General features: G+C 45.5%; 43 protein-coding genes, 1 pseudogene and 1 CRISPR repeat array. Of the genes and pseudogenes, 17 read left to right on the top strand and 27 right to left on the bottom strand.

Annotation, left to right across the window (positions count from 1 at the left end; translation table 11 throughout):
• Positions 1–343: TM1812 family CRISPR-associated protein (locus tag QFX30_RS08850; protein ID WP_300491108.1), on the top strand; the 343-nt coding region annotated here is incomplete at its 5' end.
• A 14-nt stretch (positions 344–357) separates the two neighbouring features.
• Positions 358–3,705: a CRISPR direct-repeat array (repeat unit 30 nt; unit sequence ATTTCAATCCCATTTTGGTCTGATTTTAAC).
• Positions 3,706–4,764: 1,059 nt separating this feature from the next.
• Here the strand turns inward: QFX30_RS08850 and QFX30_RS08845 are convergent.
• The 17 genes from QFX30_RS08845 to QFX30_RS08765 all read right to left on the bottom strand — a co-directional run bounded on the left by QFX30_RS08845 (position 4,765) and on the right by QFX30_RS08765 (position 22,965).
• Positions 4,765–5,967, bottom strand: a complete 1,203-nt coding sequence (locus QFX30_RS08845; RefSeq protein ID WP_300491105.1) for a TIGR02710 family CRISPR-associated CARF protein — start codon at positions 5,965–5,967, stop codon at positions 4,765–4,767.
• Positions 5,960–7,036, bottom strand: a complete 1,077-nt coding sequence (gene csm5 / locus QFX30_RS08840) for a type III-A CRISPR-associated RAMP protein Csm5 (protein ID WP_300491103.1) — start codon at positions 7,034–7,036, stop codon at positions 5,960–5,962. Before csm5 ends, QFX30_RS08845 begins: the two co-directional genes overlap by 8 nt.
• The gene (csm4, locus tag QFX30_RS08835; protein ID WP_300491100.1) at positions 7,037–7,948 is read right to left on the bottom strand and encodes a type III-A CRISPR-associated RAMP protein Csm4; all 912 of its coding nucleotides are present in this window, start codon (positions 7,946–7,948) and stop codon (positions 7,037–7,039) included. It lies immediately after the preceding gene.
• A 5-nt stretch (positions 7,949–7,953) separates the two neighbouring features.
• Complete coding sequence (gene csm3 / locus QFX30_RS08830) at positions 7,954–8,670, bottom strand: type III-A CRISPR-associated RAMP protein Csm3 (RefSeq protein WP_300491097.1); 717 nt, start codon at positions 8,668–8,670, stop codon at positions 7,954–7,956.
• Positions 8,671–8,672: 2 nt separating this feature from the next.
• Positions 8,673–9,098, bottom strand: coding sequence for a type III-A CRISPR-associated protein Csm2 (csm2, locus tag QFX30_RS08825; RefSeq protein WP_300491094.1), 426 nt, complete (start codon positions 9,096–9,098; stop codon positions 8,673–8,675).
• A complete protein-coding gene (gene cas10 / locus QFX30_RS08820; RefSeq protein ID WP_300491093.1) occupies positions 9,091–11,526 on the bottom strand; it encodes a type III-A CRISPR-associated protein Cas10/Csm1 in 2,436 nt (811 codons plus the stop codon). Before cas10 ends, csm2 begins: the two co-directional genes overlap by 8 nt.
• A 207-nt stretch (positions 11,527–11,733) precedes the next feature.
• A complete protein-coding gene (gene cas2, locus QFX30_RS08815; protein WP_300491091.1) occupies positions 11,734–11,997 on the bottom strand; it encodes a CRISPR-associated endonuclease Cas2 in 264 nt (87 codons plus the stop codon).
• A gap of 1 nt (position 11,998) precedes the next feature.
• Positions 11,999–12,853, bottom strand: coding sequence for a type I-B CRISPR-associated endonuclease Cas1b (cas1b, locus tag QFX30_RS08810; RefSeq protein ID WP_300491124.1), 855 nt, complete (start codon positions 12,851–12,853; stop codon positions 11,999–12,001).
• Entirely contained in the window at positions 12,843–13,811 is a 969-nt protein-coding gene (cas1b, locus tag QFX30_RS08805; RefSeq protein ID WP_300491089.1) for a type I-B CRISPR-associated endonuclease Cas1b, read from the bottom strand. Before cas1b (QFX30_RS08805) ends, cas1b (QFX30_RS08810) begins: the two co-directional genes overlap by 11 nt.
• A 7-nt stretch (positions 13,812–13,818) precedes the next feature.
• Positions 13,819–14,334: a CRISPR-associated protein Cas4 gene (gene cas4, locus QFX30_RS08800; RefSeq protein ID WP_300491087.1), complete on the bottom strand. Its 516-nt coding sequence runs from the start codon at positions 14,332–14,334 to the stop codon at positions 13,819–13,821.
• A 2-nt stretch (positions 14,335–14,336) separates the two neighbouring features.
• Positions 14,337–16,793 (bottom strand): CRISPR-associated endonuclease Cas3'', encoded by a 2,457-nt coding sequence (locus QFX30_RS08795; protein WP_300491084.1) that lies wholly within the window; start codon positions 16,791–16,793, stop codon positions 14,337–14,339.
• A complete protein-coding gene (gene cas5b, locus QFX30_RS08790) occupies positions 16,765–17,481 on the bottom strand; it encodes a type I-B CRISPR-associated protein Cas5b (protein ID WP_300491081.1) in 717 nt (238 codons plus the stop codon). The genes QFX30_RS08795 and cas5b overlap by 29 nt, the downstream gene beginning before the upstream one ends.
• A gap of 9 nt (positions 17,482–17,490) precedes the next feature.
• Entirely contained in the window at positions 17,491–18,471 is a 981-nt protein-coding gene (gene cas7b / locus QFX30_RS08785; RefSeq protein ID WP_300491079.1) for a type I-B CRISPR-associated protein Cas7/Csh2, read from the bottom strand.
• Complete coding sequence (locus QFX30_RS08780) at positions 18,464–20,278, bottom strand: TIGR02556 family CRISPR-associated protein (RefSeq protein WP_300491076.1); 1,815 nt, start codon at positions 20,276–20,278, stop codon at positions 18,464–18,466. The genes cas7b and QFX30_RS08780 overlap by 8 nt, the downstream gene beginning before the upstream one ends.
• Positions 20,279–20,288: 10 nt before the next feature.
• The gene (gene cas6 / locus QFX30_RS08775; protein WP_300491074.1) at positions 20,289–21,056 is read right to left on the bottom strand and encodes a CRISPR-associated endoribonuclease Cas6; all 768 of its coding nucleotides are present in this window, start codon (positions 21,054–21,056) and stop codon (positions 20,289–20,291) included.
• 159 nt (positions 21,057–21,215) lie between these two features.
• Complete coding sequence (locus tag QFX30_RS08770; RefSeq protein WP_300491121.1) at positions 21,216–21,980, bottom strand: ABC transporter permease; 765 nt, start codon at positions 21,978–21,980, stop codon at positions 21,216–21,218.
• 46 nt (positions 21,981–22,026) lie between these two features.
• Positions 22,027–22,965, bottom strand: a complete 939-nt coding sequence (locus tag QFX30_RS08765; RefSeq protein ID WP_300491071.1) for an ATP-binding cassette domain-containing protein — start codon at positions 22,963–22,965, stop codon at positions 22,027–22,029.
• 189 nt (positions 22,966–23,154) lie between these two features.
• On the opposite strand from QFX30_RS08765, the pseudogene QFX30_RS08760 reads away from it, so the two are divergent.
• The 6 genes and pseudogenes from QFX30_RS08760 to QFX30_RS08735 form a co-directional block, all read left to right on the top strand.
• Positions 23,155–23,741 (top strand): annotated as a pseudogene (locus tag QFX30_RS08760) (ATPase domain-containing protein); the annotation flags it as partial.
• Between the two features lie 126 nt (positions 23,742–23,867).
• A complete protein-coding gene (locus QFX30_RS08755; RefSeq protein WP_300491118.1) occupies positions 23,868–24,512 on the top strand; it encodes an ATPase domain-containing protein in 645 nt (214 codons plus the stop codon).
• The gene (locus QFX30_RS08750) at positions 24,509–24,766 is read left to right on the top strand and encodes a circadian clock KaiB family protein (protein ID WP_300491068.1); all 258 of its coding nucleotides are present in this window, start codon (positions 24,509–24,511) and stop codon (positions 24,764–24,766) included. Before QFX30_RS08755 ends, QFX30_RS08750 begins: the two co-directional genes overlap by 4 nt.
• Complete coding sequence (locus QFX30_RS08745; protein WP_300491065.1) at positions 24,763–26,790, top strand: MEDS domain-containing protein; 2,028 nt, start codon at positions 24,763–24,765, stop codon at positions 26,788–26,790. The genes QFX30_RS08750 and QFX30_RS08745 overlap by 4 nt, the downstream gene beginning before the upstream one ends.
• Before the next feature lie 591 nt (positions 26,791–27,381).
• Positions 27,382–28,728, top strand: a complete 1,347-nt coding sequence (locus QFX30_RS08740; protein WP_300491114.1) for a rhodanese-like domain-containing protein — start codon at positions 27,382–27,384, stop codon at positions 28,726–28,728.
• A gap of 3 nt (positions 28,729–28,731) precedes the next feature.
• Positions 28,732–29,208 (top strand): pyridoxamine 5'-phosphate oxidase family protein, encoded by a 477-nt coding sequence (locus tag QFX30_RS08735; RefSeq protein ID WP_300491062.1) that lies wholly within the window; start codon positions 28,732–28,734, stop codon positions 29,206–29,208.
• Between the two features lie 249 nt (positions 29,209–29,457).
• Here QFX30_RS08735 and QFX30_RS08730 read toward each other — a convergent pair whose 3' ends face one another.
• Positions 29,458–30,306, bottom strand: coding sequence for a UbiA family prenyltransferase (locus QFX30_RS08730; protein WP_300491059.1), 849 nt, complete (start codon positions 30,304–30,306; stop codon positions 29,458–29,460).
• Positions 30,307–30,429: 123 nt separating this feature from the next.
• On the opposite strand from QFX30_RS08730, the gene QFX30_RS08725 reads away from it, so the two are divergent.
• From QFX30_RS08725 to QFX30_RS08705, 5 genes are all read left to right on the top strand, one after another.
• Positions 30,430–31,089, top strand: a complete 660-nt coding sequence (locus QFX30_RS08725) for a diacylglycerol/polyprenol kinase family protein (RefSeq protein ID WP_300491055.1) — start codon at positions 30,430–30,432, stop codon at positions 31,087–31,089.
• Entirely contained in the window at positions 31,086–31,688 is a 603-nt protein-coding gene (locus QFX30_RS08720) for a thymidylate kinase (protein WP_300491052.1), read from the top strand. Before QFX30_RS08725 ends, QFX30_RS08720 begins: the two co-directional genes overlap by 4 nt.
• On the top strand, positions 31,660–32,439 hold the full coding sequence (locus QFX30_RS08715) for an MBL fold metallo-hydrolase (protein WP_300491049.1): 780 nt from the start codon (positions 31,660–31,662) through the stop codon (positions 32,437–32,439). The genes QFX30_RS08720 and QFX30_RS08715 overlap by 29 nt, the downstream gene beginning before the upstream one ends.
• 107 nt (positions 32,440–32,546) lie before the next feature.
• Positions 32,547–33,335 (top strand): hypothetical protein, encoded by a 789-nt coding sequence (locus tag QFX30_RS08710; protein ID WP_300491046.1) that lies wholly within the window; start codon positions 32,547–32,549, stop codon positions 33,333–33,335.
• A 117-nt stretch (positions 33,336–33,452) separates the two neighbouring features.
• Positions 33,453–34,550: an inositol-3-phosphate synthase gene (locus QFX30_RS08705; RefSeq protein WP_300491044.1), complete on the top strand. Its 1,098-nt coding sequence runs from the start codon at positions 33,453–33,455 to the stop codon at positions 34,548–34,550.
• 77 nt (positions 34,551–34,627) lie between these two features.
• On the opposite strand, the gene QFX30_RS08700 is transcribed toward QFX30_RS08705, so the two are convergent.
• Entirely contained in the window at positions 34,628–34,813 is a 186-nt protein-coding gene (locus tag QFX30_RS08700) for an ATP-binding protein (RefSeq protein ID WP_300491041.1), read from the bottom strand.
• A 172-nt stretch (positions 34,814–34,985) separates the two neighbouring features.
• On the opposite strand from QFX30_RS08700, the gene oadA reads away from it, so the two are divergent.
• Entirely contained in the window at positions 34,986–36,692 is a 1,707-nt protein-coding gene (oadA, locus tag QFX30_RS08695; protein WP_300491038.1) for a sodium-extruding oxaloacetate decarboxylase subunit alpha, read from the top strand.
• A gap of 169 nt (positions 36,693–36,861) precedes the next feature.
• Here oadA and QFX30_RS08690 read toward each other — a convergent pair whose 3' ends face one another.
• The 5 genes from QFX30_RS08690 to QFX30_RS08670 all read right to left on the bottom strand — a co-directional run bounded on the left by QFX30_RS08690 (position 36,862) and on the right by QFX30_RS08670 (position 39,765).
• Entirely contained in the window at positions 36,862–37,023 is a 162-nt protein-coding gene (locus QFX30_RS08690; RefSeq protein ID WP_300490997.1) for a hypothetical protein, read from the bottom strand.
• Positions 37,020–37,166, bottom strand: a complete 147-nt coding sequence (locus tag QFX30_RS08685) for a hypothetical protein (protein WP_300490995.1) — start codon at positions 37,164–37,166, stop codon at positions 37,020–37,022. The genes QFX30_RS08690 and QFX30_RS08685 overlap by 4 nt, the downstream gene beginning before the upstream one ends.
• A 256-nt stretch (positions 37,167–37,422) precedes the next feature.
• A complete protein-coding gene (gene queC / locus QFX30_RS08680; protein ID WP_300490993.1) occupies positions 37,423–38,094 on the bottom strand; it encodes a 7-cyano-7-deazaguanine synthase QueC in 672 nt (223 codons plus the stop codon).
• A 110-nt stretch (positions 38,095–38,204) separates the two neighbouring features.
• Positions 38,205–39,416 (bottom strand): nickel pincer cofactor biosynthesis protein LarC, encoded by a 1,212-nt coding sequence (gene larC, locus QFX30_RS08675; RefSeq protein ID WP_300490991.1) that lies wholly within the window; start codon positions 39,414–39,416, stop codon positions 38,205–38,207.
• 16 nt (positions 39,417–39,432) lie between these two features.
• Entirely contained in the window at positions 39,433–39,765 is a 333-nt protein-coding gene (locus tag QFX30_RS08670) for an MJ1244 family protein (RefSeq protein ID WP_300477938.1), read from the bottom strand.
• Between the two features lie 125 nt (positions 39,766–39,890).
• On the opposite strand from QFX30_RS08670, the gene cobZ reads away from it, so the two are divergent.
• The 4 genes from cobZ to upp are packed head-to-tail and all read left to right on the top strand — an operon-like array spanning position 39,891 to position 42,677.
• Positions 39,891–40,724: an alpha-ribazole phosphatase CobZ gene (cobZ, locus tag QFX30_RS08665; protein ID WP_300490988.1), complete on the top strand. Its 834-nt coding sequence runs from the start codon at positions 39,891–39,893 to the stop codon at positions 40,722–40,724.
• 13 nt (positions 40,725–40,737) lie between these two features.
• Positions 40,738–41,481, top strand: coding sequence for an adenosylcobinamide-GDP ribazoletransferase (gene cobS, locus QFX30_RS08660; RefSeq protein ID WP_300490985.1), 744 nt, complete (start codon positions 40,738–40,740; stop codon positions 41,479–41,481).
• Between the two features lie 25 nt (positions 41,482–41,506).
• Positions 41,507–42,067, top strand: a complete 561-nt coding sequence (locus tag QFX30_RS08655) for a tRNA (cytidine(56)-2'-O)-methyltransferase (RefSeq protein WP_300491111.1) — start codon at positions 41,507–41,509, stop codon at positions 42,065–42,067.
• The gene (gene upp / locus QFX30_RS08650; protein WP_300490982.1) at positions 42,042–42,677 is read left to right on the top strand and encodes a uracil phosphoribosyltransferase; all 636 of its coding nucleotides are present in this window, start codon (positions 42,042–42,044) and stop codon (positions 42,675–42,677) included. The genes QFX30_RS08655 and upp overlap by 26 nt, the downstream gene beginning before the upstream one ends.
• An 87-nt stretch (positions 42,678–42,764) precedes the next feature.
• On the opposite strand, the gene QFX30_RS08645 is transcribed toward upp, so the two are convergent.
• The 3 genes from QFX30_RS08645 to QFX30_RS08635 form a co-directional block, all read right to left on the bottom strand.
• Positions 42,765–43,259, bottom strand: coding sequence for a fumarate hydratase C-terminal domain-containing protein (locus QFX30_RS08645; RefSeq protein WP_300490979.1), 495 nt, complete (start codon positions 43,257–43,259; stop codon positions 42,765–42,767).
• Between the two features lie 110 nt (positions 43,260–43,369).
• On the bottom strand, positions 43,370–44,515 hold the full coding sequence (gene mfnA, locus QFX30_RS08640) for a tyrosine decarboxylase MfnA (protein WP_300490976.1): 1,146 nt from the start codon (positions 44,513–44,515) through the stop codon (positions 43,370–43,372).
• A 40-nt stretch (positions 44,516–44,555) separates the two neighbouring features.
• A partial coding sequence (locus QFX30_RS08635; protein WP_367186149.1) for a putative PEP-binding protein occupies positions 44,556–45,130 on the bottom strand: 575 nt, incomplete at its 5' end.

The following is a 45,130-nucleotide window of genomic DNA, read 5'->3' as shown; positions in this document are numbered from 1 at the left end:
ATTAGGTCTGGAAATATCGGAATGGTGTTTAAAGAAAAACCTGATTCAGCAGGGCTTTACGGTAGTACGAGAAACCATAGTGAACTATGTAATTATAGAGTTCCTGGAAAGAAATGACCTTAAAAATCGGGCAGCAAGAGAAAAAGCCGAAAATATGCTCAGGGGTGACGAAATTCTTCCAGAAAAAATCAGGAATCTCTGGTATGAACTTATAAACTACAGAAACGACATAAATCATGCTGGATGGAACAATAACATGCATAAAGCAGATAAATTTAAAAATAAACTTCGGGACTTTATACAAAGATTTCATGATATTATTAAAACAGATTTTTTAAGATGAAATAGATAGTCCCAATTTCAATCCCATTTTGGTCTGATTTTAACGATAAGCCATGGGACGCCGATGGAGACTTTATATCCATGATTTCAATCCCATTTTGGTCTGATTTTAACGTACATCATAGGGGAACACGGGAGATACTACTTCTACATTTCAATCCCATTTTGGTCTGATTTTAACACATCATCTGCCAGATGTTCAAGATAATGAATAACATCATTTCAATCCCATTTTGGTCTGATTTTAACAAGTGAAAAGAAGGAAGGATAGAGTGCCTTAGCCAAAAATTTCAATCCCATTTTGGTCTGATTTTAACTTGCACGTCAAGCACGTATCTTCCCATATTCGAAGCGATTTCAATCCCATTTTGGTCTGATTTTAACAAAACACAAAACAAAACAAAAAACCACCAAAAAAACAATTTCAATCCCATTTTGGTCTGATTTTAACAATCACACGACACCCAGCAACTGTCTCGATGGTTAAGAAAAGAATATTTCAATCCCATTTTGGTCTGATTTTAACTTGTCTTGTCTTGTCTTGTCTTGTTTTTGTTTGTGTTTTGTCATATTTCAATCCCATTTTGGTCTGATTTTAACTTAGGTGGTGGAGGATGATGCCTGCGAGTGTTTCACATTTCAATCCCATTTTGGTCTGATTTTAACCCTTATAAGGGCTGGATTGCCAGTTAAAGCTCCAATGAATTTCAATCCCATTTTGGTCTGATTTTAACCAGCAACACCTGATGAAGTCCCATGCGACATAGTTGAACAAGATTTCAATCCCATTTTGGTCTGATTTTAACCTACGAGCACCATTGTTCACGTATAAAGTCAGTCCTTTGATTTCAATCCCATTTTGGTCTGATTTTAACGCATACCACAGGGGGCGCGGATAGACAGTATAGAAGTCCATTTCAATCCCATTTTGGTCTGATTTTAACTTGAACCCAGCCAGATTAAGCCTGTGTTATTCCCAACGTATTTCAATCCCATTTTGGTCTGATTTTAACGATACGTTACAACCCCTGAGGAGAGGAACACGTTTGATTTCAATCCCATTTTGGTCTGATTTTAACCATTTCTCCATCTTCATAGATGTCAGCGATGTCTACATTTCAATCCCATTTTGGTCTGATTTTAACCTATTCAGGAGATCCGTGATCCCATCAACCTATGCTGATTTCAATCCCATTTTGGTCTGATTTTAACTGGTGATTTCGGTGGAGGATACAACTTCAATAATGAATTTCAATCCCATTTTGGTCTGATTTTAACTAAAATATTATATGGACGGAGAGGAAGTCCAGATAAAATTTCAATCCCATTTTGGTCTGATTTTAACAACGAATATTCAATGAAAAAAGATATGAGTTCATAAAATTTCAATCCCATTTTGGTCTGATTTTAACTCCACTCGAAGCATCAACCTGATCATCATGATAATCATTTCAATCCCATTTTGGTCTGATTTTAACATAGCTGAAAAGGTTTATGAAATCTCAGGGATAAAAGATTTCAATCCCATTTTGGTCTGATTTTAACTTAATACAGGGAAATGGAATGCGACCCTTACTAAATTTCAATCCCATTTTGGTCTGATTTTAACCAGGAATATGAAGAAGATATAAACGATATATGTGAATTTTTAATTTCAATCCCATTTTGGTCTGATTTTAACTCGTAATCCCCCCCGCAGAGTACTCGCGGACGATGAAATTTCAATCCCATTTTGGTCTGATTTTAACTAATTTGGATGAACTTGATGGAGATTCATATGATCATTTCAATCCCATTTTGGTCTGATTTTAACTAAAATATTCTAAAAATATTGTATAAACATATGTTGATTTCAATCCCATTTTGGTCTGATTTTAACTAGGCATCCCTCCTAATCTTAACGTTAACACGTAAATTTCAATCCCATTTTGGTCTGATTTTAACCTATACGACGTCCTTGACATAATTGAGGAGACCGGTATTGATTTCAATCCCATTTTGGTCTGATTTTAACGCTGTGTTGTAGAGCCGGACATTCCGGAGGTATCCTTTAAGATTTCAATCCCATTTTGGTCTGATTTTAACCGGGGGTTCGGGGGGTGTTTGCAGGTTCGGATTGGTTATTTCAATCCCATTTTGGTCTGATTTTAACGTTGAAGCCCTTGAGGAGGTTCGGGGGCGTATCAGATTTCAATCCCATTTTGGTCTGATTTTAACCCGAAGCTGGCCTCCTTTTTAAATCCGAAATATCTTATATTTCAATCCCATTTTGGTCTGATTTTAACGGATACATATCATTCCCAGTGAACGACACCAGGGAATTTCAATCCCATTTTGGTCTGATTTTAACATTTTCACTTGAAGGGTATGGGGTCCCCGGTGGTCGTGGATGAGAGTATTTCAATCCCATTTTGGTCTGATTTTAACTCCTCAGGGAACCAGAAACGTTGGGTGAAGGTGAACAGATTTCAATCCCATTTTGGTCTGATTTTAACTCGCCGCGAACGCCCCCACCGGGATCCGGGGGGTGCATTTCAATCCCATTTTGGTCTGATTTTAACACAGCACCCAACGATTACCTTGAAAGAGCCGTTATATTTCAATCCCATTTTGGTCTGATTTTAACGGGAATACTACTCACAGGCAGCCCCCACATTCAAAGATTTCAATCCCATTTTGGTCTGATTTTAACCAGCTCGGATGGGTCGGGTACATCATAGGGGCACACATTTCAATCCCATTTTGGTCTGATTTTAACCCTATCCGAGACCATATTAGAAGGGTGAGCGTAGACTTATTTCAATCCCATTTTGGTCTGATTTTAACCATTATGGTCTTGAATCCGCATGGTATACGTTGAAGGATTTCAATCCCATTTTGGTCTGATTTTAACCCGCGGTCTGCCTTAACGTTGCGATAGCCCCCATATTCATTTCAATCCCATTTTGGTCTGATTTTAACAAGTTCGCCTTCCAGCAGTTGAAGATGGCCTGGGACCAGATTTCAATCCCATTTTGGTCTGATTTTAACGAACCCGGAGCCGCGACAACAGAACTCTCAGGGTTAACATTTCAATCCCATTTTGGTCTGATTTTAACTCTTCGAGAAGGTAATGGAGATCAGTCAGGTCACAGATTTCAATCCCATTTTGGTCTGATTTTAACGATATAATCACGGTTCATTTCATCCAGGATCTCCTCCATTTCAATCCCATTTTGGTCTGATTTTAACTGGATGGGTGGATATTGAGGGGATGGCCAGTTATACATTTCAATCCCATTTTGGTCTGATTTTAACAGGGAAAGGAGGCCAGGACACACCCCGGACAAAATCATTTCAATCCCATTTTGGTCTGATTTTAACAGGGCGGATTTTTTCTCTATTTGGCCTGTATCACTCTGAAATTTCTCCTTTCAGACTTATAAATTTGTCGATCCCCGATAATGCAGTTCATTTATATTGACAGACGACTTCCTGTAAGGGCTCTGAGTTCAAAAATAAAGCGTTAAATAAATCCAAAATAACATGAAAAATATTTTAACAAGATAAAAATTCAAAAATCAAATATAATGTCTTTTAATTATAAAAGAGGCTTAAAATAACATTTAGTTACTATAAGACACTTGTGAAAAAACCGTCAAAAACGAACCTCTGAAAAGGCTCTGAATGAAGATAAAAGATTTATAAAGTATTTAAATGATAATTTAAAATTTTATGGTGTGATATAGCTAGAATAAAAATCTTTAATGCCTAATTTTTATATTTAAACCTATAAACGATTGTTAGAATCTTAATAAAGCCTTATAATATCTCATCATTATAAATCAGGTGATTAAAATAGCTCTAAATAACTAAATGAGATACGGGAACAGCTAGAAGATATAGTATACAATAAAAAGCTGTTTGATGCATCTAGATTCTTTTAAGATGAACTGTGAAATCCAAATAAAAAAATTAAAAATGTTAGGCCTTCAAACCATTCCGATCAGTCAGACCCCCCCAAAAAATGAAAAAATCAGATTTTGCATCTAAAATGCGTCACTGGATCCAGCTGGATGCTTGTAGGGTGTGTGGAGCCTGTATTTTGCATCTACAATGCGTCACTAGACTCATTAAACCATCTGCATGGATCAGTGACAGCTATTAAACAATTTAAAAGAGTATAATGGCTAATCAATGATACACCATATTGGTTGCAAGTCTCCTCAGCTTCAGATGTAAGCCTTGTATAATGGCTAATCAATGATACACCATATTATAAATAGCACCAGCAGTATAAGGGCGCCCATGGGATTCAAAACAAGGGCAATCAGGAACCCAATTACAAGAGCGGTTTCGGCTTCCATCTGACAATCCCCAGAATATTGAACATGCAAATAATCTCATATGCTTTGTGACCAAATAAAACCCTTCAAAAAAATACTAAAGTTCAGGGAAAGTGGCATCCTCTATCTTTGAGTCTATCTTATCATCAATAATGCGTGCATATCCAAGTACTTTTTCATAAAACCTCAGGTAATCATCCTCTGTAACCGAATCAAGGCCATGGGCCAGTATAGAGTAATTACGTATCTTAAGAAGATCCATTATCTCCTTATCCTCCCCAAAGGTCTTCCCAACCTCATAACCTTCACATTCAAGTAACCTGTAGGCATTCTTAAGGGCCACGTGCTTCTTGGCGCCAAGTTTAAGCGTTGACCTTGTACTCAGACTGTAATTCTCAGGGTTCAGACTGTCGGTTTCATCACCATACTTTTCCTCAATGACTATCTGGGCTATCAGTTCAAGTGCACGGTAGAGCCTGGCCGCAGCATCATCATAGCGTCCCTCAGAGGCTCTACGCTTAGAATTGGCAAAAAGATCCGGGAGAAATGGTCTGTACCTGAATTTTCTCTTACCCTTACGTGAACTCACAATCTGGCCCAGTATCTTTTTATTGCGCATCACCACATCCTCAAGTTCCTCAAGTTCCTTTACCTCCTCACTGTTGAGGCACTCCATTGCCCTCTCATGGTCAAAGAGGTCCCAGTGCAGGTAAGCCTCTGTCAGCTTGATGTAGGCGTCCTTTTTCTCATGCTGAACAACTTCATTGAGGACATCAAGGGCTGTTTTAAACCTTCCAAGGTTGAAGAGTTCCCTGAACCTTCTTATTCTGAGTTTATCATAGATCTGGTAGACGTTCTGTTTTATCACGGTCTCTGTGCCGCTCTGTACTGTCCCGTTTTTATCCCTGAAACCAGATATCACTGAAAGTTCCTTTCCATAGAGGACAGCCATTATGAAGGCTATTGAAGTCATCGTCTTGGTTCCAGAGGTATAGTCAACTATTATCTCATCGTCACTGTACCTTTTCATCTGTTCATCGATACTCGTGAACCACTCACCCACAAGGTCAATATCATTAATTTCGATGAAATCATATGGTGGTAGGTCCTTCCCCTCCCTCTCTGCTTCCTCTGATATGTACTCAACTGTTTTCCTGCTCTTATCTGACCCAAAGAAGATTACCCTGTCTGGTCGGTTGTGGTGTATTGAACTTAGAAGCCCATGCGCCAGGCTCCTCACCCTCTCCTCAGAGTCCCCTACACCGGTCCCTACTGTCATGAAGAGTATCCTGTTACTCATGGAAAATCACCTTAACCCAGCCTGGAGGTGTTCTACCGTTTATAAGTTTCCTTGTCTTTGGGAATTCGTATGGATATGTTCTTCTTCCTGCAAGTTTCCTTATTGAGTCATAGGTTGCTGGGTCTTCTTCCTTGAACCTCAGGGCGATTGTGGTTGCCAGGAATCCGCTGCCATACCCTATCCTCATGAGGGGAGTTTCAGGTGAGTTTATACTCCGAAGTTTTGTGTAAAGTTTCTCAAGAAAATCTATGCCGTATCTTGACGCGAATTCGATTTCATGTTCAATGTAGTCCTTGCTAAAGCTATATAATGACTCAATTACTGTTTCCGGATCTGCAAGCCTCTTGCGAGCCCCCAATCCGATGCCATCATATACCCCCCTGTACGTTGACCTCATCTCAAATTCCAGTTCTGTCCTGGGGATAAATTCAAGATGAAGTGGGAACTTTTTATATCCAAATGAGCCTCTCCCAGCATTCAGAACTTTCATTTCATACAGATGAGGAGTTTTCACCGTGCCTGTATCGGTGACCTGCAGGAACCTCATTACACTCGTCTTTGCAGCGTCTCTGGATTCGGCTGAGAAGAATTCGTTGATGATACTCTGGAAATCACGGTACCTTCTTCTCTGGACGGCGCCTGAAATTCTTTCAAGATCAGATTCCCTGATGTGCTGGTAGAGTAGTGCTGTTCTTATGGACCCCTTTATTGATGAACCAGGTATGTAGAGTTCATCAGAGGTCTTGATGTGTTCATTGACCTCTTTTATCTGACTGGATTTTGTCTTTATAACCCCCCTGTATCTTACAGATTCCCTTGCAGCCTTTTTAGCAGCTGGGGATCCCTTGAAGAATCCGTTAAGGTCGAATTCTGGCGTTGTGAGATTATGAAGGAACTCCTCCCGTGTTTTCTCATCAAGTTTTGAGTAAAGCTTGGTGGTATCGACCCGTGAGAAAATCTCAAGTTTTCTGCTCCCTGCCTTACCCTTTCCTGTGTAGAATTCCTGGGGACCATACTTTACACCATTTCCTATGTGAACCGGTGTTATGACCTTAAGAGTGCATTTCAATTAACCACCACCCAGTGATAGCTTGTATGCCAGTCCATATTCCACTGCAGACTTCCCTGACCTCACTATGGTCCCATAGTACTCCTTTCCTGTGTCCCTGAAGGTTGAGCCCTCCCTGAAGAACCTGACCTGTCTTCTTATCTCACCGTCAGGGCCCCTACCCCTTTTGGATCCGAGTTCAAACCAGGCATCAGCACCCAGTGCCTTGACCTCATCAGGGGTTGGTATGAACCTTGAGAGGGTCAGGAACCTGTCGCCTCCATTGTCTTCGCGTCTGTTTTCAGCAATTTCAAAGGAGAAGTGTCCCTTCCCTGTTGAGACGTCCGGCCCAAGGCCCCTGTCAGAGAGGAATTTCATGGCTGATTTAAGGTATGGCCTGAATGATTCATCCCTGAACTTCACAAGGAAGAATCTGCCCATGTTCTCATAGAACACCCTCGTTATGTGGTATATGTTCTCTGTTTTTCTCTCGATTCTGTTTACAACGTTGTGTGGTTCCTCAAATTCCCCTTCACCGAATTTCAGGTCCAGTTCACTGTCAAAGAGTAGGCCCCTATAGACCCTGTAATCATCGATTGACCCGACAATATCTGCCTCCCCGATTTCTCCTGATGTCCATGAGAGGAAGATATCCTCCTGGATGTGGGCTGTCTTCTTGTATTTCTTGAATTTCTGGGGATCGTATCGCTTCTCTGGTTCTGTGATGATTTTAGGGTAGAACCGCACCCTTTCATCATTCTCAATGTAGGGGAAACTGGATGATACAAGGAAGGGTGGGTCCGAGGTGAAGAGGTCCATTATGTCATTCAGCTCGTCTGGATACAGCTGGCTGAAACTGTAGATGATGGAGCCGAATATGGTGTCCGATGATAGCTCGGGAAGGGAGGATTCTGGTTTCAGGTAGACGAGCATTTAACTCACTCTTCAGAAAGCTGGATATCTGCGAGAGTTTCAAAGTTTCCCAGGGTGTTTTCACCGGCCTCTCCACGGTAGTATTCAGCGGGTCTTTCTGTGATTGTTATATCCCTGAACTCCACCTTACCGTAACCCCTGGTTCCGCTACCACCGAGGTAATTATCCTCAAGGAGTCTGAGTCCCTCAAGGACGAGAGCAAGGTTGTTACCGTCCCTTTCATATTCGCTTACTATTATCTCAAATTCGAATTTGGAGCCCTTTGGAACCCTTTCCTGGTTTCTGGGGGTTGCCCTTGATGTTATCCTGTCAAGGGTGTTCTCGTACTTAAGTTCAGCACCCTCAACAACATCAACGCTTTTCTTCCACACCTTCCTTGTTTCCTCTGTTGGGAAGGAGTCCCTTACTATTATCCTTGTTGGACCTGAGACGCTGATGTTATCTGCGGCGCTTCCAAATACCCTGCAGACCTCGCATTCTCCACACTTGCATGGACCCCCATTGGTTACCCTGTCAAGTGCAAGCTCAAGGAGTGCCCTCATCTTTCCCTTGATTGATGAACCTGGGATGTAGGGGAGCCTTGTTACCGGGTCCCTTATTATGACGTTGTCTGAGCCGCCAATTTCAATTGAGTCCTTTGAGCCCCCGATATGAAGCCCCGTTCTGCAGATTATTTCGCCCCTAATGACATAATTTCCTTTAAAAGTTACCTTAGATTCCATTTTCATCCCGCCTTTGGATAATAGTACTTATGATAAGCAACTATAGCTTCTACAAAGCGTACAAAAACCCTGAAATTATTTATTTTATCTTCATCTGTTCCTCTATCAACCTTCTCCATAAGCTCAATAAATATTTCATAAAATTCTGGTGGCACGAGTTTTCTGCCTACAGCGTTAGCTAGCTGAGGTTTCAACATGTAAAAATTCATTTCTAAATCTTCCCATTTATTTGAATTCTTCTCCATATCCTTTATAGCATTAAAAAATTTCCTTAATTGTGTAGGTTTAAGATCATCCTTAGAAAGTTTTGCTATTCTATCCGCATAGCCACCAGTATCTGCATATTCTTTGACATCAAGATCCGTAAGTTTATCAATTCTCTCAAGCTCTTTTTTAATATCCCTCATACTCTTAAAATCGCTATTCATTAACCTCACCACTTCTTGTTCTTAAACTGACCCATGAAACGGGTATCCTGATCCATGGGATGAAATTGATGCCCTCCCTGAAGAGCTCCCTTCTGAGCTCCGCATCGGATATGTTTCTGAGTTTATAGACATAGTAGGGCACATAGTCCTTTCTGGAGAGTCTTATCTCCTGGCACCTCATCCAGGTCTCCTCATCCCTGATATCCTCATGGAATGTGGAGTCCCACAGTTTCAGAAGAGAGTATATGAAGTTCTTGGATAATTTACCGGCTTCATGGAGTTTTTCAAGTTTCAGGCCAAATTCAAGGAGTTCGTTGAATCCCTTAAACCTGTCTGTGTCCCACTGGACCGTCTCGCCGAAGAGGGATATCTTACCCCTCCCCAGGTCCTTTGATGTTTTAAGCTGCCTCTCTGCAATTTCAGCTGCCTTTCCAGCCGGAAATTTATGTCCTCCCATGAATATTCCGGCTGAAACATCTATGGATGGATTGGAGCATGTCCACTCCCTGAATTCGTTTCTGAGTCTCCCTGCGAATTCAACAATGTCATCGTATGGTCCGAATACCAGTACATCGTCCCCCCCAGAGTAGGTTATATAAATTGATGGGATGGAGTTTTCCCTGCATCCTTCACATAGCTCCCCCCTGTATATTGTCCCGAGAGAACTTTTTATCTCAACGAGATTACCCCTGCAGCTGTCACATGGATCCATTATGAAGGAGAACTCTGATGCAACCTGGTTTATGTAGCCAAGGAAGAAGAGGTCCAGGAATGAACTCATGGTTGAGATCCTTGACACTGACCTGTCCTGGAGGCCCTCTGCGAATATCCTCCCGAGGTTGTCCACGTCCATCTTGAGTGCGGCCAGTTTATCTGCGCCCCTGGCTGTGGAGGCTATCTCTGTGAAGTCCAGTGCCCTCAATTTAGAACCCTCACTGACCGCCGGGACCGTGTTACCTATGAGGCTGAACCCGAATGAGACGTTATCTGCCTGGATTCTATCCCTGATTTCAAGGAAGTCTGTGCTGTTGAGCCTGAGCACATCCATTCTATGGTTTCCGGATGCTAGTTCGTCTATCCTTGAAATAACTGTTCTGGAGTTCTCAAAGAAGTAGGATATCCCTGCTTCACTAAAATCTGCATCCAATGTGCCATAGACCCTTATCATGTGATCTGCATTGGCTATCCTGGCCCCGAGTTCCTCATGGGATCTGCATGAGCTGCATATTGTGGCGGCTGATGGCAGGGCGCATACCGCGCATGTACCCTCAGGTGGTTCAGTTTCTGACCTGAAGAACTCATCGAGAAGTCCCCTGAACTTTGACCTCTTATTTTTAAGGTTCTCTGCTGCAAGGTCATCCAGGACAGCCCCAAAGTCCCTGAGTTCCTCCGGGTCAGTTTCCCTCACTGCAAGTGCAAGGTAGAGCTCCCCGTTGAATGCCTCTATGAACCTCCTGTTAACCTCAAGGGAAACCTTTTCAATTATCTCCTTCATCCTCTCAGTGTTTGGGAGGGCCAGTGTGAAGTGACCACCACCACAGAACAGGATGTTTGTCTGGGAGAGGCCCGCTTCAGATATTATCCTGTTTGCAGCCGCATCTGTTATGAGACTTATTGAGAGGGATCTCCCCCTAAGCCTCTTGCTCATACCCTTCTGGGCCTCCTCAGGTGACGCCACACCTGTTATGAAGTTCTGGATACCTGATATGTCACCTGATACTATGAGGTATGGTTTCCCTCCACCAGCATCTTTTCTGTGGAGGTAGAGGCAGCCGGCCAGTGCAGCGGTGGTTTTGAGGTGGTCAAAGAGTGAGATGTCAGGTACGCTCATGTAGACCGCTGATGGCATGAGTGAGGTGTATTTTTTCAGTAGATGGTACATGGTGTTAATATCCAGTTTCCCGTGTTCAGTTATCTCCTCCATGAAGAGGTTCCAGAGGCGCCTGTATTCCTTTTCAAGGTTCCAGCCTGACATCACGGCCCTTCTGAATTTCTCGGGTTTTATCATGTCAAGGTTGGAGGGTCTGAGTTCCATGAGGGGGAGGTAGTATTCATTTTCTGTTTCCCTTTTCTCTCCTATGCTGACCTGTGAGAACACCGATATGAGGGGATATTCATTAACATTCCTTTTTGATTCTGATTTGTGCCTTTCACTTGCCGAGTGGTGGTCTGCATCCCTTATTATTCTGGCGTACTCTGGATTTTTTGATTTTGATGGGTTGTGGTGGTAGAGTACAAGGTCCTCTATGTCCTCTCCCAGGCCATTTTCAGCTACGAATGTCGCCGACCATTTGCCATGTGCCCCTGTTTGTCCAAACTCAGACGGGGTGAGACCCCTATATTTTTCACTGTGAGGTGAAGATGTTCTCTGATAAAATTTACCTATATCATGTAGAAGGGCGGCTAGCTGTATATCCTCAAGTTTCATGTAGAACACCGGAAATGAATATTTTAATATAGTTGAAATTATGATAATATATATTTTCCCATTACACATTAAATGAAAATGTTTATAAAAGGTTTTTTAGTGTGACTGAATCTAGAGGAGATCAGGGCCACAGAGAAGCCCCATGTACTAGAGTATCACATCAGGCTCCATAGGCAAATCAGGAACACCATAGAACCTCCCAATGTACTAGAGTATCACATCAAGGGGGGATTTTTCCACCCCAAGAACATTTCTCTTAAATGCACTCTCTGACCGGAATGAGTATATGACCACCGAGTCCCTATCCTCATCTATGATCCTCTTAAGGTTCATCTCTATGCGTCTGAACTGGCTCCCAGTAACTTCGCCCTCAAATACTGAGTTCTGGACCCAGTGAAGTTCTGTCCTAAGATACGACTTGACCTTGTTAACCCTCTCAACTCCGACGTCATATACGATTAGAAGATACATCCTACCACCACATCACGAACGGCTCATACTTCTTCTGGCCGATGAGGTGCTTTATGAGCTTATAGGCCTCGAGTCTTATGAGGCGCCTGTAGGAGACCTTCCTCCCCAGTTCCCTGTGTTTAACCGTTTTTCCGAGTCTCCTGTCATACTCGGCGAGGAATTTCCTTTTCCCTGAGTCGTTGAGGAGGCACTGATTCATTCCATGCTCAAAGTCCTCAACCTTAATCGCCCTCTTTTTGATCAAGGAGATTATCATCCTGTCAATTATGGTTGGCTTGAATATCTCACTGAGGTCAAGTGCCAGTGAATACCTCCTCTCGAAGGGTTCGTGGAGATAGGAGATGGTTGGATTTAACTGTGTATTGTAGAGTTCAGTTATGACGGTTGAGTAGAGGAGGGAATTCCCGAAGCTTATCATCGCATTCGTCATATTCTCAGGGGGCCTCCTTGTCCTTCTCTCAATCCTGAATCCCTCAGGGAGTATCCCATCGATGGCCCTGTAGTAGTCTGATCGTATCCTTGCCTCAACATTCATGACCTCCGTGATTGAGCTTGATGATTCAAGATCCCCGAGTGTATCGGATATGCCATTCTCAAGGCCATAGTACCCCAGAACCCTCTTCATGTTGAGTGCGGCCCCATGTACAAATGATTTTGCAAGTTCCATTCTCCTCTCATGGTCAAGCACGTGTTCAGCCTGTTTAATGATGATGTCCCCTGAGAGAAGGGTTTCACGGGGGTAGAAGCTGCCAGTGTAGAATCCATAGCGGTTGAAAAAGTGTACAGGTATTCCCTCCCTTGATATTTCAATCCCATTTTGGTCTGATTTTAACAGGACCGATTTTTTACCAGTCAGATGCGTAGGGTATGTACTCCTCTCTTCCAAGTAAATGTTTTATCAATTTATAACACTCCATTCTTATCAAACGTTTATAAGAAACCTTCCGTCCTATCTTTCTATGTTTAACTGTTTTTTTAAGTCTCTTATCATATTCAACTAGGAATTTTCTTTTTCCAATATCATTAAGTAGCGAATAGTTTATATCCTCCTCAAAATCACTCTTTTTGATCATATTTCTCCTTATAATTGAGATTACCATACGATCCACAATTATCGGTTTGAATATTTCACTTATATCCAGTGAAAGTGAGTATCTCCTCTCAAAGGGTTCGTGAAGATATGAAATGGTCGGGTTTAGCTGGGTATTGTATATTTCACTTATAATTGTTGAGTAAAGAAGAGAATTACCAAAGCTCAGGAGGGCGTTTGTCATGTTTTGGGGAGGCCGACGTGTTCTTTCACCAATTTTGAATTCATCTGGTAGTATATTATCAAGAGATCTGTAATATTCAAGTCTGGCTCTCCCTTCAATATTCATAACTTCGGTTATGGTTTCACAGGAATTGAGATCATTGCTTAAGACATCAATTCTATTTTCTAGTTCATAATAGGATAAAACACGCTTCATATTGAGCAGTGCGCCCTCAACAAATTTAATTGCAAGTCTTATTCTTTTTTGTAGGTCTATAAAATGTTCCGCTTGCCTTATGATGATGTCACCAGATAATAATGTTTCCCTTGGATAAAAACTCCCCAAGTAAAATCCATAACGATTAAAGAAGTGTATAGTTATCCCCTCTCTTGAGAGAAGATTTATAACTTGTGAAGAAATATTAAGAGACCCATAAGCGTATATAGAGTAAATGGAGTGTACTGGTATTGGTCTCTTTTCGTCTTTATTCACAAAGTAGAGTGTATTTTCTCTTCTTCTGAGTATTCCATCCTTCAATATATAGTAATTCTTTCTAGTCATCTTAATGTTAAGCCCAGCAAAATTCCCTATATGCACACTTCTTACATATCATCTTCTTTTTAGGTGATGGAAATTCGCCTCTAACTATTAAATCAATTTTTTCGAGAATTTTCTCTATTTTAGATTCAATTTCAGGTGTTAAGTGCACTTCTCTTCTTTTTCTAAGTTTAGGATAGTCTATAAAGCCCTTAATATCCTCTACAGCCTTCTTGGTTTTTAGATAGTAGATATAGTAAAGAAGCTGAAATGTGTGGGCCTCTTCCATTTTAGCACTTTTCTTGACCTCATGAACCTCCAGCGTATCACCTTTCTTTATAAAATCTGCACTTAGTAGACCATCAATTACCAATTCTTTATTTTCCCTTTGATAGCTCTCTTCGTGCAAAATCCTTCCAACTTCCACAAGATCTGATTCATGTTCCATGTGGATGTTATGGGAAAAAAGCCATAATTTGGTTTCACATATGAAGTAATAGTTTATTTGAGTTCCGCGTACTAGAAGATTTTTTCCTAAATCTGACATTTTTACAGGATCCTAATAGATATATCTTGCAAGGGTGGCTGAAACCCGACATCCGGCTTATACCATTCTTTAAGGATTTCAATTGGCACATATCTGAAGTTTTCAAGGTTGTTAATTGGCGGTAGCTGGGAGAGGTCATTACCAGCATAATTAACGGAGAGGGTGAAATTATTGATGGATTTTCTGATTTCCCTCAGTTTCCATTTTTTTGAAAAATCTTTTGCTTTCATTATTTCCTCCATCTTTTCCCTGCATTCCTTAGCTACACTATTTAGTTCAATGAAAACTGAAAACGTCCCTACATTTTCTATTAAACTGAAATTGGATGTTTCTGAAAAGTTCAGTGATTTCAAATGATCTATAAGTTCCCTTGATTCATCTTGTGAACCTCTTTCTTTTAATAACTGGTAGTATTCATTTGCGGCGTTGAAAGTGAAGTCCTTCTCTGAGAGAACATCCCCAAATTCCCCCAATACCTCTTTTGTTATACTTATAAGTAATGGATCATATATGTAGGTAGAGAAAAGCCTATTATTTTCATCTTTAAGGAGGACGACATTCACTTCTCCCTTCTTGGAACCATAGTTCCTGTTACACCTTCCACCAGTTTGTATTATTGAATCAAGGGGGGCCATATCCCTATATATAACGTCGACACTGATATCTACGCCTGCTTCCACTAACTGGGTCGTTATTATTATTTTTCTTTTATTATCCTCCCTGATCCTCCTTATCCTAGCCAGCCTGTAGAATGGGAGAACATGAGTTGACATGTTTATAAGTTCCAGGTCAGGTAATTCACATATTCCATCATCGTCAATTGTATCCTCAGGATCAAGTCCCCTTTCTCTACAGAGCACACCCTTTAAATAGTTATAAAGATCCCTCGAAGCTCTTATTGTGTTTAAGACTATCATTATGTCCTCATCACGCCTTTTATTTACTTCCTTTAAAATTAATTCTTGGAATTTGCTGAAATCCAATTCACCAAGTCTAAACTTAAATTCAACTCTATCAAAATATTTAAAATAGGATTTTCTATCCTCTATGATCTCTTTCGTTTCATTTTCAGCGAAAATTAATGGTTTAGTGGCTGTCATAAGTATAACCCAGCAGTTAAAGTTTTCAGTAAGATAACTGATGGTCTTATTTATTATTAACCAGTATTTATGGGGAATCGACTGGATCTCATCAAGGATTATTATAGAATTTACTATATTGTGAAATTTCCTTGCTGCCCTGTTGCGGTTTGTTATAAGGCTATGGAAAAACTGTATAAATGTTGTTATAATTATCTCCGAATGCCAGCCTTCTGTTAAAAGAATAGAACTATTAATATTTTCAGCTACATACAATTCATTGTCGGATATTTCTTTATATTTTACATCAGCGAGATGATGATGTTTTAATAATAGGTTGGATTGTGACTCAGAATTTACTGGAAATCCATTGTAATCAAAAATTTGAGAAATTATAGATGCGTTCTGATCTATTATACTCAAAAAGGGGAGCGAATAAATTATCTTAGGCTCAAAATCGTATTTTAATTTTACTTTCTCGCGAAGTCCCAGTGCAAATGCAAAACCAGTTAAAGTTTTTCCCACTCCCGTAGGAAGGTTAATTGAAAGAATTCTTTCCTCATCTATGTTTAAAGTTTTTAAGCTTCTATTAGCCTCTAAATAGGCCCTTTCTCTCACGTTATTTATGTCACTTTTTCTTTTAAATTTAAAAGACTTATATTCATCTACAATCCTTTTATTTAGGGCTATCCTTGAAGGGACTTTAGTTCCAGAGGCGTCAAGTTTATCAGCGTCGAGGAGGACAGAGTAGAAGAATAGTATCCTGAAATAGAAGTCGAGATTTTTGACTCTTTTAAGTTTCTTAACATTTCTGTAGATATCTCTCATTAAATTTTCTATATTGAGTGTGAAAAAGGAGTTTAAGTTAAAGTCGTGAAATTTGATAACAGTAAGAAGCTTCCCATATATCTCCTCAAGCTCATTATAATCCTTTATATCCTCTAACTGTTCCTTTGTCAAATTGATATTTCTCTGATCTCTCAATTTATTTATTTCATCCCTTATATCATTTATATCTCCATGATGCTTGTTTATTACAATCCACGATATGGGGGGTATGTACCAGAATTTATCCAATTTTTCTCTTTTCTCAAGGAAATTTTTAATCAAAAAATAACCGAATAGGGAGGATATTAAGCCATGCCTTGCCTTTTCGCTTCTCATGCCAGTTTTTAGCATTTTTTGAAAAGCTTTGGTTGATTTTCCAAAGTCATGTGAGACCCCTATGAGGTAAGAAATTTCAGCAAAAAGTTCCCTGTTTTCAAGGAATTTTGAATTAACAATACGCCTAGAAGTGTTCCCCACATTTTTTAAATGCTCAAATAAGGGTTTTTGGGGGTGTGAATAGAGTTTAAAGGAATGCAACCTTATCTTCTCCAACTTTATATATGATGCCCTCCTCAACCTTTAAGGGTCTCCCATTCTGTTCAAGGAGAACCCTCTTATAATCTAGAACCCTCCTATTAGAGTCCATATAAAAGGGAATGCTCTCCATAGCTAGTCTCATGCCCGCTTCAATTTTGTCAACTTCTATTTTGAAGTCATCCTTCTTTATAGCGGTGTCAACATGATCCTCTACCCCCTCCCTTATCTCCGGTTTAAATTCACCAATAAATCTGAAATTTGCTATTAGTTCACTAAGTCCAAGACATGGTGTGAAAACAGACTTATGACTTATAAGAGAATCCTTGAGTTTCAAGTATAAATCTTCATTTCCTAGCCATACATATATCCTGTAGTGAGGACTTTTTAGAAATTCAAAAGGAGTTGGGGAACTTGATGTATCTTTTATATCCCATAAGAAAAACCCATCAGAAGTATTTATAAGATTAATGTTTATATTAATCCTCTTTACTGGTGCTTGAATTTTTATACCGTACCTTATAGTTTGAGGTGAAAACAGCTCATAATATGAGTCCCTCTGAAGTCCCATTATCGCTGCAATCAATCCATTCAGGGAGGTTATCGTAGGGATTGAATAAGTAAGGGGGGAGGTTGTTGTTTCTATCTTTCTGAAGTGTCCATAATCTCCCCAAATATCGAACACTAGGACCTTATCCATCTCCATTTTACTCACTTATAAATTTAGTCTATTTACGACTGCAATATCACTTAAAATATTTTGAACTTCCATAGGGTCCTTTTCATCTCCCATAACTACAAATTTAAGGTTCTCATCAAACTGGAGATCCAATCTTTCTATCTTATCGCTATTTGCTTTAAGAGTCTCTACTAGTCTTGAAATATCTAGCTTAAAATCAGAAATATCCCTTATTGCCTTCTCATCTATATCTGTTAAAAGTTTTATTTTTCTATCAAGATCTCCTATATGGTAATTTTTTTCACGGTATACAACTCGGAGGAGGAATCGGGGTATCTGTCCAACCTTTGATCTCGTGATGAGGTTCTTGGTTCCATTCCATAGCGCATCTAGTAGAAGATCTATATCCTCTTCCTTGAGGGAGGTATTCCTAGCTGCATTTTCATTTATTATACCATAGAATCCTATCAATGAGTAGGGAAGAACATGTGTTTCAATAAATGTTCCCTGGGTTGCTTCAGCCTTTGAGGGCATTACACTTGTCCCTTTCAGTGTTTTGACTTCAACTTCATGTAATGATCGTCCCAATTTGAATTGAACTGGCCCTGTTAGAGTTATAGATCTACCCCTTCCACTGCCACTTGAAAGGGCTATAGTTGCGCCGAACAACCTAAGATCTATATATTTCTCTAAAAGTAGACTTTTTTCAGCCTCAAATTTTTCCTCATCCTTTACTTTCAATTTTTTCAGGTCTTCTTGCAATTCCTTTATCCTTTCTTCCCTAGTTTTCTGTGTCCCATTGTCTTTCACATCCTTTATAACAAAAACTTTGTGGTCTCTGAAATTGTGCAGGTAATCTCTAATGGTTCTCTTCAGCCTAACATCAGTTACTATGTTTATTCCTGTTTCTTCATCTATTCTAGGTTTGTTTTCATCCAGTGGATCCCCATTAGGGTTCGCATCTTTCACATCGTATAGGAAAAGTATCTCAGACCTGTTTTTTACTATATCACTCATTTTTGGCACCCTCTTTTTTGAATAGTTCTCCAAGATTGAGTCCAAGAGCAAAATAGTAGCTTATATCGTCATTTGATAATCTCCAACCCTCATTTTCACCTTCAAGTAAATATATGGAGAGTTGCCTTTCTAACCAAGGGTAACCGACATTGTATTCCCTTAATTTTTCAATAATCTCAGGGAGTAGTTTTTTAATATCTTTTTGATCTAGTTTAAGACCCTTTAACTTGGATCTGAATGGTGTGGATTTTCGCTGGGCATACTGGACGTCAAGAAGGAACTTTGTAAGTACCCCCTCAAGAAACACAGCCTTCTTCTGGGAACTGTCAAAAACTCCCTTAAATTCCTCAAAAAAGGATTCCAATCTTTCTAGATGAAAATCCCTTTTTTCCTTTCTTTGTTCCATTCTTTTCACCTTCAATAAGTTAAGATCGTGAAGAAACCTTAAAAGGTAAAGAGACTTTAAACATAGTAATCTTTCTTTGAAATTTTGATCTGAAACATGTGCAGCTCTTATCTCCCTATTGAAAGCTGAAATCAGAAAGTCCATGGATATGGGTCTTTGAGAAAGAATCTCACCAACCGTATCTATGAAGTACTTTTCATATCCCTGAGGGAAGAATGTTCTTATAAGATTTCCAAGTGCCATTTTCTCGTTTTTTTTATTCCAAGACCATTCCAGTAGCCCACCAACCCATTTTTCACCCATAACTCTCTTTAAAGAATTTTCAGAAAAAATTGGGGCATTAACACCGTAAAATGCTTCAAAAAGTATTTTTATCCAGGAGGGAGAAACATCTTCAACATATTTTATGATATCAAAATAATCGCCTTTCTTCTTTTTGTAAAATACAAAAATAAGATTCATAAAATCCTTATTTTCCTTTAATATGTCCAAAATATCTTCTTCAATGGATAAAAGGCATTTAGCATGCTTTCTTTTTTCATAATCCTTTATTTCGTCAATTACATCCTCATAAACATATCCAAATATGAAATGGGGGATGACATAAAATGCGAGGCTATAAAAATTTTTAGAAAGATATTTGTTGATAAATTCTTTACCAATCTCTAATGAAACTCCGCAGTCTTCACATATAGGAAGCTGTTTCCAAGAGTTTTCTTGGACAAAGTTTGATGCGAATCCTCTTTTATCAACAGTATAAACTGAGAAAGGTGATGCGAAGCCATAAACTTCCTTCTCCTTTCTACAGAGTGAACAGATTCCCCATCCCTTAGATTTTGTTCCATGCTTTGTAAAAAACTTTTTTATTGACTCCTTAACGAAAATTTCCCTAAAAATCTTAAATTCACCTAAGTACTTCTCCACTCCACCATCCCTTATTTTAATGGTAAAAATTATATTATTCCTCTCATTTTTTGGTATATTATTTAATTCCCTTTCTATATCTCCAATTATATCTTCAGAGATTGAATCATCTTTAAGTATGGCACTATAAAGTGATTCTATAAGGTGACTATCCCAAAAGTTGTTCTGTTTTGATGCATAAGTCGCAAACCATAGAGTCCATCTTTGAGAGAGTTTCTCAGGAGATGGTGTCTTTGACGTGGGGACAAGGTCATATCTTCTGTGAGAAAACTGTCTGTAGAGGTATTTTTCATTTTTTGCTTTATCATACTGTTCCGTGTGTGTCGAGTGGTAATATATGCCCTCATCCCTGTTAAACACGACACAGATAACATGTTTAACCCCTGATAGTTTATGGGCCTCTATAAAAACAGATTCACCACCTATATTATCCTCAGTTTTAAGATATTCGCCCAGCTCCTTGACTGCCTCCAACATTTTCAACACCTTAAGTGACAACCATTCCAAAGCCCATACTGTTCTTTTCACCAAATCCACAATCATAGCCGAACTCTATAAGTCTTGGGTCACCCTCTATCCTGAATTTCATGTGATATGCCCTGTGGTAGGTCTCGGCGTCCTCCTTGGGGATCATGATCCTCTTCCTTTTTATGGACCTCTGGTAGGGGATGACCCTGAGGTACTCGTCACCATCGTAGCCCCCATGGAATTCTGAGTATTTCCTTACAAGGTTCTTCTGGAGGTTCTCATAGAATTTCAGGTCGTTGGGATTCACGTCCCACTGCCTAAGCACCCCATCCTCCTCCTTCACGGTCTTTACTATGATTGGTGAGAGTGTCTTGAACTTCATGTTTCTCCGGAACTCAGGGGGCTTCAGAAATTCAACGTACTCAACATTAACCCTCCCCCTGAGGAAATCAATCTCCGGTTTATCTATGAAGCCCTCCACGAGGCTCTTGATGAGCTCAACGTTGGGTGAGGATATGAAGAAATAGAACCGTCCATCCTCTGATAGGAGGAAATTCTTGAAGGCCTTCCTCCGGGGTATGTTGAGCTGGGAGAAGGTGAAGAACTTGAAGCCCTTCCCGCCGTGGAGCTGGCTTGCAAGGTCAATATCCGCTATCCTCCTGTAAATGATGGCAGAAACAACGTGATTGTAGTTGTAGGGAATCTTAAATGGCCTTTTATCTGATTTTAACTCTATTTTGATCCTTAATTCAATACCCCCTGTGATGTCAATGTGTAATGTTGACATTATAGTATATAAATTTATCTATTTTTGTTTCGGTAATAATTTCCATGGAGGACATTAAGGACTAAGGGGGGCACTGAACAGATAATGATCAGCTCCTTTTAAATGATTTGAATAGGTCTAGTCAGAATATGATGAACAGAGAATTTAGGGTATTGTTAATTACATTAAATTCTGCTCCTTCCTGTTGAAGAGGAAGGCTGCTGCAAGAACTGCTATAACTGCAAAAACCGATATCACTGCAATGTTAACCTCAAGTGGAAGCACCGATTTTCTCAGTATTGTGAACCTGAGGGCGTCGACTGCATAGGTCAGTGGATTTATATAGACCGCGCCCTGAAGCCAGGCAGGGAGTCCAGTTATTGGGAAGAGGGCCCCACTCAGGAGGAATATTGGGAGCACTATGAAGCTCATTATAAGGTTGAACCCCTCCATGCTGTCTGTAAAAGCCGCTATCATGAGGCCAAGGCCACCGAGTCCCATGGATATTATGAGGGCTATCACCATGCTAACAGCGAAGCAGATGGGGGACATTGTAACTCCCACTATGAATGACAGGACAAGGAGGATGGCCGCCTGTATCATGGAGGCCGTACTTATCCCCAGTGCCTTCCCGATAACTATGGAGGGCCTTGATATGGGTGCAACCAGTATCTCCTTGAGGAACCCATACTGGCGGTCTATTATCACAGAGACCCCTGAGAATATGCTGGTGAAGAGTATTGTCTGACCTATTATACCCGGATAGATGAAGGCCCTGTAGCCCCCGGCCACTCCGCCGAACCTGACAGCAGCCCCAAGGCCTGTGCCGAATATTATGAGCCATAGGAGGGGGGTTACCACAGATGTGACTATTCTTGAACGGTAACGGAAGAAACGCTTCATCTCACGCAGCCATATTGTGTATATGCCCTCAAGTTCCGCCATGATATCAAACCTCACTCCAGTATACGCCCTCAATTTCCACCATCTATCAGGCCTCACTTATACCCCTACCGGTGTACCTTATGAACACGTCCTCAAGGGTGGGGTGTTCCAGTTCCACTGACCTCACGTAGAATCCTGTCCTCGCTGCAAGGTTAACAATCTCGGGTACCAGGTTTTCGCCCCTCTCAACAAGGACCTTGACCTCATCATCCACCAGGTATGCCTTCTTAACGTATTCCTGTTTCACCAGCAGTTCATGGAATTCATCTGCCCTGTCAACCCTGACCGTTATGGTGTCTGCCCCAAGTTCCCTCTTGAGGTTTGAGGGACTGTCAGCCTTTATTATCTCGCCGCGGCTCATTATGGCCACCTCATCGCATAGTTTATCTGCCTCCTCCATGTAGTGGGTGGTGAGGAGCACGGTAACGTCCTCCTCCCTGTTGAGTCTCTCTATGTACCTCCAGATGCTCTCCCTTGTCTGGGGGTCTAGTCCAAGGGTTGGCTCGTCAAGGAAGAGCACCCGGGGGTGGTGTATCAGGCCGCGTCCTATCTCGAGACGCCGCTTCATACCCCCAGAGTATGTCTTCACATACTCATCGGCCTTATCACCCAGGGCTATGAGTTCAAGAACCTCATCTATCCTCCTCTTCCTTATGTCCCTGGGGACCCCGTAGAGGGCGGCGTGCATTTCAAGGTGCTCCCTCCCTGTGAGTATGTCGTCGAGGGCCCTTGACTGGAAGACTATGCCTATGGACTCCCTCACCTTCCTGGCCTCCCTTACAATGTCATAGCCGTTTACCATGCCCCTACCTGATGTTGGGTGTAGTATGGTGCAGAGCATTGATATCAGTGTGGTTTTACCTGCACCGTTGGGTCCCAGGACCCCGTAAATGGAGTTTTCAGGGACCTCAAGATCCACGGAGTTAACCGCCAGGAAATCATCATATCTCTTGCTTATACCCTCTGTTTCAATTATATTACCCATAGGAACCCCCTTCCGTTGATGCTCGGCTGATCATCACAAGTATTTTATGCTCTCATTGGTTAATATAGTATTAAGTGAAAATCCGGTTTGGGATCACATCAGGGTTTCCCCAGTATTATTCCTGTGTGGGGTGGTTGATTGAGGTTCAGGTCCATTGAGAAGTCACCTACAGGCATAAAGGGCCTTGATATGGTAACAGGGGGTGGTTTCCCGCGGGGGAGGAACACCCTCATCTATGGCGGCCCCGGTACCGGGAAAACATTCATTGCAGTTGAGTTTCTCCTGAATGGGGCATCCTACTATGGGGAGCCAGGTGTCCTTGTGAGCTTTGATGAGCCGGCAGCCAGTATTGTTGAGAACTTCCAGGCCGATGAAAGGATCCTTGAAAAACTGATTAAAGATGGTAAAATATTTATTGAAGACGTTTCAGGGGCACTTGATCCCAGTATAGGGTCTTACAGTCTGGATGCCCTTAAGATAAGGATCGAGGACGCTGTTAAAACTACGGGGGCCAGCAGGGTTGTCCTTGATAAGGTGGATAGCCTCTTTGATGGCGTATCAGATAGGGGCCCCCTCCATATGGAACTGCGCCACCTCATATCCTGGCTGAATGGGATGGGGGTTACAAGTGTATTCACCGCAGGGGACTCGGGTGGCAAACCAACACATGGACTTGAGGACTACACTCTGACTGTGTCATACACCTCACCCACACCTTCGATGGGGAGGTTGGAACAAGATACCTGAGAATAGTCAAGTACCGGGGCTCCGGCCACGGCCTCAACAGGTACCCCTTCCTCATCAATGAGAGGGGAATCTCAATCTTCCCGATAACCTCCCTCAAACTTGATTACAGTGTCAGCAGGGAACTTGTCTCCACCGGGATACCTGACCTTGATGATATGCTGGGTGGGGGTGTATACAGGGGTTCCAGTGTCCTGATATCCGGTACTACAGGGGCCGGTAAGACCACCATTCTTTCAAAGTTTGCCTATGAGGCCTGCCGCCGCGGTGAACGCTGCCTCTACTTTGCCAATGAGGAGCCCGCAGATCAAATCATTAGGAATATGGAATCTGTGGGAATTCACCTAACAGATTACCTTGATGATAAACTCATGATACACGCTGACAGGCCCACATCACTTGGGCTTGAATCCCACCTCACAGAGATGCAGGACCTTGTAATGGACTTCAAACCTGATGCCGTACTTGTGGACCCTGTTACTGGCCTTGCAGCTGCAGGCGGCCCCTCCCACAGGGCCACCAATGCGAAGAACCTCTTCATAAGGTTCACTAATTTCCTGAAGTCAAGGGGTGTGACCTCACTCTTCACGTACCTTATAAGGTCACCGGTCACCACAAGCCAGACCGAACTTGAGATCTCATCACTCATCGATACATGGATCGTCCTGGAGCATGTGAGGGCCAATGGTGACTACAAGAGGCTCCTCCGCATACTCAAGAGCAGGGGGATGAACCACTCAAGCAGCGTCGCAGAGCTGAAATTCACTGAAAGGGAGATTCTCCTCAAGGGGGGATCCTGGTGAGGCTTCAGCTAAGGCTCTACGTTGTGGGTGGGGATTACCTCTCAGACAGAGCACTGAAAAATGTCAGGAAGCTTCTTGGGGATGACGCTGACATTGAGGTGGTTGATGTTTTAAGGTGCCCCCAGCTTGCAAGGGAGCACGGTGTTGTGGCCATCCCAACCCTTGAGAGGGTGAGTCCTGAACCCAGAAAGAGGGTTATAGGTGACCTCTCAGACAGAGAGGCCCTCAAAAAATTCCTCGGGTGCGGGCAATGAGACGCTTGGATTCAGGGGACAATGTTTATAAAGCCCTTAATCTGGACGCGACTGGCTACCGGGCTGAGTGGCTTTCATGGTTAAATCACCGTGACCTAAAGTCACTAATACTTGACATGAAGCAGGGGGATCACCTCTGCCTCATCTATGAGGATGATGATGAGTGGCTTGGAGTCATAGTCCCCTTCATCAGGGCTGGCCTTGAGGCTGGGGAGAGATGCATGTACATAACATCAGAACATGATGCCCCGTACGTGAGGTCTGTCCTCGCCGATGATATCCCATCCCTTTCTGAGGCAGAGAAGTCCGGCCAGTTTATCATGGTATCTGCAAGTGAAGTCTACACCGCTGGAGGTGTCTTTGATCCCCAATCCATGATCAGTTTCCTTGAATCTGAGGTAAGGAATGCCCTGGCCGATGGTTTCAGTGGCCTTCGGGCCACCGGTGAGATGACATGGATACTCAAGGGCACCCCGGGGAGCGAGCGGATAATAGAGTACGAGGCCCTCCTGAACGATTTCTTCAGTGAAAACGAGTGCATCGCCATCTGCCAGTATCACAGGCCACGATTCAAAGCAGATATCATGAAGGGTGTGCTGCTAACCCATCCACTGGTTTTATGGAACCACAGCATATACATCAACCCCTACTACATAGACCCCGACACCCTCCTCAGGGGTGGCGGCGATGAGGTGGAAGTTGAAAACTGGCTCAAGAACATGGACCGTGAAAACAGACTCATAAGGACCCTGGAAAACCTTGAATACATATATGAGAGCTTCATAAACCACAACCCCAACATAGTGTTCCTTAAGGACTCCAGACTGCGGTACATCGTTGTTAACCGAAAGTTCTGCGCATTTGTCGGGATGGAACCGGAGGAGATCATTGGTAAAACGGATTACGATATACTTGATGAAGATGTGGCGAGGACATGCCATGAGTCTGACCTGAATGCCCTCAGGAATGGTGTTTCACACACAGAGGAGGTGGTTCATGGAAGAGTATATGATGTCCATAAATTTGCGGTTGACCTCCCTGATGGAACCAGGGGCGTGGGCGGATATGCGGTGAATGTAACATCCAAGAGGCTCTATGAGCGAGAACTTGAAACTTCAAGGAACAACTTCATGGGTGTGGTGGAGGGTAGCCCGGACCCCATGGTAATAGTTAACAGAAATGGGGAGATCCTCTACCTGAACCCCGCAGCAGAGGAATACCTCTCAGTGACACCCGAAAACACCGGTAAAACCCTGGGGGTTCCCCTAGAAAATCGTGTGCAGGAGATACGGGTTTTATCTGCCTATGGATCCCTAAAGACTGCTGAGATGAGGATAACCCCCGTTACATGGGAAGGTGACGATGCCCTCCTCATAAGAATCCACGATATCACCCGCCTAAGGGAATATGAGAGGTCCCTCAAGGAATCGCTTAAGGAGAAGGAGGTGATGCTGAGGGAGATACATCACAGGGTCAAAAACAACCTGCAGATAATATCCAGCCTCCTTAACCTCCAGAAATACTGTATTGAGGATGAAAGGGCTGCTGAGGTGTTCACCGATAGTATTAACCGTGTCAAGTCCATGGCCATGATACATGAGAGGCTATACCAGTCAGAGAGCCTGGCTGATCTACCATTTTCCGAGTACATAATTGACCTCGTATCTCAAATCAGGTCAAATTATCCTGAAAAAAGAATATCGGTTAGTTATGATATGAATGACGTTCACCTGGATATAAACAGGGCCATACCAGCGGGTTTAATAGTTAACGAGGCCGTCACCAACGCCATGAAGCATGCGTTCAAATCAGAGGGCAAACTCATCATACGCCTCTTTTTGAGGGATGGCATGGTCCATGTGGAGGTTGAGGATGACGGACCCGGTCTTCCAGGCGGCTTTGATACGAATACCGGCGGCGGCCTTGGAATGGATCTTATGAGAAACCTTGCGGGGCAGCTTGATGGTGAACTCAGAATCAGTGGGGATGACGGTGTGCGTGTGAGCCTTGTTTTTCCGCTTTAGAAACTGAATCTAAGGGAAGTGGTTTTGAAGATGGACGTTGATGTTTACACTGCAACCATGACCTCTGGCCTCGCAGTGATCCTCCTGCCTGCCAGCAGTGTAGTTGCACTTTGATTGCATCTGTATCAAGTTTTTTTGTCGGATCCTCCTAGTTGCCATCAGTGTAGTTGCCGGGACCCATGATGTCTCCGCGATACTGTTCCTTGTAGGCGGAATTCTTGTGGCAGGTGGCTTCATGCCCAGGGGCCAATTAAAGACAGGCATGCTGTGATGGGGCAGCTTATGGGTGGTATGTAAGCCTTGTTTTCATCTGTTTCATCGCCTTCTCCATTAGTTACACTGGAAGAACCTCGGTGCTGCCGAGGTACTTGATCTTACTCCATGACTTATGGTTATCACTATGATCCTATCTGGGCTTACCCTTCATGGAAGGGGTGATCTGTGTACCATAAATGCCCCCTCATGTCCTTGAATGAAAAATTTGGCCCAGAAAAACATCATTAAAACCTCACAGACCACTTCAATGAGCTATCCGCTTTTTGTGGAAAATGATAAATAAGTCGGTTTACATATTATTATCCGGTGAGGTGCATGATATTTGAGATAATAAAGTCTGAGGGACTATCCCATAATTCCTATTTTCTTGCATCTGGTGGTGAGGCTGCTGTTGTGGATCCAAGAAGGGATGTGGATGTGTACCTTAAGCTTGCAGAGAAAAACAGCGTGAATATCAGGTACATATTTGAGACCCACAGGAACGAGGACTACACCATCGGATCCATGGAACTGGCGCGGTATGTGGATGCTGAGATACTCCACGGTGCGAACCTGGATTTCAGGTATGGCACCTCTGTTGTGGAGGGTGACACCTTCACTCTGGGAAACCTTGAACTGGAGGTCCTTGAAACACCAGGCCACACCTATGAGAGCATCTCTGTGGCTGTGAAGGATCGGAGCGTTTCAGACGATTATCTGATGGTATTCGTTGGTGATGTATTATTCGCAGGTGAAACAGGGCGTGTTGATTTCTTTGGACCTGAAAAAATCCCTGAAACCGCCGGGTTACTCTATGATAGCATACATGAGAAGATACTGCCTCTGGGGGACCATGTTGTGGTCTGCCCGGCCCATGGAGCCGGGTCGGTCTGTGGGGCGGAGATAAGGGACATGGACACGACAACTGTGGGGTATGAGAGGCTCACAAACCCCTACCTCCAGATGGGAAGGGATGAATTCATTGAGCACAAGATGTCCGAGAGGCTCTACACACCACCATACTTCAGGAGGATGGAGGAGAACAACCTTAAGGGTGCCCCTGTGGAGAACCCGAACCTTGAAGCCCTGCCTCTCTCTGACTTCAGGGAACTCATGAATGATGGGGCCCAGGTTGTTGATGTCCGGAACCCCACAAGCTTCTCATCTGGCCACATACCCGGAAGTCTGAACATCTGGCAGGACGGCTTCGCGGCCTTCGCAGGCTACTTCCTCAACTACGATGACCCCATAGTGGTGGTGGATGATGGGCGTGGCGTTGAATCTGTCAGGAGATCCCTTATAAGGCTCGGCTATGATAACATGGCAGGTTACCTTGCAGGGGGATTCCCCTCATGGTACATGGCTGGACTCGAGTTCAATACCATAAGGGCCATGAGCGTCCATGAACTCAGAGAACTGGAGGGCGACTTCTTCCTCCTTGATGTGCGTAAGATCACAGACAGGGAGAGGTTCTACATTGAGGGTTCAGAGCACATCTGGGTGGGGGATCTCCCTGATAACATTGACATGATACCCGAGAAGGATGTGGTTATATACTGTGATTCTGGTTACAAGTCAACGATAGCCGCCAGCATACTCGAGAGGCATGGGTTCAGTGTCGCGACTGTACTTGGGGGTATAGGGGCCTGGCTGAGGGCAGGTTACCCCGTCGTGGAGGTATGAGTGATGGGTATAGTTAAGATTCCCCTCATGAGCAGGGAGGAGTACGATGAGTTCATAAGGGACAACTTCATGAGTAGGATAGCCTTCAACGGTGACTATCCATACATAGCACCCTTCCTCTATGTATTCGATGGGGAGCACATCTACTTCCTCTCAACAAGGTACGGCAGGAAGATAGAGCTCCTCAAGAAAAACCCCTACGTCGCAGTGGAGATAGAACACTATGAGGAGGACCTATCAGATTACCGCTTCGTTACACTGCAGGGCCAGATAGTCGAGGAGAAGGACCCCTCAACCAGGAAGAGGGTTAAGGAGATGTTCGCTGACCTCATAGAGAAGCACGGCCTATCAAGGAACATCCTGAAGGCCCTCGGTCATTCGCCTGAGGATCCCCTGACATGCCTTGTGGAAATGGACCGTTCCTATGTATGGAAGCTGGTCGATGTGGTTGATATTGTTGGCATAAAAAGTGGTGAGTAGTCTTCAATAAGAATGAAGTTTCCTTAGAGATTCAATGGAGTCAATAAGAATAAGCGGTTCCAGGTGGTTTGCCACCTGGAACAGGTTAGGGGGGTTAAATGTAGAAAAAGTTTAGGGTGTTGAAGGAGTTAAATGAAGGTTGGGGGGATGAACATCTACTCCTTCACCTACCCTATCATTTCCTACTATTCACATACACTAAAGGTTTTTTGTGAATAATTTCACCCATTAGCATCTTTTTTGTGACATCTAAGGTACCATGCCGGCCATCCCTGTTACGGTGCCGCTTCCGGCAGCGAATGCCAGAAACGTCACCGCCATCCCCACCTTTATGAACCCTGAGACACGTGATGCGGTTTCCCTATCCTGACCTTTTAGTATCATGAAGGCCGCCCGCAGGAAGAAAATCACTGCAACTGCAAGGACCGGGATATAGAGGATTGAGAATATCCCTATAATGTAAAGGCTGGGACTTGTGAGGCTTGCTGATAACATGAATGCGGCTGCAAGGATCCCTGAAACCCTCATACCATGTGTTATGGGGAGTGTGGTTGCACCCTCAACCAGGTCCCCCTCAACGTCCTCCATGTCCTTGACTATCTCCCTGGCCATGGTCATGAGGAAGGCGTAGGTTCCAAGGTAGATGGATGCAGATAACTCACCGACAACTATGCCCCCAAAGACGAAGCTCATCCCTGTGAGGAAGGATATGGTTATGTTGCCAACAAGGCACCTCTTCTTGAGGCTCCATGCATAGTATACCATAAGAAGAGAACTTGAAGCCACCACAAGACCCGGTAGAGGGCCAAGGTAGAATCCCAGTGCTAAAGCTAAAACAAAAAGTAAGATAGAATAGATACCAGCAGCCCTTCTTGTGATCCTCCCTGAGGGTATGGGGCGTGATGGCCTGTTAACTCTGTCAATTTCATGGTCAAAGTAGTCATTTATCACATTACCTGCGCCTGTGGCGGTGAAAACAACTATGCATGCGAGGAGAACATCAACATCAAACCTGCCGGCAATGAGGGCCATGAGTATAACAGTTATTACAGCCATGACAGCGTTTACGGGTCTCAGTATTTCAATGTAAGGGTTCATGCAGAAAAACCTCCATCAGTTCTATCATAAAAGGCCACTATACTTAAACTACTCCCAGCTTTTACATGTATCAATAATGATAAATCAAAAGCCACTTATACCTTGAACTACTCCATAATTCCTATGAGCGGCAGTGACATTCTTGGACTCCTGATGGTATATCTGTATGTTGCGGTTTTACTGATTATATCCGAGAGGCTACTTGGTGATAGACCAAACCTGAGCCGGAAATTTGTACATATAATGGTTGGTAACATCCTATTTATATTACCCCTCTTTGATAGCCGCCTGGTTATAACATTCCTTGCGGCGGCGCCATTCATACCCCTAACATTCCTCATAAGCCCCTACTCCCCACTGAAGATAAAACACAAGGTCTCATCCTATGGACACGGCCTTGGCCTCGTCTACTACTCCATATCCTGGACCGTGCTGGCCTACCTATTCTTTAACATTCCCTGGGTCACGGGTATAGGGATAGCCGCCATGTCCTATGGCGACGGCCTTGCAAGCCTGATAGGTGAGAGGTTCGGGAGGACAACCTTCAGTGTACTGGGGGATAGGAAGAGCCTGGAGGGCTCCCTGGGGATGTTCCTGACACTCCTTGTGACGCTGCCCCTCGTCCTCCTCTACTACTCACAGAACATTGCCCCGCTGGTCATAGTGGGGGTTGCCCTGGTATCAACTGTACTGGAGGCCCTCACCCCCAGGGGCCTTGACAACCTTACAGCATGCTTCGGGGCAGTTGCAGCCTACATAATCCTGGGGGGAATGGCTGTTTGAGGTTCATAGTCATTGATGGCCTTGACGGGGCAGGTAAGGACACCCACGCCGAAATAATAAGAAGGAGGTACCTTGAGCGTGGTGAGCGCGTCATATTCAGGTCCCATCCTGAGGAGGATAACCCCTACGGTCGAAGAGCCAAAAAGGCCCTCCTTAGAGGTGGGAAGGTCAACCATATCAAAGCCGCAGTGTTCTATGCCCTGGACGTCATAAGGTCCCTGTGGCTCTATTACTGGCGCTCCAATCCTGGCCCCGACACCCTGATATTCTCAAGGTACCTCATGGGTGTGGCCTACCTCCCCGGGCCCCTGGCATCAATACTGTACCGCCTCCTCTCAAGGGTCCTTCCAACCACTGAGTACATGTTCTTCCTTGACGTGTCCCCAGAGGAGTCCCTGAGAAGGTTAAGGGAGAGGGATGAGCATGAGATGTTCGAAAACTTGGAGGACCTCACAAAAACAAGGGAAAAGGCCCTCAAACTTGCCAGTGGCTGGTACATAATAAACACAGAGGACCCCATAGCTGATGTGCAGCGAAGGATAGACGAGATACTTGACCTCCTGGATGGTGATGTTTCTGAAAATTATCTGCCTTGTTGAGGATACCTCAAAAGCGCCGCTGAGGGGTGAACATGGCCTATCACTGTACATCGAGTCTGACATCAGGGTACTCTTTGATATGGGACAGAGCAGACTCTTTGCAGAGAATGCCAGAAGACTGGGCGTTGACCTCAGGGGGGTGGATTTGGCGGTTATCTCACACGGCCACTATGACCATGGAGGAGGACTAAGACATTTCCTCGAAATCAATGACTCGGCAGATGTCCTCATGGGGGAGGGGGCATTTACACCACGCTATGCCGTTAATGGTGACTGGAGGTTCATAGGCCTCGAGGAAATCCGCGACGACAGGATAAAGTTCATCTCTAAAACTGAGAGCTTTCCAGGTTTCACGCTGATCCGGGACTTTGGAGATCTTTTCGAGAAACCCGCTGGTAACAGGGCCCTCTTTGAATGTTTAAATGGCGAACCTGTTCCTGACAGGTTTTCCGATGAACTGGCCATTGTTATTGAAGAAGATGGTCATCTTAACCTCATAACGGGTTGCTCACATAGCGGCATACTCAACATTGTCAGTAGGGCCTATGATATCTTTCATAAACCCGTGGATCTTCTTGTGGGTGGTTTCCACCTTGAGGAACCCTCAGAGGAGGTTGCATCCCGGCTTGGAGAATTTGTTAGAGGTCCCGTCTACACTGGTCACTGCACATCAGAGAAGGCACGACTCGGTCTTACTGAGGGTCCAGTTAATGTCAATCCACTCCAGACAGGCACGGAGATCATCACATGAGAGATATTATTAAGGGGACGCGCAGATATAATACCATAAAACGGGTTATCATCCTAATACTAACGTTAATACTAATTCAGGGAGCATATGCGCACCAGCCCCGCCTTGTGAGTGATAATGAGGTTACAGTCAAGAACCCCGAGGTGTCACAGGCATTCTATGGTAAACTTGAGGGGGAGCCAGTCTACTTCAGGGTTGATTCAGGGAGACCCTTCAGACTATACGTTAATATTCTGGTTCCGCTCTCCCCTGATGCAGAGGCTGTCTCTGTGGATATAATAAAGGGTGGTAAGGTTATAGGGACACTTGATGGTAACTTGAGTTCCTGGAGCCCCTACTTCGAGGAATTCGGTGGTGACAGTTACTTTAAGGGCCCTGAATTCAACAGGACCGTTGGGGCGGGCACATACTACCTCAGGGTGAGTAGTCAGAATAACAGGGGGAGCTACGTCCTTGTTGTGGGGGAAGAGGAATCCTTCCCGCCGGATGAGGCTCTGAACGCCATTTTCATTCTCCCCATCCTGAAGTCAGAGGTGTTCGGTGTTCCAGTACTCCTTAACATCCTCCAGTTTCTGGGCATGGCCATGGGGATGGGGTCATTCCTTGTGCTTATCCTCCTCTCATGGCGTGGTTACCTTTCAGAGAAGGAACACCGGGACATCAGATGGATTCTATGGGCAGGAATCCTTTTAATCGTTGCAGGGTGGATACCCACCCACCTCAGAAACCCCCTGAATATAATGGGAAACCTCATTAACCTTTCACTGATTTTAATAGTTATGCTTACCTGGAGGTTTGATAAGGGGCTTCCAGAATACAGTAAGTTCAGGGAAAGTGTCCTACTTGCCTCATGGATAGTCCTGATTATCCTAAGGGCCTCAATTCTGAATTGGTGATCCCACCAGAAAAGGGGCGAAACATTTAATAGTTTAATATGCAAATCTTAAAAAGTAAGTTGATCAATTTATAGCCTTGATTTTATGATTATCACAAATCTCTGAAAGGTGTTTCAATTGGATAAGATAAAGATTGCAATAGTCGGTGTGGGAAACTGTGCCAGCTCCCTGATTCAGGGGATATACTATTATCGTAACAAGGATGCCCGTGATTCAATAGGACTCATGCACTGGGATATTGGGGGTTACAGGCCAGGGGACATTGAGGTTGTGGCGGCCTTCGATGTGGATAAGAGAAAGGTCGGGAAAGACTTGAGCGAGGCCATATTCGCACCCCCAAACTGCACGACGGTATTCTGTGATGATATACCCCTGATGGGTGTTGAGGTATCCATGGGGCACGTTCTTGATGGTGTGGCGCCCCACATGAAGGATTACCCTGAAGATCAGACCTTCGTTGTAGCAGACGCCGAACCTGTTGATGTTGTTGAGGTCCTCAGGGAAAGTGGGTCTGAGATACTACTCAACTATCTACCCGTGGGATCAGAGGAGGCAGCAAGGTTCTATGCTGAGTGCGCACTCGAGGCCGGGGTTGCCTACATAAACAACATGCCTGTCTTCATAGCCAGTGATCCTCAATGGGCCGCCAGATTTGAGGAGAGGGGGATACCAATTGTTGGTGACGATATAAAGGCCCAGCTTGGAGCCACCATAACCCACAGAACCCTGGCAAACCTCTTTAAAAAGAGGGGTGTCAGGCTTGATCGGACCTACCAGATAAACACCGGTGGGAACACTGACTTCCTCAACATGCTCAACCGTGACAGGCTTGACTCAAAGAAGGAATCCAAGACTGAAGCAGTTCAGTCAATACTGGGCGATGAAAGGCTGGATGAGGAGAACATCCACATAGGCCCCAGCGACTACATACCCTGGCAGAAGGACAATAAGATCTGCTTCCTAAGGATGGAGGGCAGGCTCTTCGGGGATGTCCCAATGAACCTTGAGCTGAGGCTGAGTGTTGAGGACTCACCCAACTCCGCTGGATGCGTCATCGACGCCATAAGGTGCTGCAAACTTGCAATTGACCGTGGAGTGGGCGGCACACTCACATCAATATCAGCCTACACAATGAAGCATCCTCCGGTCCAGTACACTGATGATGTGGCCGCCAATATGGTGGATGAATTCATTGAGGGTAAAAGAGAGAGATAAAATTGTAATCTTTAATTTTGTGGATGAATCCAAAGAAATAAACAATCTTTATAAAAAGGAGTTATCTGGGTTGAGGGTCAGTCCTCCTCAACCTCTATGCACTCATTGGGGCAGACGTCCATGCATACCTCACATTCATTGCATTCCTCAGGGTGCTGGACCTTGAGTTTACCGTCAACTATTATGAGTACCTCCATCGGGCATACATCGACACATTCTCCGCATGCATCACATTCATCATAATCTATGGTTATCTTTGCCATTTTGATTCTCCCTTAAAATTCGTTGTAAATTTAATGGTTAGGATTAGTATCTCATTCCTTATAACCATTTCAGGCGTGGGATAAATTCATAGAGAATTAATACATCTGCTGTGTATTTAAGGAAGTTCCTACTATGTATATAAAGAATTAATGATCTCATGAGAGGGTCACGATGAAAGGGATAAAGGTCGTTGAAACAGCATTCAGGGATGCGCATCAGTCACTTCTTGCAACTCGCCTCCGGACAAGGGACATGATACCCATCGCAGAGGAGATGGACAGGGTTGGTTTCTTCTCACTGGAGGCATGGGGAGGCGCAACCTTCGATACATGCATACGTTACCTGAACGAGGATCCATGGGAGAGGCTGCTGGAACTCAAGGATCACATAAAGAGGACCCCAATACAGATGCTCCTCCGTGGTCAGAACCTGGTGGGTTACAAGCACTACCCTGATGACATCGTGAGGAAGTTCATTGAGAAGTCCTATGAAAACGGCGTTGATGTGTTCAGAATATTCGACGCCCTTAATGACCTCCGGAACATGGAGTACGCCATAAAGGTTGCCAGGGAACAGGACGCCCATGTGCAGGGGGTTATCTGCTACACCATAAGCCCATACCATACACTTGAAAGTTACGTGGACTTTGCAAGGGAACTCGAGGCCCTTGAATGTGACTCAGTTGCCATTAAGGATATGGCAGGTTTAATTTCACCCCACGATGCCTACGAACTTGTAAGTGCCCTTAAAGAGGAAACAGACCTCATGGTAAATCTTCACTGCCACTGCACAAGTGGTATGACACCCATGAGTTACTATGCGGCCTGTGAGGCGGGGGTTGATATCCTTGACACCGCAATATCCCCCCTATCCTGGGGTGCCTCACAGCCTCCGACCGAGAGCCTCGTTGCTGCCCTCAGGGACACCCCCTATGATACAGGACTCGACCTCAAGATCCTGAAGAACATCAAGAAGTACTTCGAGGAGATCAGAAAGAAGTACAGCAGCATACTGGACCCCATCGCCGAGCAGATCGACACAGACGTCCTCATCTACCAGATACCCGGGGGTATGCTATCAAACCTTGTTGCACAGCTCAAGGAACAGAACGCCCTTGACAGGTACGAGGAGGTCCTTGAGGAGATGCCCCGCGTGAGGAAGGACATGGGTTACCCTCCACTTGTAACTCCAACAAGCCAGATAGTGGGTATACAGGCTGTTATGAATGTCCTGAGTGGTGAAAGGTACAGTATGGTCACCAATGAGGTGAAGGACTACTTCAGGGGACTCTACGGTAGGCCGCCCGCACCTGTAAATGAGGAGGTCGCAAGGAAGGTCATCGGCGATGAGGAGCCCATCGACTGCAGACCCGCAGACATCCTCAAGCCCCAGTACGAGGAGTGCAGGAAGAGGGGTGAGGAGATGGGCATAATAGAGAAGGAGGAGGACATACTGACCCTCGCACTCTACCCTGCCATAGCACCCAAGTTCCTGAGGGGAGAGGTTGAGGAGGAACCACTAGAGCCCCCCGTGGAGGAAAGGGCACCTGCAGGTGATGTGCCAACGGTCTTCCATGTTGAGGTGGACGGTGACGAATTCAACGTAAAGGTCGTGCCCACAGGATACATGACCATCGAGGAGGCTGAACCAGAACCCCTGAATGTTGAGGGTGCCGTCAGGTCAACGATGCAGGGCATGGTTGTGAAGCTGAAGGTCAGTGAGGGTGACCATGTGAATGCAGGGGATGTTGTGGCTGTTATTGAGGCCATGAAGATGGAGAACGACATCCAGACACCCCACGGTGGCGTTGTTGAGAGGATATACGCAGGCGAGGGCGAAAGGGTTGAGACAGGTGACATCCTCATGGTCATAAAATAAAATTTTTACATTTTTATTACACCGTGGCCATAGCAGACCGCCGCAGGTTCTGCTTCATTGGGAGCCTACCTGCTTTTATGTCCAGGAGATTCCTCTGCATCCTTTAATGGCCATGTGGGAGTGCACTCATCTATTTCTCAGGATCCCTCCTCTATTCTTTATCCTAACCTCAGTATTCAGCTGATTCAGGTAAATCTGTAAAAGAGCTATCAGTGAAGATCCAGATCCGCTCAATCCATGATGACATGACGATGCAGCCAGCGGCCGTGATTAAACCCTCAAGGAGGCCCCATGTTGCTGAATAGATCCCCATGCTCACCACTGACCTCATGATGGGGAATACACCTGCAGCCCAAGCTGGATTCCTGTGAGGATACCTGCCAGCACATATGCTGCAAAACCAGCGATGAATCCTGAAAGAACCCTCTTTCCCCCCCAGTTGCCCTGCTGTAGATGTAGAATCCCAGGAAACACCTAGGAACCCCCATACCGATCATGTTTGCGCCAATGTTAAGCCAGCAAAGCCAAGGAAGATGGACTCTACAAGCATGTCAGCAGACATGAGGATAAATGCCAGGAAGGGGTTTTTAAGAATTACTGAAAGCAGTGCGGCCCCGTTAAGGTAAGCGGTACGCGTTAAGAAAAACAGATGCTCCTCCAACTTCCCAAAGTTAAAAAGTCTATGGTCAGGAAAAAACTATAATAAGCCGCCAGTGTGAGGGGCAACCCTCTATTCAAGGTATTCTGTGGGATCCTCAACACCTGCAAGTTTGAAGGCCCTCTTCCTCCTCAGGCAGGACTCGCAGACACCACAGTGGACCTCACCTCCAGTGTAACATGAGTAGGTCAACTCAAAGGGCAGACCCAGAGCAGAGCCAACCTCAACGATCTCCCTCTTGGTCATACCTATAAGTGGCGCCCTCACCTCAACACCCCGGAGCGTACCTATACCCAGGAGCCTGTTGAATGCATCAAGGAACTCTGCGGAGTTATCAGGGAAGGTCTCGGCCTCCTCAAGGTCCCACCCCACTATAACCGCATCTGCATCCAAGGCCTCTGCAAAGGAAACACCAATGGCTGTGAAGACTATGTTCCTCCCGGGTACCCAGACCATCCTTGCCGTCTCAAGGCACTCCTCCCTGTCATCAAGATCTGCCGGTGAGGGTATCTCACCCCCCGCTGTGAGGGCGGAACCACCAAGTCTTCCAAGCCAGGGGAGTTCAATGATTGTGTGTTCAATGCCAAGGTGCTTCGAAAGTTTCCTGGCGTGTTCAATCTCCATTGCGGCACTTCTCTGGCCGTAATCGAATGTTAAAGCGTGGATCTCATATTCAGATGCTAGCAGTGCTGTTGCAACTGCAGAGTCCATGCCAGCTGACAGTATGCTGATCGCCCTACTCATTCCAGATCTCCCCAGATCCTATGTTTACCAGTATGCTCATCAACCTAATCATCAGAAGCCTCCCTATGTTCTTATTGACATTCTCATCTCAGATTTTCCCATCTATTATGTTATTCTTTATCATTATTCTTCATGAAATCTCTGAACTGTTTCTCGGCCATTTCCATGACATCCCTGAGGGGTATCCCTGTCTCAAGTGATATCCTCCTTGCATCCTCGTATTCTATCCTTGCATTCACAACCCTTGAACCCAGGAGGCCCACCTTGAACCTGGCCCTTCTTCTCCCCTTTATATCAACCTCTGCCTCCATGATTCTCCTCTCAAGGACGCCCCTGTGAACCTGGGGGAATATCCTCACACCAAGTGTTCCTGTCTCAGAGAATAGGTGTTTAAGTATCATTTCATGGTCATTTTCCCTGCATATGACCCTTATTAGCTGTCCTGGACGGTTTTTCTTCATTATAACCGGTGTGAGTGTAACGTCAAGGGCACCTGCATCCATGAGACTCTCGAAGAGGTTACCCAGGACCTCCCCGCTGAGGTGATCCACATTGGTCTCAAGTAGCGTTACCATGTCATGGTGCACCGCCTCTGAGCCCCTCACCACCCTCAGGACATTCGGGAAATCAGGGTCCATGTCCCCTGCACCGTAACCGGTGGCCTGGATCTCCATTGAAGGATAGAACCTCCTGTATCCCCTAACCATGTTAACAAGGAGCGCGGCCCCTGTGGGTGTTGCAAGTTCCATCTCAACCGGCCCTCCATTCACAGGGAACCCCCTGAGTATCTCAACTGTTGCCGGTGCAGGGACAGGTGTCTTTCCATGGGCACCGCTCACTGTACCTCCCCCAACCGCCACAGGTAGCGTGTAGACCGTATCCCTCTGAAGGTTGAGGTCAAAGTAGGCAAATACAGTCCCAAGGACATCTGCAACTGCATCAGCGGCCCCAACTTCATGGAAGTGGACATCATCCAGTTTCACGCCATGAACCGTGGCCTCTGCCTGTGCCATGGTATGGAACACTGCCCTTGCCATTGAGAGCATCTCATCATCAATACCCGGATGGCTGATCCTCTCAAGGCGCTTTAAAAATTCCATGTAGCCTATGCTGAGGGAGTCGTCTGCCCTCACATCCACGTGGGTTGCCCTGAGGCCTGACCTCTTAACCTCTGAAACCTCCACGCTGGCCCCCCCAAAGTGGGATGCCGCCTCCTCCATGACCTCCGCTGTCCTCTCAGGGTGGGCCCCCAGGTCTATGAGGGCCCCAACCATCATGTTACCTGATACCCCTGCAAGCTGGGGGTCTATGACCGTTACCATTCAAGCACCGTCTGGATCACTCTGGTGGTGAATTGACTATTATTCTCCTTATGGGTATCTCTATTATGGTGTACTTCTCATCACCAAGCTCCCTGCTGAACCTGGCCACGATGGGGTCAACGAGCTCCTCGTCAACCACCGAGCATACCAGGACCGCGTCCCTTGCATAGTCATGTATGAGTGAGATTGCTGACTTGGGGTCCTCCTTGATTGAGAATCCCCTCCACTCTGTTGGGGAGACGCCCTTGTATTCAACTATGTAGAAGCCTGTGACGCCCTCATCTGCCAGTATGTTCATGACGCGGCCCAGGTTCTCAACCTCCACGAATACCCGTAGATGCACCTTCATTAATATCACCCTATATAGATATGTGGTGTGTAGATAATAAATCTGATGAGGAAGAGAACTGTACTGATACTGGGTGCAGATAATGAATCCCATAGAATAACGCTGCTTATCTGAAGGTGAAGCCCTTGAATGAAAAGTTAAATCTTAACGGTGCAGAGGTTGTAATCGAATCTGATCTTGTGAGGGTGAGGGCAGAATCCGGGCTTGTGGCTGCCTCAGGAACCATCAGCACATCCACTGAGGTTACCCTCGAACTCCCAGGCCCCCCTGAGGTTACATGTGCGGGTAACGTGCTCTCGGTATTCTCTGCTGGAGATTTCCTCCACGTCCTCGTGGTCTGTGGGGAGCGGTGCGGTGACCGCATACCTGAAATCCTGCAGCTTGCTGTAAGGGAGATAACATTGGCGCTGGGGTTACTCACAGAAATCCTGGAGCCGAGGGTAACCGTGGTCTCCATGCCCGGTGATGACGGCTTCCGTGCACCTGACTTAAGGAAGTCCCTGAGGCTTTCGTCTCAGAGGTTACTCCTTGAGGGCCCGGGGGTTGAGGAACTCCTGGAGCTGCATGGTGTGACAGCTGAGGCCATGGTCGATGCTGGTATGGAACTCGTGGTTGGAGCTGAGGTCACAGATGAACTGAGGGAGAGGGTGCGTTCCGAGATAAACCGTGCGCTGGGGGACCTGAACGTTCGTGTGCTTCTTGCCGCGGCACTGCATATTGAGGATGACATCAGAAGAAGGAGGCTTCTTGGAGTGGACCTCACAGATGACCCGGCCTACCTCTACAGTGATGAGGTGATAGGCATGGCGGTTGCCAATCAGGTGGCGGGCACCAAGGCAATCTTCAACTTCAAGCGCTACGATGAGGAGAAACCGGGTGTGATAGGGGAACTCGGACCCATGGTGGATGATGCAGTCGCTGGACTCATAGCAGGCTGCATGTCAAGGCTGTTTGAGTGATGGTGGTTTTTTCATGGATTTTCTGAGGAAATTCGCTGGTCTCATATCATTTTCAACCATATTCCCCCTGGGTTCAGAGGCGACCGTTGAGGAGATAGCCTCCCTGACACTACACTGGCCACTTGTGGGGGCCCTCATAGGGGTCATTGTGGGGTCAGGGGGTCTTTTAGCATCCCTCATACTCCCCTACCCGGTGGTTGCCTGTGCCGCATATGCCCTTGCCATATGGTTCACCGGCTTCCACCACCTTGATGGTCTCATAGACATGGGTGATGCCCTCATGTCCCATGGGAGCTTCGAGAGGAAGATAGAGATAATGAGGGACCCCCGTATCGGTACCGGTGGACTGGGGCTTCTCATTATGGTCTCCTCACTGACAGTGGCATCAGTATATTCCATTCCATCAGATATCATATTCCAGGGCCTTTTAATTTCAGAGGTCTCTGCAAAGATATGCCTTACTGGCTGTGCACTGGTCTCAAGGCCCCTTGACAGTGGCACAGGGAGGCACTTTATAATTGCGGCCAGGAGCCCTCTCATCGCGCCTGTGTGGTTCCTCTGGTCAGCTGCAGCCTACCTGTTACTGGGGATCCCGGGGGCTGTTGGTGTTGCCGTGGCCGCTGCCTCGGGAGTATTCATAGGATTTACCGCGAGGAGAAACTTCTACTGGAGCACAGGTGATGTTCTCGGGGCCTCAAATGAGATTGGGAGGATGACTGGTCTCCTGGGGATTGCTGCGGCCATCCAGTTAACATAATTTTATACTGATTTAGGGAGGTCATATAATGGATATCAGGGTTTTAAGGTTAGGTCACAGGAAGTCACGGGATGCGAGGATCACGACACACGTGTGCCTCACCGCAAGGGCCTTCGGGGCATCTGAGGTCATACTTAGTGGTGAGGAGGACCCGAAACTCATGGAGGGCGTTGATGATGTTGTTAAGAGGTGGGGCGGACCCTTCAGGGTGAGTTACAGGAGAAACTGGCAGGGCGTCATTGAGTCCTGGAAGAAGAGGGGTGGGGAGGTTGTGCACCTCACAATGTATGGTCTACCTGCAAGGGACGTTATACCTGATCTAAGGGAAAGTCCAGCAGGTAAACTCGTGGTTGTGGGGGGCGCTAGGGTCCCCGGGAAGGTCTACAGGCTTGCAGATTACAATGTTGGGGTGACGAATCAGCCCCACTCAGAGGTCTCATCCCTTGCAGTCTTCCTCCACATGCTCCTTGATGGAGCCGAATTCGACCTCAAGTTTGAGAACCCCATGATAGAGATTGTGCCCCAGGCCCGCGGAAAGAAATTGATTGAGAGGAGAGGTGATGCTGATGCTCAGGGTGATAGATAACCTGGTTGTAAGGGAGATTCTAACGGGTATAAGGAGGAGGGGGATTGACCCCGCCAGTTTCAGGAAGGGCATATCTGATATAGGCCGCTACTTGGCCTATGAATTCGCAGATACCCTCAGGTGGCGTGAGGTTGATGTTGAAACACCACTGGGGGTTGCATCGGGTGTTGAGATCACAGATAGAAACAGGATCGTTGTGCTGAGCATCCTCAGGGCATCACTTCCATTCACAGAGGGCGTTATGAGGGTTTTCCCCGAGGCAGAACAGGGTATAGTTGGGGCCTGCAGGTCAGATGATCCTCCCTTCAATGTTTCAGTCGACTACCTGAGGGTCCCTGAACTGGATGGTAAGATAATGGTGATAGCTGACCCCATGCTTGCAACTGGTAACACGGTTATGGGGATCCTTGAGGCCCTTGAGGCATACGGCACACCTGAGAGGACCGTCCTATTCAATGTTATATCCTCAAGGCCCGGCCTTGAGAGGGTCCTTGAATTGGGTATGGAGGTCTACACTTGCAGTGTTGAGGATGAACTCAACGACAGGGGCTACATTGTACCGGGACTGGGGGATGCCGGGGACCTTGCATTTGGAAGGCCATCAGAATAGATAACAATAAACCTATGGTGGTGGGGACTTATATCCCAGCCACAGAATGAACTTATCCAGAAAAAAAATAATGGCTGGATTAACTGATCAATCGTAGACTGACCTTCCGCCGGCTGCCGCCACTATACCGGGGATCCCCTGGACTCTGAGCTCAAAGATGGCCTCCATACCCTCCTCCTCAAATGCAGCGACTCTTCTTGATTTAATACGGCTTGTGAGGAGTGCCGCGACAGGTGGTGTTACAACGAAAACCGCCCCGGCATCACCAAGTGCCCTCACGGTTTCATCCTTAAGTTTTCCCTTACCTATATGGACCAGCACACCCCTTGATGCCAGGTAAGGCATGCTCTCCTCTATGTCCTCCTTGTTACTGCTTGTGGGGGCTATTCCGGCCGGGCTTACTGCTGTGTGCATTATCGCAGCACCCCTCACATCAAATGGCTCCTCACCCCTCTTGAGGGCAGCCACAAGTTTAGGGAGCGCAGCGTCCCTTCCAGTGTATATGATACCATCTATGATAACACAGTCTCCGGGACTGAGCTCCTCAAGTTCCCTTCTCGTTGTTGGTGTAGATATCCTCATATTACTACCATCCATCATTTAAAAGGCTGCAGATATCCTTATAATCACCAGGAACAAATCTTAGGTTCAAAGATCTTTAAGATCTACAGAGATATCAACTTTAATTTTTTCTAAATAAGGGTTTTGAGGTCCTCAAGGAATAGTTCAATGTGCTCCGCCTTGATGTGGGGCATGACAACAACCCTTATGGCTGGTGGGCATGCTGATACAGAGACTGCCCATCCCATCTCCTCGAGTCTGGAGGCAAGTTTCTCTGGACTCATGGATGGGTGATTGAATGCGACTATGTTGAGTTCCGGTTCAATTACCGGTTCATATCCAAGATCCTTAAGGCCCTCGTTTAATCTGGAGGTTACATCCATCACCCTCAGGGCGAGTTCACGGTACCCGCTGCGACCCATGTGCTTGAGGACCGCCCATGTTGCAGCTGCGGAGGCACCTGTCCTTGTGCCGACTATCGTTGACTGCTGCTTCTCTGTGAGGTAGGGGGTCTCTATGCTCATGGCGTCCAGGTAGGTTTCGTCCCTGAAGAGTATGCAGCCACTGGGTATCGGGGCAAGGCCCATCTTATGGGGGTCTATGGTGATGGACGATACACCCGGAAGTTTAAAGTCAAATTCAGGGAGTTCAAAACCAGCATCCCGTAGGAAGGGTATTATGAATCCCCCGAATGCCGCGTCCACGTGGAGGTGGATGCCCTCCTCAATGCATATATCTGAGAGCTCGGCTATGGGGTCTATCCTCCCGAGTTCAGTTGTCCCTGCAACCCCTACGATGGCCACGGTATTATCTGATATCATCTCCCTGACGGACCCCACATCGACCCGGTAGTCCCTGTCCAGCTCCGCCTCCCTGAGTTCAAGACCCATTATATCCGAGGCCTTTCTGAAGGAGAAATGGGCTGATTTGGGGACTATTATCTCGGGTTTATCAGCTCCAGCCATGTTCCTGGCGGCCCTCATGGCCATGAGGTTGGCCTCGGTGCCCCCTGTTATTATGTGGCCCGCTGCAGCGGGTTCTGATAGGAGTTCCCCCAGCATTCCTATAACGCGGGATTCAAGTTCCCTGGTTCCCCTGAAGAGTCCTGGGTCGCCAAGGTTGGACTCCAGGAAGTCACAGTAAACCCTCCTTGCAAGGGGGTGTGATGATGTGCACATGGATCCAAGTATTCTGCCTGAGGTGTAGGTCATGTCCCTTGACCTGAATTCCTCAAGAAGTTCGAGGACCCTTTCCTCAGGGAGGCCCTTTTCATCCATTTTTACGCCCAGAAAATTAATTTATATGTGAAAAAAGGTTTTAGAGAAGTTTCCTTGCCGCCTTAAGGAGGAGCCTCTGTTCTGCCCTTGCAACGGTCTTCCTCACCTCGGCAACCGCATCTGTGTTGGCGGATACACTGCTTATCCCGAGCTCCACCAGTTTCTCAACTATCCGCGGGATGCTTCCTGCCTGGCCACAGATACTGGTTTTAACCCCTGCCTCATTGCATTTCTTTATAACCCTCTCAATGAGTTTGAGGACCGCGGGGTGGCCCTCTGTGTAGAGGTCTGCCACGTGTTCATTGTTCCTGTCTATTGCAAGGGTGTACTGGGTGAGGTCATTTGTACCGAAGCTCACAAAGTCGATGCCCTCTTCAATGAAGTCCTCGATTATGAGTGCCGCCGCAGGTGTCTCCACCATGATACCGAATTCAACGTCCCTGTGGGGCTTAAGGCCCGCCTCCTCTGCTATCCTCTTGGCCTTCCTGAGTTCATCAGGGTGCTGTACGAGGGGTATCATTATGCCTATGTTGGTGTAGCCCTGCTCGTGGAGTTTCTTTATGGCCCTGAACTCTGCCCTGAGGATCTCCGGCTCATCCAGTTCCCTGCGTATAC

This window comes from Methanothermobacter sp. (genome assembly GCF_030055435.1).
GTDB lineage: Archaea > Methanobacteriota > Methanobacteria > Methanobacteriales > Methanothermobacteraceae > Methanothermobacter.
This window is presented reverse-complemented; position numbering and strand designations above follow the sequence as displayed.

Excerpts from the sequence above, each read along its gene's own strand:
- QFX30_RS08765 (WP_300491071.1), bottom strand. The coding sequence starts at position 22,965 with ATGGGTAATATAATTGAAACAGAGGGTATAAGCAAGAGATATGATGAT.
- QFX30_RS08770 (WP_300491121.1), bottom strand. The coding sequence starts at position 21,980 with ATGGCGGAACTTGAGGGCATATACACAATATGGCTGCGTGAGATGAAG.
- QFX30_RS08690 (WP_300490997.1), bottom strand. The coding sequence starts at position 37,023 with ATGAGGTCAGTGGTGAGCATGGGGATCTATTCAGCAACATGGGGCCTC.
- upp (WP_300490982.1), top strand. The coding sequence starts at position 42,042 with ATGCTGATGCTCAGGGTGATAGATAACCTGGTTGTAAGGGAGATTCTA.
- larC (WP_300490991.1), bottom strand. The coding sequence starts at position 39,416 with ATGGTAACGGTCATAGACCCCCAGCTTGCAGGGGTATCAGGTAACATG.
- QFX30_RS08645 (WP_300490979.1), bottom strand. The coding sequence starts at position 43,259 with ATGAGGATATCTACACCAACAACGAGAAGGGAACTTGAGGAGCTCAGT.
- cas6 (WP_300491074.1), bottom strand. The coding sequence starts at position 21,056 with ATGTCAACATTACACATTGACATCACAGGGGGTATTGAATTAAGGATC.
- QFX30_RS08740 (WP_300491114.1), top strand. The coding sequence starts at position 27,382 with ATGATATTTGAGATAATAAAGTCTGAGGGACTATCCCATAATTCCTAT.
- cas1b (WP_300491089.1), bottom strand. The coding sequence starts at position 13,811 with ATGACTAGAAAGAATTACTATATATTGAAGGATGGAATACTCAGAAGA.
- oadA (WP_300491038.1), top strand. The coding sequence starts at position 34,986 with ATGAAAGGGATAAAGGTCGTTGAAACAGCATTCAGGGATGCGCATCAG.
- QFX30_RS08745 (WP_300491065.1), top strand. The coding sequence starts at position 24,763 with ATGAGACGCTTGGATTCAGGGGACAATGTTTATAAAGCCCTTAATCTG.
- cas4 (WP_300491087.1), bottom strand. The coding sequence starts at position 14,334 with ATGTCAGATTTAGGAAAAAATCTTCTAGTACGCGGAACTCAAATAAAC.
- QFX30_RS08715 (WP_300491049.1), top strand. The coding sequence starts at position 31,660 with ATGTTTCTGAAAATTATCTGCCTTGTTGAGGATACCTCAAAAGCGCCG.
- QFX30_RS08725 (WP_300491055.1), top strand. The coding sequence starts at position 30,430 with ATGAGCGGCAGTGACATTCTTGGACTCCTGATGGTATATCTGTATGTT.
- cas2 (WP_300491091.1), bottom strand. The coding sequence starts at position 11,997 with ATGTATCTTCTAATCGTATATGACGTCGGAGTTGAGAGGGTTAACAAG.
- csm2 (WP_300491094.1), bottom strand. The coding sequence starts at position 9,098 with ATGAATAGCGATTTTAAGAGTATGAGGGATATTAAAAAAGAGCTTGAG.
- cas5b (WP_300491081.1), bottom strand. The coding sequence starts at position 17,481 with ATGGAGATGGATAAGGTCCTAGTGTTCGATATTTGGGGAGATTATGGA.
- QFX30_RS08845 (WP_300491105.1), bottom strand. The coding sequence starts at position 5,967 with ATGAGTAACAGGATACTCTTCATGACAGTAGGGACCGGTGTAGGGGAC.
- QFX30_RS08700 (WP_300491041.1), bottom strand. The coding sequence starts at position 34,813 with ATGGCAAAGATAACCATAGATTATGATGAATGTGATGCATGCGGAGAA.
- QFX30_RS08755 (WP_300491118.1), top strand. The coding sequence starts at position 23,868 with ATGCTGGGTGGGGGTGTATACAGGGGTTCCAGTGTCCTGATATCCGGT.
- cas7b (WP_300491079.1), bottom strand. The coding sequence starts at position 18,471 with ATGAGTGATATAGTAAAAAACAGGTCTGAGATACTTTTCCTATACGAT.
- csm4 (WP_300491100.1), bottom strand. The coding sequence starts at position 7,948 with ATGCTCGTCTACCTGAAACCAGAATCCTCCCTTCCCGAGCTATCATCG.
- queC (WP_300490993.1), bottom strand. The coding sequence starts at position 38,094 with ATGAGTAGGGCGATCAGCATACTGTCAGCTGGCATGGACTCTGCAGTT.
- csm3 (WP_300491097.1), bottom strand. The coding sequence starts at position 8,670 with ATGGAATCTAAGGTAACTTTTAAAGGAAATTATGTCATTAGGGGCGAA.
- mfnA (WP_300490976.1), bottom strand. The coding sequence starts at position 44,515 with ATGGATGAAAAGGGCCTCCCTGAGGAAAGGGTCCTCGAACTTCTTGAG.
- QFX30_RS08670 (WP_300477938.1), bottom strand. The coding sequence starts at position 39,765 with ATGAAGGTGCATCTACGGGTATTCGTGGAGGTTGAGAACCTGGGCCGC.
- cobS (WP_300490985.1), top strand. The coding sequence starts at position 40,738 with ATGGATTTTCTGAGGAAATTCGCTGGTCTCATATCATTTTCAACCATA.
- cas10 (WP_300491093.1), bottom strand. The coding sequence starts at position 11,526 with ATGAAACTTGAGGATATACAGCTAGCCGCCCTTCTACATGATATAGGT.
- QFX30_RS08780 (WP_300491076.1), bottom strand. The coding sequence starts at position 20,278 with ATGTTGGAGGCAGTCAAGGAGCTGGGCGAATATCTTAAAACTGAGGAT.
- QFX30_RS08730 (WP_300491059.1), bottom strand. The coding sequence starts at position 30,306 with ATGAACCCTTACATTGAAATACTGAGACCCGTAAACGCTGTCATGGCT.
- QFX30_RS08735 (WP_300491062.1), top strand. The coding sequence starts at position 28,732 with ATGGGTATAGTTAAGATTCCCCTCATGAGCAGGGAGGAGTACGATGAG.